The sequence below is a fragment of the Undibacterium sp. Di26W genome (genome assembly GCF_049340265.1).
In the GTDB taxonomy this organism is placed as follows: domain Bacteria; phylum Pseudomonadota; class Gammaproteobacteria; order Burkholderiales; family Burkholderiaceae_D; genus Undibacterium.
On record NZ_JBMPOR010000007.1, the window covers coordinates 54,511 to 112,181 of the forward strand.

Sequence of the window (57,671 nt, forward strand, 5' to 3'; positions counted from 1 at the left end):
CTACGCTGGATGTCTGGAATCACACTAATCTGACACTGCCTTACTCCCAGACGGTGCAAAACGTTGCCAAGCAACCTCGCTATATCATCGAAATGATGGCTGAAAACATCCCGAATATTGCAGGTGGTCCGCTGGATGTTGGGGGGCCACCGCCACCAACGCAAGCAACTTATCGAATTACTGTGAAAGCCTGGGGCGGTTCTGATTCTGCACAGGTGACCTTGCAAACCGTTTATCTGAAGTGATGGAGTGATCATGAGAGTTCTTCGTAAGACCCAATTCGTGAAATTGCCTACCACAGCAATCTTCACCGGCGTATTGACACTGCTGAGTTCTGGTACGGCAAGTGCAGCAGCACTGGTACTGTCACAGACGCCTTTGTTCGTGACTAACTCCGTCTTGCCAAACGTGTTGGTGGTTTTGGATAATTCAGAATCCATGGACGGTACCATGGCAGGCAAGCTGATTGCAGGTGATGATCCAACGACGCGTTCAAACATTGCCCGCACAGTTATGCGCGATACCATTACCAATTACCGTAATGCGTTTAACTGGGGTTTGATGTCTTTTGACATCACCAGCACTAATTTTTATGTGACGTATGCCTACTATCTGGGTAGTACGACAGGCATGACATTTACTGACGGCTGCTCTGGTAGTCCTTTGAAAACACCCGGTGGTCAGCCTTGTGTGGTTAATCCGACGCCGTTCACCGGCGGTGCCTATGTGACCTATGACACATCTGGTGATGACGCTACGATTAATGACGTGCTGTACACCGGCTCCCCGAGTACTTCTCAGTGCGCAACCACGACGATCACTGGTTTGACTTACTGTAAGGCGATGTGGGCATTGACTGGTGGTACTGGCGCCACTTATACATTCTATGGTAACCATACGGCCACCAATTCCTGGGCCGCGAGTAGCTTCTCCGGTTGCCCGCTTGGTACCTGCAGCCCAATAAGCCTGAGTGAAACGGATGCTGGCTACATACCATCCAATCCTCCCATTACCCGCCAATTGTATTTGCCTCGCGCCTGGGGCTATGGTGGTACAAATTCAGGCAAAGGCAAATTGAACGAAGCAGTAATGGCTGATACCACTGCACATTACAATAACCTGATATCTTATCTGGCAACCGAAACTGCTACTACCAGTACCACAGAAATTAAAAACGCATCGACTTTTACGCCCTTGCCGGGTGCGATGGGCTCAGTGAAAACATATTTTGCTGGTGCTTCAACACCAGTTAAATACAATTGCCAGAAAAATTTTACGATGCTGGTAACCGATGGTATGGCAACGGCTGACACGTCCGGCAATCAATATTCTGCCGCTGACAGGGCGTCGGGCAAGCCTTTGAGTGATACGGTTGCGGCGATTACTGCCCTGCGTACAACGGCCGTACCATCATTTGGTACGCAAGATATCCAGACCTATGTTGTTGGCCTGGGTGATACGGTACAAAACCCTACCGCAGTTGCTGCGTTGAATTCTATGGCCTCTGCTGGTGGCACTGGGACAGCTTATCTGGCTTCGGACGCTACCGCTTTTAATAATGCAATACAGTCGATCGCTGGCAATATAACGAACCAGGTTGGTTCAGCTTCTGCTGTGTCCTTGAATTCTACCCAGATCAATAGCGGCTCTGCGCTATTCCAGGGTAAGTTCAGTAGTATTGACTGGACTGGTCAATTATTGTCTTACCCTATTACCTCAACAGGCACCTTGGGGTCATTGTCCTGGGATGCAGCGCAAAAATTGAATGCGCAGAACTGGAATACTGGCCGTGTCATCCTGACCAATAATCTGTTGACTACGAATGCTACCGGACGTGGTGTCGCGTTCCGCTGGCCGAGCAACCCGGTCAGCCCCAGCGCAACGACTGAAATCAATGTCAATCAGATTTTGGCATTGAATAAAAATTCAGCCGGTACTGCTGATGCTCAGGGACAATTGCGTCTGCAATACCTACGCGGTGACAAATCGAACGAGGGTGCTGCACCCATGTTCAGAAAACGTACGGTAAGTGTATTGGGTGATATCGTCGATTCCAACTCTGTGTATGTCGCCAAACCACCTTATACCTATCCAGACAGTCTGGAATCGGCCAAATATGTGACTTTTGCGCTCAACAATGCTGCTCGGACCCCTATGGTGTATGTTGGTGCCAATGACGGTATGTTGCATGGTTTCAGTGCTGTAGATGGAACTGAGAAAATCGCCTACATCCCTACCCAGGTCTATTCCAACTTGTCCAAGTTGACTGACCCGGCTTATGCGCACCGCTTCTTTGTGGATGGCTCACCGACAGTCGGCGACGTATTTTACGCTGGTGCATGGCATTCAGTGCTGGTCGGCAGTTTGCGTGGTGGTGGCCAGGGTATTTTTGCCCTGGACGTAACCAATCCTTCCACTTTTACTGAAGCCAATGCCGCCACCACCGTCTTGTGGGAATTCAATGACGCAGATGACGGTACTGAATATGACCTGGGTTATACCTATACCCAACCGATGATCGTCAAGATGGCGAATGGTAAATGGGCTGCGGTATTTGGCAATGGCTACAACAATACGGCCGCTGACGGTAAAGCCAGTGCGACGGGCGCTGCGGCCATCTACATTGTAGATATCCAGACTGGTGCACTGATCAAAAAGCTGTACACGGTGACAGGTAGTGTAAGTACGCCAAACGGTATAGCCAGCGTTACCCCAGTGGACGTCAACGGTGACAACATTGTTGACTACATTTACGGTGGTGATTTGCTGGGTAATGTATGGAAATTTGATGTGACCAGTACCAGTGCTGCTTCCTGGGGACCATCCCTTGGTACCACTGCAGCACCATTGCCATTGTTCACCGCCAAAGATTCTACCGGTAAGATTCAACCTATCACCGGCAAAGTCACGGTCGGTCGTAACCCTGTTTCTGGTTACATGGTGTATTTTGGGACAGGGCAATACTTGGCTGCCACTGATTTGACAGATACCTCGCCACAAAGTTTTTATGCCATATGGGACAATAACGCAGCAGTCAGTGGGCGCAGCGTATTGTTAGCACAAACCATCAATACCACCACAACATCGGGGGCGGGCAGTACTTTCCGTACCAGTTCCCAAAATGGTGTTGCTTCTACCATGTTTGTTACGCCATTGAATAAAAAAGGCTGGTATGTTGATCTGCCTACTTCGGGTGAACGTCAGGTGACAGATCCTTTGTTGAATGACAGTAATATCGTGTTCTCTACATTGATTCCAAGTACCGACCCCTGTGCTTCGGGCGGTAGTGGCTGGATCATGGAATTGGATGCGGTAACGGGTAACATGATCACCGATCCGATTTTCCCAACCGTTTCAGCGACGACGTTCTCGTCGACAGATGTGTCCACTGCGGGCGTCAAGACTGCGGCCATTCCATCGACACCCCGTGTGATCAATAAACAGGGTGTGTCTTATGGGAATAATACTGGTTCAGGTACAGGTAGCTCTTTCGCCACTGAGAAAAAATTGACCAGCCAATCTGACGGTAGTATCAATAATCTGACTGAAAAATCGTCTATTACGCAAAAACGTATCATGTGGCGTCAAGTCCAGTAATGACAGGAGTAATGAATATGAAACAGCACTATTTGATAGTTGGTTTTGTGGCGTCTGTGCTGGGTAGCCAGGCCTATGCCAGTATTACACCGCAGGACATGGCGGCGCAAAAACAAAGTACAGGCACAGCCCCATCGTATGTGCAGAACGTCGATACATCAAAACGTACTGTGACAGTAGACCAGACTACCTATACGGTGTCACCGTCGGTGGTGGTGCATGAAGGCAAGAAGACCACGACCATGACCAGTATTAAAAAAGGAACGCGTATTAAAGTTGCGTCTGAGAAAAAAGTTGGACAGGCTAACAACGTGATTACTGAAATTTGGGTAATGCAACAGCCTAGCGGAAAATAATGGAGCCACTGATGAAAAGAAATGCCGGTTTTACCCTGGTTGAGGTAATGATTGCCGTTGTCGTCATCGCTATTATTACGGGTGTCGCTGTGACCAACTATCGATCCAGCATGCAGAATAGCCGGCGCTCAACGGCGCAAGCCGATCTGATGTCCTTGGCCCAGTTTATGGAAAGGACGCATACAGAAGCGATGTCTTATATGCCGGGGGCAACACCCGCGGCACCGACCTTGCCTTTCACCGTGTCGCCGCAATCGGGTACCACTTACTATACGATCACCTTGCAAGCGATCACCAGTAAATCGTACACCTTACGCGCTACACCTACGGGTACGCAAACCGGCAACGGGATTTTAGAGGTTGATTCAACCGGTGCCAAACGTTGGGACAAGAATAATGATGGCAGTTTCGCGGCAGATGAGAGTACCTGGAAGTAATACCTGACAACATTTCCGGTTTTATCGGAATATCAGCAAAAACGCCGCCTGCAAGCGGCGTTTTTGCTTTTTCCTTGACTTTAATCTTGGTCAGTATCCGCACAATTTATTTGTGAATAGACAAGAGCGAAGAAAGTGATTACATTTAAGATTCGGATGCAGATGCTGATTCGTTAAAATCCATCTCGTCCAACAGCGAATTACCACCTATCAATGAGGGAGTATTCATGTCTGCCACACCCAAAAAATTCCGATTGATCACCCGCAGCGATTTTGACGGACTGGTTTGCGCGGTCTTGCTCAAGCATCTGGATTTGATCGACGATATCTTGTTTGTTCATCCCAAAGACATGCAGGATGGCAAGATTGCAGTCACGGAAAACGATATCAGTACCAATTTACCGTATGTCGAAGGCGTTCATCTGGCATTTGATCATCATTTATCCGAAACCCTGCGCAATGCCAGTACGACAAGAAACAATCACGTGATTGAACCGGACACCCCTTCTGCGGCACGCGTAGTCTATAACTATTACGGTGGTCTGAAGTCTTTTCCCGCGTCCTGGGACGACATGATGGCTGCAGTAGACAAGGGGGATTCCGCGCGTTTCAACAAGGATGAAGTATTGCATCCCAAGCGTTGGGATTTGTTAAATTTTTTGATGGATGCGCGTACCGGCCTTGGGCGTTTTCGTGATTTCAGAATCTCTAACTACAATCTGATGATGGAATTGATTGTGCTGTGCAAGACCCAGAGCATAGACGAAATCATGCTGAACCCTGATGTGAAAGAACGGGTGGATTTGTATTTTGAGCATGAAGAGAAATGCAAGGAGCAGATACAGCGCTGTGCCACGGTACACAAAAATCTGGTGGTGCTGGACTTGCGCAATGAAACCACCATCTACGCAGGCAACCGTTTTTTGATTTATGCCCTGTTCCCGGAGACCAATATTTCGATTCACATATTGTGGGGGCTGAAAAATCAGAATACCGTGTTTGCAACCGGTAAGTCGATTTTGAACCGCACATCCAAAACCAATATCGGCCCCTTAATGCTGGAATTTGGTGGTGGTGGTCATGAAAATGCTGGTACCTGCCAGGTGGAAAACGACAAGGCTGCACCAACACTGGCAAGCTTGATCAGCAGAATTAATCAGGATGGCTAGCCAGAAAAATGAAGCCGTTTATTTTCTACTGTGGCCACACGCAGGGAAGGCAGCCTAACCAAGCCGCCTTCCACTTTGCGCAAGTTCTCAGGTACCCAAAGGTGTCGCCTGTATGCTGATGCTCTTATAGTAAATATGGCTGGCGGATTCAAAGCCGGAATCAAAACCGAACAATAGCCACAGGCTGCCGCTGGCATCGGCCCTGACATTCAACGCGGTCTGATTGTCGAGCTTTTTCTCCATATACGGAGCGCGTCCACAGTCGGTGCTGGCATTGCCTATGGTTCCCAGAACCTGGGCTGATTTGCCCGAGCCGCTTTGGCCACCACGATCGATGTTCATCACATATTCATCTCCTTTCTGTATGGTCAGCGGTTCAATTGACGCGGCACCGGCAAATAGCCAGACACTGTCGCCCGGTGAGCCACCGACGCCAAAACAGCCGCTGGCGACATTGCTCACGATGGTGGTTTGAAAACGCAGTGCATACTCGGTATTTGGCGCAAAGCCGCTATACTTTTTCTTGATATAGGTAAACAGGTCGTCACTGCGGTTGGTAGCAAATGCATACAGGCCCTTGCCGGACAAGGGGGTGGGCAGGGGGCGATATTCAGTGACCATATCCGTAGGCTTGGTTGCCACCGAAAAATCTGAAGTACCGGATGTCCAGCCCGTTGGTTCACTATTGAAATCGATATTGATCTGCACCGGTGTGGGCGCAGGTACATAATTGCTGCTACCCCCGCAGGCACTGAGCAAGGCAGTGGCAAGCAGAAAAGAGATCAGCCCTGGGCGAAGTTTCATACTTTGTCCTTTTAAATTGAATACATGATTCGGTACATGCTTAGGTAAATACATAAGTACGTGAGTTGCCCGAGAGCATAGCGAGCTGTCCGCCGTAAATCAGTCCCGAAATGTCGGATATTTGTCGTAAATTTGTAAGCAGCCCGGTAGGCTGAATTGTCTGAAAATTGTAAGTTGGCCGCATTTTGCCTGGCATTTCTCGCAATTTTGAGGCGAGCTCTACTACAATGCCGGCAAAGGAGAGATGCCATGTTTCGTGTAATGCTGGTGGAAGACGATGCCAAGCTTGCCAATCTGATCGCCGAATATCTGGGCGAATATGAATTTACCGTTGACCTTGTCAGCCGGGGTGATATTGCGCTATCGCATTTTCAACAGACTTTGCCCGACCTGGTGGTTCTCGACCTGATGCTGCCAGGACTGGATGGCATGGTCGTCTGCCGACAACTGCGTGCTGTCAGTGCTGTGCCCATCCTGATACTGACGGCGCGCGAAGATGCCTTTGATGAAGTATCCGGGCTGGAGCAGGGTGCAGATGACTACGTCAACAAGCCGGTACAGCCACGCATCTTGCTGGCCCGTCTGCGTGCCTTGTTGCGACGGATCAAGGAAATGCCGCTTGATGACAGTGAGGATCTGGTATTTGGCGCATTCAGGATGTGTCGGCGTGATCGTAGCGTGTTCTGGCGCGCGCAGAATGTGATACTCAACAGTGCAGAATACAAGTTGTTGCTGGTCCTGGCCGAAGCCGCAGGCAAAGTCTTGTCGCGCAACGATATATTGATACAGATGCGGGGTATAGAATTCGATGGACTGGATCGCAGCATCGACAATAAAATCTCCCGCCTGCGTCGCAAATTTGATGATACCCATGCCGATAAAATCAAGACCGTCTGGGGAGAGGGTTATCTGTTCAGCCCATCAGCCTGGGAATAGGCCATGAATCGCCTGTTCCTGCGCTTTTCCATCCTGGTAATGCTGTCCATCAGTGTCGCCACCATTGCTGTCTACGTCGTGATCCGTAGCTTCTTTGGTGATCCGCTGGAAGAAGTTGCACAGCAACAGGCCGCAGGGCAAGTCTTTTTACTCACGCAGTATGTCGATCAGGCTGGCCCTGACGAATGGCTGGTGCGTTTGAATAAAATCCGCGAAATTACCCACAGCAAGCTGGAATTGATTTCCCTGCAAAGTGCGCTGCTACAGGTCGCTGCAGAAAAAAAAGCACAATTCATGCGCGGTGACGTGGTGATCGATATCGCGGGTAAATCCTTTTACCGCCGCGTTGACTTGCACGGGCAGCGTTACATAGGCAGCGATGAAGAAGTCTTGCATGCGCAAGAATTGCCCATCGATGTGATACCCGTGATACGGACTGAAGTCCTGCGTTACATTATTGTCGCATTCTGTCTGCTGATACCGATTGCTATCTGGTCCAGTGCCCACTGGCGCGGCTTACAGGCACTGGAAAAAGTCGCTGACGAATTTGGTGAAGGACACCTGAAAATCCGTGCACAGACGCGTGAAAGCGACAGCATCCACCCCCTTGCCCAACGCATGAACCAGATGGCAGCACGTATAGAAGGGCTGCTGGATGCGCAGAAAAATCTGCTACATTCGGTCTCGCATGAATTGCGCACACCCATCGCCCGCCTGGAATTTGGTTTGGAACTGTTGCGCAATGCAGCCAGCGATCCCAAACTGGAAACCCGTGCCGCCGCCATGGAAGCTGACCTGCTTGAATTGAATGCGCTGGTAACCGAGTTATTGAGTCTCAGCAAACTCGACCAGCAACCCGCATTGAAACTGAGCGAATTCGTCGTCGCAGATTGTCTGCGGGCTTGCCTGGACGGCTTGCAACATGAATTGTCAGGTTTTAAGCTTGATACCTTGTTTCTGGATGAGGTGGGCTGCATGACAGGTGACCAGCGTTTATTGGCCAGGGCCGTCAGTAATTTGCTTAGAAATGCCGGCAAATACGCCAGTGGGCATATCGCCCTGACGCTCACAAAAAATGACGATGGGGATATTATTATCATGCTCGATGATGACGGCCCAGGCATACCTGCGCAAGAGCGTGAGCAAATTTTCAATGCTTTCTACCGGCTGGACCGCAGTCGTGACAGGGCAACCGGTGGCTTTGGGCTTGGCCTGGCGATCACCCACAAAGCCATACAGGCACATGGTGGCCGCATTAGCGTAGAGGACAGCCCCATGGGGGGCGCCAGATTCGTGGTGTGCCTTCCTGCCACCCCGGAAGCTGTCGCAGGGACTACCTGAACTTCATTGCTAGAAATGGACAAAAGCTGGACAAGAACAGGATATGCGTCCAGCTTCCTGGGCATGCTATTCCTGCAATCTTCGTCACTGCGCTTTGCTTGAGCCGTCCTGCCCAAGCCCCATTACAAATTCATGACATTTGCGCGACAACTCGCGGACGACTTGTTTTCTCACTGTCACTATCATTCTCGCATGGTGTTTTTTTATCGGTAGCTTCAGGAACAAGCGAGAAGGGCGAATGAGTAGCAGAGCATTAATTACAGGTATTACAGGACAGGATGGTGCCTATCTGGCAGAACTGCTAATTCGCAAGGGATATACGGTGTTTGGCAGTTATCGCCGTACCAGTTCGGTCAATTTCTGGCGTATGGAAGAGCTGGGTATCCGCCACCACCCCAATTTGCACCTGGTGGAATATGACTTGACCGACCTGAGTAGCAGCATACGTTTGCTGCAAAATACCAATGTGACGGAAGTCTATAATCTGGCGGCACAAAGCTTTGTCGGCGTGTCGTTTGAACAGCCAGTCACCACCATGGCGATTACGGGCATGGGGGTCTTGAATTTGCTGGAAGCCATACGCATCGTTAATAAAAAGATCCGTTTTTATCAGGCATCGACTTCGGAAATGTTTGGCAAGGTGCAAGCCATTCCCCAGGTTGAAACCACGGCGTTTTATCCGCGCAGCCCTTACGGTGTAGCCAAGTTATATGCACACTGGATGACCATCAATTATCGTGAATCCTACGATATTTTCGCCAGCAGTGGCATCTTGTTCAACCATGAATCGCCTTTGCGCGGGCGCGAATTTGTTACCCGCAAGATTACTGATGGCGTTGCAAAAATTCGCCTGGGTCTGCTGGATTGCCTGGAACTGGGAAATATGGATGCCAAGCGCGACTGGGGTTATGCCAAAGAATATGTCGAAGGCATGTGGCGCATGCTGCAGGCCGACATACCAGACACCTTCGTGCTGGCAAGTAATCGCACCGAGAGCGTACGTGATTTTGTGGAGCTGGCTTTCTGGGCGGCAGACCGCCAAGTGCACTGGCGCGGAACAGGTGAAGATGAAGTCGGCATTTGTCGCAAAACCGGCAAGACCCTGGTGAAAGTCAATCCCGCATTGTATCGGCCGGCCGAAGTCGAGTTGCTGATAGGCGATCCGCACAAAGCCCGAACGGTCCTGGGTTGGGAAACCACAACCACGCTGGAAGAGTTGTGCCAGATGATGGTAGAGGCTGATTTGCGCAGGAATACGACACGCAGCTCGTACTGAAGAGAAGCCTGCCAAGTGGTCTGGAGTTGGTGGGAATAGAGGACATGCAGTAACAGGCGAGCCGGGATTTGTAGAACGCATCTCAACCCTATTTATGAAATGAGTTCTAATGAAAGTCTTACATTTTTATCGCACTTATCATCCCGATACCTTTGGCGGGATAGAACAAGTCATACGGCAACTGGCTGTCGGTACGACGCGCCTCGGTGTCAGTAATGAAGTACTTACCCTGACGCGCAGCAAGGGCCAGCTTGAACTTGAACTGGAAGGACATCAGGTACACAGGGTCAGGCAGAATTTTGAAATTGCGTCGACTGGATTTTCATGTCAGGCACTCTCGCGTTTCATTGAACTGGCGAATAGTGCAGACATCATTCACTATCATTTTCCCTGGCCTTTTATGGATTTGATGCATCTCATCGGCAGAATCAGGAAACCCAGTATCGTGACCTATCATTCCGACATCGTCAGGCAGAAATTTTTACTGAAGGTCTACGAACCTTTGAAACACTGGTTCTTGAACGATGTGGACAGGATAGTGGCTACTTCGCCCAATTATTTGTCCACAAGCCCGATTCTGCATCGTTACCGCGACAAGACCGAGGTCATAACCTATGGCCTGGACAAGAGCATTTATCCTGAACCATCGCCTGCGGTGGTTGCCCATTGGCGCCAGCGTTTCGGTGAACGGTTTTTCCTGTTTGTAGGCATGCTGCGTTATTACAAGGGCTTGCATATTTTGCTGGAGGCCGTGGCGGATTCGGATATACCCGTTGTCATCGTTGGCAATGGCCCCGAACAACAGGCGCTGAAGCAGCAGGCACAGGGATTGAAACTGACGAATGTCCACTTCCTGGGGGCGTTGCCGGAAGAAGATAAAATCGCCTTGCTGAGTTTGTGTTATGGCCTGGTGTTTCCTTCCCATTTGCGTTCGGAAGCATTCGGCATTTCATTGCTGGAAGGCGCGATGTTTGCCAAGCCCATGATATCCAGCGAAATAGGTACCGGGACAAGCTATATCAACATCGCGGATGAAACAGGTCTGGTAGTACCACCGGATGATCCCCTGGCTTTGCGTGCCGCCATGACACAATTGTGGAACAACCCGCGTCAGGCCATGCAGATGGGGCAACTGGCACAACAAAGATATGAATCCGTGTTTACTGCAGACCTGATGGCAAAGAATTATGTGCGTCTGTATGTCGACGTGATCTCCGGTAATGCCACCATACCTTAGAACCTGATCACGCTCGCGCAGTAAGATCGTAAACAGGTTTTTAGTGGCATGGGATATTTTCCGCCAAGTTTTCCATGGCGTCATCCATCTTGGTCGCGATAAAAAGACAGACTGGGATTTCTACTGTGTTTACAATAGGCTGGCTATCCTAACTAAAAAATCATTCAGCATGAAATCTATTTCTTTCTTACTTTTATCCGGTGTCGCGCAGCTTGTTTTCGCCCAGACTCCAGCGGCCACCATGCTGCCTGACGGCAGTTCTGACAAATATGTGGGGCTGGGGGTGATTTCTGAACCCAGTTGTGAACTAGGCGGTGAGCAAACCACGCGTGTCATGCCTAACGTGCAAATGCAATGGAGTAATGGCCTGTTCTTGCGCAACGCTAATCTGGGCCTGCACATGAGCCCATTTGACCGTGTTGAATTCGGCCCTTTGCTGGCGTATCAGCGCGGTTGCAGCGCATCTGCCGCGCGCAAACTGGCAGGCTATGGTGATGTGGACGGCAGTTTTCAGGTGGGTGGTTTTTTAAATTACTACCCGCTGGCCAGATTACGTTTGAGTTCCAAGTTCCTGCTGGGGAAAGTGGCAGACAAACAAAGCAATTACATCAATCTGGAAGCACGCAGTTACCACCAGTTGGAGTTGCATCATGGGATTGCCCTGTCTGCCGGCCTGGCCTGGAGCAGCCGCTCTTATGATCAGTCCGGTGTCCGCTTTGACCCAGACATGACGACATCTAGCGGTAATAGTTTGGCTACGCCTATGTCCAGGATGCAGAACCAGACAGATGCCAATGTCAGGAACGCCTACCTGGGCCTGAACTGGAACTGGGAATTCAGTCCGGCATGGATGCTGACCTCACATGTGACAACAACCCATCAGTTTGATAGTGGCAAAGACAGTCTGTGGCTGGGTAAGAGAAATTATGTGACCGTGTATTCTGGTCTGGCTTATCGATATTAATCAGTTTTAAAACGTATGATCATTGCTTATTCCTCATTCTTTGCAACGCTGTTCCTGGTATCAGGGATAGCGTCTGCGCAGCTGCCAGGCGCGGAGGCAAGCCATAAGCCAGCGGCACAGGAACAGGTGAAAAAGCCGGAAGCTGAATGGGTCAGCTATCGCAATGTCTACAAGCTGATGATACGTTTTGAAAAATACGGCAAGCCAAAAAATCTCATACAAAATCATTTTCAGATACTGACCAGGCAGGGTAATTATGCGCCGGACGATCTGGAACTGACACTGGTCAGCAAGAGCATGCGTCTTGGCTTGCCACTCGACGCAGCAGGCCGTGCCAATTTTCCCTTATTGAAGTCGGCTTATGACGAAAATGCCGCATTGGTCGTCAATCATGCGCCCGAACAGTTGATGTTCCAGTCCAGGGTTTCCATCATTCCCAGAGCCGATGGCGTCTATGAAATGACAGAATTGCGTGCGGCTTGCGAGCAGGCATGGGCCTACCTGAAAAACGAGGACGATGCCACGGTAGCTGGCAAAAAGTGTACAGGGGTTAAATTTGCCTATGGGCGCAATATCGCCCAGGCGCTGATACGGTTCAGGAATGGGACACAGCAGACGAGTGCGCTGCCGGTACAAGATGGCAATCCATTTTCAAATGAATTACCCAAGATAAATAAAATTGCCCACATCCGTTTTACTGATGTGGCTGACAAGGGGCAAGTACTGACCCAGAATGCCCCCGTCATTATCACGGCTATGTTTGAATAAACTGCCTGACAGAGCCGCAGCCATGCCTGTAGCTAAGCTTTGCAGTACACCAGTTTATCCAGCTTACCAGCGGCGCCAGTGTCGGCCACCACCACCCCAATAAGGGCCATTGTCGATGACGATGGGCGGCGCTCTGACGACCACGGACGGGCCTGCCACATAGCCATGCGCTGGTAATACAACGCAACCGGACAGATTCAATGTGGCGGCCAGCAATGCCAGCATGGCCAGACGATGAATGCGCATGATGTTCTCCTTTTTGATCTCATAGGCATACAATGCGCGACCGCGTCTGGCGTTGACAGCCAGAATGTAAGTCTATGTTTCCTTTGTTTCGAAATCACTTTAGATGGATGTGGTCTGGCGGCAGATCAGGTTTTGTCACAGACGCAACAGATGCATCAGGCAATCGCTCAAGAAGTTGACGCAAGGCCTTGTTGCGACACGGAACTTTGCCTGTTGTGGTATGGTCCAAGGCTCACCATTTACCACTATTGCAACAATAATATTTATATGCAAAGCAAGAATATTTCTTTACGTCCAACTATCCTGTCCCTGGCAATCATGGCGGCATTCAGCCAGCCAACTATGGCGCAGCAAGCCAATCCAGTAAAAACAGGACCGGCAGAATCGACAGAAAAAACAGAAAAAACCGATCCAAAAATACAAAAAGTCGAAGTGCAGGGGGCCCGCAATTATGACGAACGTCGCCAGGATACCGCCACCAAAATAGTCGTGACGCAGGAAGATATCGTGCGCTACGGTGACACCACTGTCAGTGAAGTCATGAAACGTCTGCCTGGCGTGACCATGGGGGGCGTACAGGGACGTGGTGGAGACATCCGCATGCGTGGGCTGGGTGCAGGGTATACCCAGATCATGTTGAATGGTGAGCCCAGCCCACCCGGTTTTTCCCTGGATTCCCTGTCGCCTGACATGATAGAAAGGATAGAAATCATTCGTGCTGCGACAGCCGAATTGAGCACCCAGTCTATTGCTGGCTCCATCAATATCGTCCTGAAGAAAAGTGTGCAGACGGCGCAAAAAGAATTGAAAGCTGGATTGTTTGAAGATGGTGGCAAATTTGGTGAAAATCTGAGTTATCAGGTTTCAGATAAGTCTGGACGTATGTCTTATGCCTTGTCAGGCAACCTGAACCGTGGCCAGTATGAACGCCCCAGCTATTCAGATGAAGTGGGTACTAATGCCAATGGTGAGTCCAATTTGCTGCGTCATACCGACAGCTTGGGTTGGGGAACTTTCACCAATGTGGGATTTTCACCAAGGGTGAACTGGAATTTGGAAAACGGCGATACCGTGACGACGCAGAGTTTTATCAATGCGACTCGTTTTGTTGGCCATAATCGTGATTCATCGACTGGTACCCCGGCGACTTATGCAAGCGATAATCAGCAAATTCAGTCTGACGCTACCATGTTTCGTACCAACCTGAACTGGATACACAAGCTGGCAGACAGTGCCAAACTGGATTTCAAGCTGGGGGTCAACTACAACAAGCGTACGTCTGATGTGGGGCTGTTGGGCTATAACATTGGCAATGTGCAGATACTGGACCGTAAATCGACTTCTGGCGGTACGGACAAGGGCATCACCATGAGTGGCAAGTACAGTGCACCCTTTGTCGAAAATCATTCCTTTGTATTTGGCTGGGACGGTGCTTACAGCAAGCGCGGCGAGACCCGTGAGCAAACTGATATAGTTACTGACCCAAGTACTGACCCTGACAAAAAACTAGTTGCAATTCCTCCCCTTAATGAAAATTTTACTGCCGATGTGACACGCCTGGCTCTGTTCGCCCAGGATGAGTGGAATGTGACCAAGCAATGGTCGGTCTATGGCGGTTTACGCTGGGAAGGACTGGACACCCGCAGTCAGGGTAATACTTATAGCGAAGTACATAATAAATCCAGCGTCTGGAGCCCGATATTGCAGACGCTGTATAAGCTGCCGGACAGTAAAAATGACCAAGTCAGATTGGGTATTACCCGTACCTACAAGGCACCTGATACCGGTCGCCTGATTCCGCGCCGCTCCTACTCTAATAATAACAGTGCCACCAGTCCCGATTACATGGGTAACCCTAACCTGAAGCCGGAACTGGCCTGGGGTCTGGATATGGCGTATGAACATTACCTGCCTGGTGGCGGCATGCTCAGTGCCAGTGTGTTCATGCGCAGGATCGACGATATTACTCGTACAGATGTGTCTAAAGATGTCGATGGAAAATATGTTGCTAAGCCGGTCAATAGTGGACAGGCCACCACCAAAGGCATAGAACTGGAAGCCAAATTTCCATTGAAGTCCGTGATGGCGAATGCGCCAGCAATTGATTTCAGGGCCAACCTGTCGTTTAACTGGTCCAATTTGAGTGCCGTGTCAGGCCCGAATAATCGCCTCGATTCACAGACACCTATCAGTGCCAACCTGGGTATTGATTACAAGCTCGACAAGTTGCCTTTGACCATAGGCGGCAATGCCAGCTTCCAGGATGGCGGCTTGGTACGTATTTCAAAAGAATCGTTGCCCTATCCAAAAGAGCAAAGCAGTTATTCTGTGCCCAAGCGTGTACTGGACTTATATGCCTTGTGGAAGTTTGATGCAAAAACCAATCTGCGTGTATCAATAGGGAATGCCCTGCACCAGGACAATATCAATGCCAGCATTTACAGCGACAGCAAAGGCACCACTCGCCAGACAAACACGACACCTACTACGGTGGCTGCACGAGTGATGTTTGAACACAAGTTCTGAATTTGATAGAAATGCGATTTTCTGCTTGAGCAAAAAAATGGGCACAGTTAGTGCCCATTTTTCTACCACCGATAAATAAAGAATAATTCAGACAGTAGTAGCAATATCTTGAGTTTATTTGCCAAGCTTGGCGCGGCAATTTAATGGCAGGTTGACTGCCGGAATCGTGGTTCTGTCTACTCCCTTGACCGTCATCTTGTCCGGCACTGGTGCCGCCGCACAGACCCAGGCGACCGGCACCACAGGGGCATCTTCAACCACAGCAGGGCGCAGGCTGAGGATTTTCCCCCTGAGTGCAGAATGCGCATTATTGCCGAAGGTGATATGGATAGCGCCATCCTTGATGGCAACCGAGCTCACCAGGTTGCTGACGATCTTGTCATCCATGGGCAAGCCTGCGGCGGTATTGTCTGCCGGGAATTTCTGTTCCACCAGCCAGGCGGCGGCAACGGGTTTTTTAGCAATATCTGCCAGGGGAATCGCAGCTTCTATCTGTTCCCTGACGATCTTGTATAAATACGATGGAATAGCCAGGGCTGCCAGTGTGGCGATCACTACAATCACCAGCATCATTTCCAAAAGAGTAAAGCCGCGTTGTTTTTTCATGAAATTTGCTTCAATAATGTGTTTAGAGGCTGTTGCTAAATGAAGATGACAGACAAATCGCCCGGTTCAAGTTAATTTTGCAACAGTCGCTTAGAAATATAGCGGATAAGCGCGCTATCTCACAATCTAAATATTGCTGTCCAGGGCAATTACCGTCTGAATTTTGCCTGATCTGGTATCTCACGGGCTGGATTTGGCGACATTCTCCTGTGAATTCTGGACACTTTCGCCGATAATGCGGGCTCGTCAGCTTAATGTCAGCACTCAATATCAGCACTTAATATTTGCCCCATGTATGCAAGATGAATGATCCACTTCCCCTGTTCGGGTTCAGCACGACGTTATTGGAGTTGCTGTCCTTTGTCCTGTCCATCATCACCGTTGCCTTGAATATACGGCAGTTGCACTGGGCCTGGCTGTTTTCCATTCTGTCATCCGCTTTATATGCGGTGGTATTTTTTGACGCCAAATTGTATGGCGATATGGGTTTGCAGTTTGTGTTTATTGGTGTATCCATCTGGGGATGGCTGTTATGGCTGCGCGGTGATGGGCAGTCTGCTGCATTGCCGGTGACCAGGCTCAACAACCATGACCGATGGCAGGCGCTTGCGGCCTGCCTGCTGGCATTTGTGGCATTGGCTGGCTTCCTCAAATACTGCACTGATACCGATGTGCCGTATGCCGATGGTTTGCTGACTGCCGGCAGCTTGCTCGGGCAGGTCTTGCTGAGCCGGAAAAAAGTCGAAAACTGGCATGTCTGGATCATCGTCGATGTCCTGTATGTGGCCTTGTATATCTATAAAGGCCTGACGCTGACTGCCGTTCTGTATGGCATTTTCGTGGTGATGGCGATCATGGGCCTGCGCGCCTGGAGTAAAGCATGTCCACAGTAAACCGTGTTGTGATTCTGGGGGCAGAATCGTCCGGCAAATCCATTCTGGCAGAGGCGCTGGCGGCGCATTACCAGACCGTGTGGGTGCCTGAATACTTGCGTGAGTTTGTTGAGCAACAGCAGCGCGTGCCAAGACAAGAGGAGCAGATTCTGATCGCCCGCGCACAGTTGCAGCGTGAAGCCGAACTGGCCGGGAAAGCGCAAGACTGGCTGTTTTGCGATACCGGCCCCTGCATGACCGCCATTTATAGCCGCCATTATTTTGGCGATGCCGGTGCCGAACTGGATGCACTGGATCTGGGCCATCAGTATGACTTTACCATCGTGACCGCCCCGGATTTTCCGTGGATGCCGGATGGTCTGCAACGCGAATCGGCTGCCGTGCGCCAGTTGATTCATGAAGAAGTGTTGAATGTGCTGGATGACCGGGAAATTCCTTTCCTGCTGGTGGAGGGCAGCACCGCACAAAGACTGGAGCAGGTGCAGTTTGCCCTGTCGTTTTTAATGATGTAACTCGTCAGACGGCTTTAACGTTCACCAATAAAAAAGCACTGTCTTTTAAAGAGCAGTGCTTTTTTAACGCGCTGAAAAGCCGGTGAGGCTTAACTACTTTCCATCAGGCTCTTCAAATGATCGGCACGTGCAGGGTGGCGTAGTTTTTTCATTGCCTTGGATTCAATTTGGCGTATGCGCTCGCGCGTGACTTCAAATTGCTTGCCCACTTCTTCCAGCGTAAATTCAGTACTGGTTTCCAGGCCAAAGCGCATGCGCAAGACCTTGGCTTCGCGCGGGCTGAGTGAATCCAGGGCTTCCTTCAGTTTTTCCTGTACCGATGCCTGCATGGCTGCGGCCATCGGCGACAGAGTCATGCTGTCTTCAATGAAATCACCCAGTTGCGAATCCCCATCGTCGCCGATAGGGACATCGAGCGACACCGGTTCTTTGGCAATCTTCAGGATTTCACGTACCTTGTTTTCTGGCAGGCCCATTTTTTCGGCGATCGCTGCCGGTTCAGGTTCCAGCCCGCTGGTTTGCAGCAACTGGCGTTTGACGCGGTTCATTTTGTTGATAGTCTCTATCATGTGCACCGGCACACGTATGGTACGTGCCTGATCGGCAATAGCGCGTGCAATTGCCTGCCTGATCCACCAGGTCGCATAGGTAGAGAACTTATAGCCACGACGGTATTCAAATTTATCAACGGCTTTTAACAGGCCGATATTGCCTTCCTGAATCAAGTCAAGGAATTGCAGGCCTCTATTGACGTATTTTTTTGCGATGGAAATGACCAGGCGCAAGTTGGCCTCGGTCATGGCAGCCTTGGCTTCGCTGGAACGTTTTTCACCCGCCACCATCTGCTTGTTGATCTCGCGCAGGTCACTCAAAGGCAGGCGAACATTCTGTTCCAGATCGATCAGTCGTTGTTGCAACTCGCGCACAGCGTGGATATTCCTGCCGAGGATGGCGGCATAACTGGATGTGCCATTGATTTCATGGTTCAACCATTCTGGATTGCAGGCGTTCTGACGGAAATGCTCAACAAAATAGGCGCGGGGCATACCGCATTTGTTGACCATCAATTCCAGCATCTGCTTTTCTGTCTGGCGCAGGGTCTTCATTTGCTTGCGCAAGGTATCGCACAGTTTTTCTGCGGTTTTGACGCTGAAGCGCATGCCTTGCAATTCACGCGTGATGGCTTGCTGTGCCTGTTGATAGGCAGGTGACTGATAACCGTCTGCAGCGCGGGCTGCCAGCATTTGCTCAAAGCGCATGCCGACCACCGCAAATTTTTGCAGCACGGTGGTTTTTAACTGTTGCAATTGTTCGTCGCTGATGCCGTTGGCATTGTCGGCTACTGCATCGTCGTCGTCATCCAGCTCGTCCAGCTCATCGGCATCGCTGAGTACTATCGCCAGTGCATCTGTGGCATCGGGGTCCAGCAAACCGTCTATGATGTCATCGACACGGATTTCGTCTTTGGATATCTTGTCAGCGATATCCAGGATTTCCTGTATCGTACCGGGGCAGGCAGAGATCGCCTGTACCATGTCTTTCAGACCATCTTCTATGCGCTTGGCAATCTCGATTTCGCCTGAACGTGTCAACAGTTCTACGCCACCCATTTCGCGCATATACATGCGTACCGGGTCGGTGGTGCGACCAAAGTCGGAATCCACAGTGGCCAGTGCCGCTGCTGCGGCTGCTTCAGCTTCGTCTTCGCTGACATTGGTGGCGACATTATCGCTCAGCAGCAGCATCGCCGCATCGGGAGCACTGTCGTATACAGCGATACCCATGTCATTCAGGGTGCTGATGACGCCCTGTATCATTTCGGCGTCAGCAACATCGTCTGGCAAGTGATCATTGATTTCAGCATGGGTCAGGTAGCTGCGGTCTTTACCCAGGTTGATCAATTTGGTCAGTTGCTTGCGATATTGGTCAAGCTGTTCTTCGCTGTTGGCGGTACTGGCAATACTGGTAGAACCGCCTGCGCTAGATTTCTTGGCCTTGGCACGTGCCGCACGTTTCATTTCTGCGGATTCTGCTGCATTCAACGCCAGGATTTCATCGTTTTCAAAATTGAATTCGGATGACTTGCGGCCACGTTTTGCCGGCTCCCGCATCGCCGGCAAGATATAAGCCGAGGTATCAATATCCGCCATACTGCTGACGGCGGGCGCGGCGACGCTTACAGAAGCAGCTATGGGCACAATGACAGGTGCGGCAGCAGATATGGCTGCTGCCTGGAATGATGGCGCTGGTGACACTGGTGACACTGGTTTCAGTGTCACTACCGGTGCTGGTGGTGCCAGCTTGCCCGAACCTATGCGTGCCTCACGTTTAATGACTGCCGGTGTAGCTGTCTGCTGGTCTGCCAGTAGCAATTTCTTGGCCAGTTTAGGCGCGGTCTTGCGAATAACCACCACACGCGGTTTTGCGGCATCTGTATCGCCAGTTTCTGGCTTGCTGTCTGCGACGATGCTTTCTTCACGCGCCTGCGTTGCCTGGGCATTGTTTGGCATGCCTTCATCTGCCTGGTCGTTGCTGTCGCCAGCAAGCAAAGCAGGGCTGTCATTGTCAGCAGGTGTGACTGTTTCTGCCGTATCGGCCGCGCCCGTATCGGCGCCTGTCATTTGCAGGCGCGAGCGGCGCTTGGTGATGACCGTTACCGGTGCAGAAACCAGTGTCGGTATCTCTTCAGTGATATCGGCGACTGGCACGACCATCTGTACTGTCGTTGTGCGCGAAATAGTCGGTGCACTGCGGTTCAGTTGCAGTGATGGTTTTTTACCTAATGTGAGCGTGGATCCTGTTTTTGTTGCTGGAGAAATGGTTGAGTCAGTTGAGCTGTTTTTCATGTAACAAATTCGAATACGACAACAAATGCTTGTCAAAAGTGTTTGGCAATAGCAAGGCGAAAAAGCTGCAGGCGATCGTCAATAACAGTCAGTAACAGATCAACGGCAGGCGCGGCGCGGATGAAAAAGCCCGCTGATTAAATGAAGCTTAAGTGAAGATTAAGTGAATTAAAGCGGGCCAATCTCATCATGCTGAATCTGAGTCTCAAATCGAGACGAAAGGGCAGAATTATCCTCGGCTTGGGCCTTCTTGACAAGCAAGACTTTGCTTTTCTATGCAGAAAGTTTTCAGGTGGCAGGCTAAGTGATCGCTTATCCATCTATGTCCCATGCCAGAAGCAGATATTGCGCCGCTGTCTTTATTATTTATCCTGATCTTTTCCATGAAATGGCAAATTCTGCTTGACTTGGTCAGTAAAACTGAAGGCAGTTTGATCTGCATCACGGTCCGGGCGGGTCTTGAGAAATAATCCGGGCAAGCTGATAAGCTATGCTCTTTGCCTCTTTTTGTCTGCCTTGATGATGGTAGTGACTATCCGCTTTTTTTCTTCCTGCTGCAGAAACATCCTTTTTTCAACCATATTGCTTGTGCCGGTTTTTGCTGTGGCACAAAATATTCCGGATACCCTGGCCCAGCGCTTGAAGGCATGTACTGCCTGTCACGGTGCTGAAGGGAGGGCTGGCACGGATGGTTTTTACCCCAGGATAGCGGGTAAGCCAGCAGGTTATCTTTATAATCAATTGCTTAATTTCCGTGATGCCAAGCGCGCTTATCCTGCCATGCGTTACATGGTCGCCCATATGTCGGACGCCTACCTGAAAGAAATTGCGGAATATTTTTCAAATCAGCATCCTCCCTATTCTGCGCCGCAGGCAACTGATGCACCGGCATCCGCGCTGGAGCAGGGCCGGCAATTGGTGTTGAATGGCGATAAATCACGTGATTTGCCTGCCTGTATTGCCTGCCATAGCGACAAACTAACCGGTCTGGCACCATATGTTCCGGGTTTGCTGGGTTTACCCCGGGATTACCTGATTGCGCAACTGGGTGCCTGGCAAACCGGCAGCCGCAAGGCGCATGCGCCAGATTGCATGCAGCAAGTGGCAGCCAAACTGCAGCCCCAGGATATTTCAGCGATTGCTGCCTGGCTGGCGGCGCAGCATGTGCCAACAGACGCAATAGCATTGACATCTACTGATACCGGTGGGCGTCAGTTCCCGCTGTCTTGCGGCAGTATTCCTCGCTAAATCCAGATACGACAGAACCACATGAAAAGATTTTTATTGATTTTGCTGGCGCTGGTGTCGGTGAGTTTGCTGGGTGCTGCCAGTGTGGCGGCATATGGTTATTATGTGGTGGACGATCATCAGGCAGCGCTTGCGCAGGCGCATGTTCCCAATGCCGCGAACGCTGCTGAGTTGGTTGTTCGCGGAGCATACCTGGTGCGTGCCGGTAACTGCATGTCCTGCCACACTGCTCGTGGTGGTGCCGCCTTTGCCGGTGGCAGGGTACTGCAGACCGAATTTGGTGATTTTGTCGCGCCGAATATCACCCCCGATGTGAAAACCGGTATTGGTAACTGGAGCGCAGAAGATTTCTGGCAGGCTTTGCACAACGGCAAAGGGCGTGACGGGCGCATGCTGTATCCGGCTTTTCCCTATACCAACTACAGTAAGGTGACGCGCGCGGATTCTGATGCCATGTATGCCTATTTCCAGTTCATCCCCAAGGTAGAGCGCCCCAACCAGCCGCATGAGTTGCGCTTTCCGTATGATCAACGGGCTTTGCTGGCGTTCTGGCGTGCCGCCTATTTCCGTCCCACAGTCTACCGGCAAGATGCACAGCAAAGCCCTGAATGGAACCGAGGCGCCTATCTGGTGAATGGACTTGGCCATTGCAGTGCCTGCCATAGCAGCCGCAATATGTTGGGGGCGAATGCCGGTACGGCTGATTTGTCTGGTGGCGAACTGGCACTCACCAGTTGGTACGCGCCTTCTCTGGCAAACGGCAAGGAAATCAATCTGGCGCAATGGCAGGCGCCGCAATTGCTGGCCTTGCTGAAAAACGGCATCAACGCAGATACTGCTGTATCCGGCCCCATGGCGGAAGTGGTGTCGGCTAGCCTGCAACATTTGTCGGACCAGGATATGAGCGCAATGGTGACATACCTGCGTGCCACACCAGCGGTGAAGGCCGAAGAAAAAGATATATTTGATCGTGCACTGTCTGCGCAAAACATCAGCCAGGAAACCATGGATGGCGTCATGAAATCTGGCGCTGCACTGTACAAGACGCATTGCATTGATTGCCATGGTCCCACCGGGGCAGGGGTGCCATCCATTTACCCGGCCCTGAAAGGCAACCCCGCGATACAGACACAACTGGTGGCTAATCCGGTGCGCTTGATTTTGGCGGGCGGCTTTCCACCCGTGACCAAAGGTAACCCCCGCCCATATGGCATGCCGCCATTTGGTCAGGTCTTGTCTGACAATGAGGTAGCACTGGTATTGAGTTATGTGCGCAATGTCTGGGGTAATCAGGCGTCGGTGGTGACGGCGGCCGAAGTCAATCGTTATCGTACGGCGACGCTGGATTGAGACTTGCTGGATGACCTTGTTGACCGTAGCGGCTCGTGCCCTTGTTTTATGTGACGAACACCAATTGCTAACAATGCATGCCTCTCAACTGGAGAAAAGCACTGTCTGAAGCACCGGCAGTGCCCTGGAAAGGCGACGTGGATGCCAGGCACAAATAGACCCAGGTTTTCAAAATGAGAGTGATTTTTCTGTGACAGCCGCATTTGGTAATGCGGCTGTCATTTCTGCTGGCTATGCTTCCTCCTTGCATATCAACAATAAATTGTTTATATTGTTTACATGTTTTTAAATATGGAGGTTGAAATGGTAACTGCAACGAGCAAAAAAACGAATCCCGTAGTGGCAGCAAGTACGCCCAAAAAGGCGGCTGTGAAGAAGAGTCCAGTCGCTGCAGTTAAAAAAGCGGTGGTAGCCAAGCCTGTAGGCGTGGCAAAACCCGTGCCCAAGGCCAAGTCTGCAGCGGTAGCCAAACCAGTACCAGCTCCCAAGGTCGTGAAAGCGGCAGAAGCCAAAGTGCTTGCTCCGGTTACCAAGCTGCTTACCGTTCCTGTAGAGAAAGTGAAAAAACCTAAACTGGTACGTGACAGCTTCACGATGCCGGAAAGTGAATACGCAGCACTGGGTGCCGTCAAAAAAGCCTGCCTGAAGGCCGGTGTGGAAGTAAAGAAAAGTCAGTTGTTGCGCATAGGCGTGGCACTGCTGAGCAAAACCGATGTGCCAGCGCTGAAGAAACTGATTGCCGGACTGGCCCCCCTGAAGGCCGGACGCCCAAAGAAAGAAAAGTAAGCACAGATCCTTGCCTTTAAGAAATCCCCGGAAAACCTTGGTTTGCCCGGGGATTGTTGTTTTTTTACCTGTCATCAAACCGACATCTGGCTGTCATCTTGCTGAAGTAATCCTTGATTATCCTTCGTTCGTCGAATCAACGAACAACATGACAAGGACGATGAATGCGATTACTTACGATACCCGCGGATGCTAATCCAAGTTTTTCCAAACTCAATCTGAGCCTCGCTACAACGCCAGAAGAAGTCACGGAAGTGCAACGCCTGCGTTACAAGGTATTTATCGAAAGCATGGGCTTGTCGGCCCTGTCCAACCCGGACGGGCTGGATAAAGATGAATTTGATGACTACTGTGATCATTTGATAGTACGTGACTCCAAGAGCCTGAAAGTAGTTGGCACCTATCGCGTCATGGGGCCAAATGCGGCCCGTCAGATGGGGCGCTATTATTCGGAAACAGAATTTGATCTGTCACGCCTGCACAACATCCGCGGCAGCGTGGCAGAAGCTGGTCGTGCCTGCATCCACCCGGATTACCGCAGTGGCGCTGTCATCATGCTGTTATGGGCTGGCCTGGCTGCTTATATGCGCCGTGAGCGTTGCTCGCACCTCATAGGTTGCGCCAGCATCAGCCTGACCGATGGTGGCCAGAATGCCGCAGCGATTTATCGTGGTTTGACTGCCGGTGATTTTGCTCCGCTTGATTACCGTGTCACGCCGCACGTGCCTTTCCCGCTGGATGAAATCGACAGCAGCGCAACTGACGCCCGCATCCCGCCTTTGCTGAAAGGATATTTGCGTGCCGGTGCCTGGGTTTGCGGTGATCCGGCCTGGGACCCTGATTTTCACAGTGCCGACCTGTTCGTCATGCTGCCATTGGCGAATCTGGACAACCGGTATGCACGTCACTACGGAACAGGGGAGTAGCCATCATGAAACCAGCCGATCAGTTCCTGAACAGTAAATTGTACAAGTCCGGTAAAAAAGAAACCCAGCGTTTCCGCACCATCTGGATTTCTGATTTGCATTTGGGAACCAGCGGCTGTCAGGCGGCCAAGCTGCTCGAATTCCTGCGCGCTACCGATTCCGAAACCCTGTATCTGGTGGGTGACATCATTGATGGCTGGCAGTTGAAGCGCCGCTGGTACTGGGATCAAACCCACAATAATGTGGTGCAGACCGTATTGAAAAAAGCCAAGAAAGGCACGAATGTCATCTTCGTGCCTGGCAACCATGATGAATCCATACGCCAGTTCATCGACCTCGATTTTGGCGGCATTAAAATCCGTGACGAACTTGTGCATACCACCGCTGCCGGCAAGCGCATGCTGGTACTGCACGGTGATCGCTTTGATGGTGTGATTGCCTGCGCCAAATGGCTGGCCTATGTGGGTGACAGCATGTACACCGTCATCCTGAAATTCAATCAGGTTTTCAATAACTGGCGCGCACGTGCAGGCATGCCTTACTGGTCGTTGTCACAATACCTGAAACAAAAGGTCAAGAACGCCGTCAGCTATATCACACAATTTGAAGATGCACTGGCGGATGAAGCGCGTCGCAAAGGCCTGGATGGCATTATCTGTGGCCACATCCACAAGCCAGAAATCCGCGATATCGACGGCATCCTGTATTGCAATGATGGTGACTGGGTAGAAAGCCTGTCGGCCCTGGTGGAAGATGCGCAGGGCGTGTTAAAACTGGTGACCTGGCATGACATCATCCATCCGGAACCCGCGCTTGAAACCATGGCTGAAGCAGAACATGAAGCGGAACTGGAAGCCGTTGGCACTTAAATCAACAGCCTCTTAATTCGGTGTTGCCGGTTTAAGCCACACCCACAGACGTTGGCCAAACTGGTTGCACACCAGGCCGCCAAGTACCAGCAAGCCAGCGCAGATTTTCCACCACAGCAGCGGTTCATCCAGTATCACTGATGCACTCAGCATGCCAACCACCGGTACCAGCAGGGTGAAAGGCGCTACGGTGGCGGCCGGATATTTGCGCATCAGCCAGGACCAGATGCCAAATCCCAGCAAAGTATTGGGGTAGGATTGATAAATAATCGCTGCGACCGATGTCCAGTTCAAGTGTGCATAGGCGGTTTGCCAGGCGTCGCTGCCTTCCAGCAGCAGTGATGCTATCATCAACGGCGGACTGGCAATTGCCGAACCCCACACCACCATCGCCAGCGGATTGACGACGCCAATTTTCTTGGTGACGATATTGGCGATGCTCCAGCAAATGCTGCCAGCCACTACCAACAGGAAACCCAGCATGGTCGCCTGGGCTTCGATATGCATGGCAACCAGGGCCATGCCCGACAGGGCAACCAGTGCACCCAGTACCTGCATCAGTTGCGGTTTTTTTTCACCCAGCATCAATACGGCCAGACCCATGGTGAAAAAAGCCTGCAACTGCATCACCAGTGATGCCAGGCCAGCCGGGAACCCAAGCTTCATGCCACAAAACAGCAAGGTGAACTGGAAGGCGAACTGGAACATGCCGTAAGCAATAATCCATTTCCAGGAAGTCTGTGGGCGCGGAATGAAAAAAATCAGCGGGAAGGCGGCAAAGACAAAGCGGGATGCTGTAAACAACACGGGCGGCAAACCTTGCAGGCCGATCTTGATGACCACAAAATTCACGCCCCAGGTAATGACAGCAATCATGGCGGCGAGAATGTGTACGGGTTTCATCGAGGGGGAATAGTGATGGCAGACCAGTATACTAACAGCTGGCCTGTATTGTTGCTGGCGGCCCAGGCATCACCACGATCTGGTATCTGGTGGACTGTAACATTTGAAAACAGAGTGCCTTCCACTTGCGCGACGACCATGGCTGCGTTGCAAATGCTCGCGATAGTGCACTATCGCTTTGCATAAGTGTTAAGCTTGCCTTGCCCTGATCGCCGGGCAAGCGTCTTTCACTTCTGTTTCAAAGTTACAGTCCACTAGCAAATAATTATTTGACGACCAGGTCGGGTGACATGATCGCTTTCAGGTAAGTTTGCGTGACGCTGTTTTCACGTTGTCTTTGTGTTAGCCACCAGACGTTGCCTTTGCGTACGCTGTATTCTTGCAAAGGATGGCCGAGCAGTTCTGCCGCTACCTGACCCAGGTAGGGCTGGTGGCCGACGATCAGTACAGGCTCGCGGCCATTCGGCCAGTTTGCCGCACTTAATACGTCGGCAACGCTGGCGCTTGGTCCCAGCTCTGGCATGATTTTGGATTTTCTGCCGCAGGCAATCAATGCTTCTGCTGTGTCTCTGGTACGGATGGTAGGGCTGACCAGGATCTTGCAGGTCTCTGGCAAGGTGCTGTCAAGCCAGTAGGCAATCTTGCCTGCCTGTTTTAAACCCTTGCCAGTCAGCTTCCTGAATTCATCAGTGATGTCTGCTGTTTCAGGTTCGGCTTCCGCATGCCGCCAGAGAATTAAATCCATCGTTAGCTATCCGTATCCGATACCGAACCCAGGCTGTGCATCAAATGTTGCTGGGCGCAGAAACGCAATTGTTTGGCGCGTACTTTCTTGCGTTCGTAACGACCTTCAGAATCCAGCGTCCAGGCGTTCACATTGTCTTTCAGGTAGGGTTCCAGGCCTTCTGATATCACGCGTTTTTTCAGGGATTTTTCGAGCACCGGGAAAGCCACTTCAATGCGACGGAACAGATTGCGGTTCATCCAGTCGGCACTGGCCAGGTGCACATCATGTGCGAGGTCATTGCGGAAATAATAAATCCGGCTATGTTCAAGGAAGCGGCCAATAATCGAACGCACGCGTATATTTTCTGACAGACCCGGCACGCCAGGACGCAGGGCGCAGGCACCACGTATGATCAAATCAATTTTCACACCATCAGACGAAGCCGCATACAGGGCGCGAATCACGGATTCATCCAGCAGGGCATTCATTTTTGCAATGATGCGTGCCGGGCGGCCTTCGCGCGCTATCCGCGCTTCATTGCGGATGGCCTTGATGATCTGCGGCTGTAATGCAAAAGGGGCCAGCCACAGGTAATCGAGTTTCTTGGGCTTGGTCAGGCCGGTCAGGTGAATGAAGACTTCATTCACTTCTGCTGCCATTTCAGGATGAGCCGTCAACAAACCAAAGTCAGTATAAAAACGGGTAGTGGAAGGGTGGTAGTTGCCCGTACCCAGATGGGCATAGTGACGCAACAGCCCACCTTCTTCACGCCGTATCACCAGCGCCAGTTTGGCATGGGTCTTCAGACCGACCACACCATACACGACCTGGGCACCGGCGCGTTGCAACTTGTCTGCCCAGTTGATATTGGCTTCTTCATCAAAGCGTGCCATCAGCTCGACAATGACTGTGACTTCCTTGCCCAGCCTGGCTGCCGTGATCAGGGATTCCATCAAATCAGAATTCATGCCAGTACGATAAATCGTCTGCTTGATGGCAACCACACTGGGGTCCAGCGACGCAGAGCGGATGAAATCAATCACGGTCTGGAAAGGCTGGAAGGGGTGATGCAATAAAATATCTTGCTTGCGCAACAGGGTGAATATGTCTGCATGCGCATATTTCACGATGGCTTTGGCAGAGAACGGCGGGAAGCGCAGATTTGCCTGCTTCACATGGTCAACCAGTTCGCCCAGCCTGACCATGTTCACCGGGCCATCGACCGGATACAAACGGTCGCTGTCGAGAGAGAATTGCTCCAGCAGGAAGCGCGACAGGTTTTCCGGACAGTTTTTGGCGACTTCCAGGCGCACGGCGGCACCAAACTGGCGGGTTTGCAATTCGCCCTGCAGTGCCTGACGCAGGTTCTTGACTTCTTCTTCATCCACCCACAGATCGCTGTCACGGGTCACGCGAAATTGTGAGTAATATAAGACCTCACGCCCATTGAACAAATCTTCAATGTGCGAGTGAATAACGGATGACAGCAGGCAAAATGCCATGCCATTGTTCGACAGTTCATCAGGCAGACGTATGATGCGCGGCAAGACGCGGGGTGCCTTGACGATGGCAATGGCAGTACCACGACCAAAAGCATCCTTGCCGGCCAGTGAGACGATGAAATTCAAACTCTTGTTGACCACCTGCGGGAAAGGGTGGGCCGGATCCAGGCCTATCGGCGTCAACAGCGGGCGCACTTCACGTTCAAAATAGCTTTTGACCCAGGCACGCTGCGCCTCATTGCGTTCTGAGTGACGCAGCAGGTGTATGCCTTTCTTGGATAACTGCGGCAGGATTTCCTGGTTCAGTAGCTCGTATTGTCTTTGTGCTAATTCATGACATTCCTTGCTGATTCTTTCCAGCATGGCTTGAAAGCTCGGATGTTGTACCAGTTCACCATCGATAGTGTTCTGGGCCAGCAGGCTGGCTACCCTGACTTCAAAGAATTCATCCAGGTTGCTGCCGACGATGCACAAGTATTTCAGGCGTTCAAGCAATGGAATGCTGCGGTCTTCAGCCTGTGCCAGCACGCGCCAGTTAAAGGCGATTTGTGACATTTCGCGGTCAAGGAAGATGACGGAACGTGACAGTTCAGCAGGCACTTCCTTGGCAGGCTTGGCTGCCTTGACAAGTTTTGGTGCTTTGGCCAGCTTCTCGGCAGGCTTGTTTTCTGCAATGGCTTCCTGTTTCATTTCTTCCGACGCTGTCGTTGAAGAGGGGACTACCTGGTTGGGCATAGTGTTTCGCATGTCATAAAAGCCATCATATATATACACGCTGATATTTTAGTTGGCTTACATGACAAGTTTATGACATATAAATGGTGAAAAGCATAATTATTTCATGCGCTTTGTAATACGTCATAATCTTGTCACATTTGGCTTGTACAGTGCGCCTCGTAGTACTAAATACCTGTTATTTAACTCTGAGGTGAACATGCAAATCAAACGTGTTGTCAAAACTCTCATCGCTGCAATCGGCATTGCTGTCACATTCGGCGCTGCCCAAGCTGCCGATATTACCGGCGCTGGCGCGACTTTCCCTTATCCAATCTATGCCAAATGGGCTGAAGCCTATAAAAAGGCCAGCGGCAACGGTTTGAATTACCAGTCTATCGGTTCTGGTGGTGGTATCAAGCAGATCAAAGCGAAAACTGTGGATTTTGGCGCATCTGACATGCCATTGAAAGCAGAAGAGCTGGATGCTGAAGGCCTGACACAGTTCCCTGCCATTATTGGTGGTGTGGTTCCTGTTGTGAATCTGGACGGTATCGCTCCAGGCAAAATGAAAATGACAGGTGATGTATTGGCCGCCATTTACATGGGTAAAATCACCAAATGGAATGCACCTGAAATCGCAGCCATCAACCCAGGTTTGAAATTGCCAGCAGAAGATATCACTGTCGTGCACCGTTCTGACGGTTCCGGCACGACCTTCCTGTGGACTGACTACCTGAGCAAAGTCAATGCTGAATTCAAAACAGCTGTTGGTTCTTCCACTGCCGTTAAATGGCCAGTTGGTGTCGGCGGCAAAGGCAATGAAGGTGTCGCTTCCAGCGTCAAGCAAATCAGAAATTCCATCGGCTATGTGGAATATGCCTACGTCAAGAAAAACAAGATGGCTTATACCTTGTTGAAAAATGCAGATGGTCAGTTTGCAGAACCTGATGATGAAAACTTCAAGGCTGCTGCTGCCGGTGCTGACTGGAGCAAAGCGCCAGGCATGTACCTGGTACTGACTAACCAGCCTGGCAAAATCACCTGGCCTATCACTGGTGCTTCTTTCATCCTGATGCACAAAGCACAGGCTGATTCGGAAAAAGGCAAAGAAGTATTGAAATTCTTTGACTGGGCATTCAAAAACGGTGCTGCCATGGCTGCTGAACTGGAATATGTGTCCCTGCCAGCACCGGTTGTGAAACTGATTGAAGACAGCTGGAAAGCAAAAGTCAAAGATGCTTCCGGCAAGGCGCTGTGGTAATAAAAAGCTTTACCCTGTTCAGAATTTGAACTAAACAGAATAAGGTAATCCGGGACTGCCCGGATTACCTTCCGGTGGAAAAGACACCCATGACTACCCAAATGTCCTCCGTCAACATGACTGCACCAACTGCAATCCCACCCACAGCCAATTTGGCACAGCAGCAGTCGAATCAGGTTGATTCGGTAAAAATGGCTGCAGTGATGCGCCGTCAGCGCTGGCAAGATTTCTTTTTTCATAAACTGACCTTCAGTTTTGCCGCTCTCGTGCTGGTCGTGCTGGTCGGTATCATTGTTTCCCTGTTCTTGCGTTCCATTCCGGCGATGAAGGAATTCGGTCTGCCCTTCATCTGGACGATAGAGTGGGACCCTGTCAATGACAAGTTTGGCGGCATGATCGCCATCGTCGGCACACTGGTGACATCAATCATTGCCTTGGTGATTGCTTTCCCTGTCAGTTTTGGTATCGCCTTGTTTCTCACAGAAATTTGCCCGAACTGGCTCAAGCGCCCTTTAGGTACAGCGATTGAATTGCTGGCCGGCGTGCCCAGTATTATTTATGGCATGTGGGGCTTGTTTGTATTTGCTCCATTGTTTTCACAATATGTGCAGCCGGTGTTGGCTGCAACGCTGGGCAAATTGCCGCTCATCGGTATGTTGTTCTCTGGCCCCATGATAGGTATGGGCATGCTCTCCGCCGGGATAGTTCTGGCGATCATGATCATTCCGTTCATCTCTTCAGTCATGCGTGATGTGTTTGAGGTTGTGCCGCCGGTATTGAAAGAATCTGCTTACGGCCTTGGCTGCACCAAGTGGGAAGTGGTACGCAAGATCGTGCTGCCATACACAAAGATAGGTGTAGTCGGCGGCGGCATGCTGGGCTTGGGTCGTGCACTGGGTGAAACCATGGCGATTACTTTCATGATCGGTAATTCACATCACTTGTCCTGGTCACTGTTTGCCGCCGGGAATAGTATCGCTTCGACTCTGGCGAATGAATTTGCAGAAGCAGAAACAGTCTTGCACACATCTTCATTATTCTTGCTTGGCCTGATTTTGTTTGTCATCACGTTCATTGTATTGTCTGCTGCCAAACTGATGTTGCTGGGCTTGTCCAGAAAAGAAGGAGCCAAATAATGGAAAACTCAACAATGCAATCTGCCAGCAACCCAGTGTATCGCCGTCGGTTGCTCATGCACAAACTGGGGATAGGCTTGTCGTCATTTGCCATGGCGCTGGGCATATTCTTCCTGATGTGGATATTGTATACCTTGATGACAAAAGGATTGAGTGCCGTCAGCCTCGCCATGTTTACAGAGTCGACACCTGCGCCCGGTAGTGATGGTGGCGGTTTGATGAATGCGATCTTTGGTAGTTTTGTGATGGTTGTCAGTGCTGCCCTGATCTCTACACCTATCGGTATCCTGGCTGGCATTTACCTGGCAGAGTACGGGGATAAAAGCTGGTTTGGTTTCGTTACGCGCTTTGTGACCGACATCATGTTGTCTGCCCCATCTATCGTGATTGGTTTGTTTGTGTATGCGATCTATGTTGCTAACGTCAAGCATTTCTCTGGCTGGGCTGGCAGTATCGCCATCTCATTGATTGCCATTCCAGTGGTTGTCCGTACTACCGATAATATGCTGGGCCTGGTACCGGCCAGTTTGCGCGAAGCTGCATTTGCACTGGGCGCACCACGCTGGAAAGTGGCTTTGCTGATACGTTTGCGCGCTGTAAAGGCAGGCGTAGTGACTGGTATCTTGCTGGCGGTTGCGCGTATTTCCGGGGAAACCGCGCCTTTGCTGTACACCGCCCTGAGCAATCAGTTCTTCAATGCCGACATGAACAAGCCTATGGCTAACCTGCCTATGGTGATTTATCAGTTTGCCATGAGCCCCTACGACAACTGGCGCGAGCTGGCCTGGGGTGGTGCCTTGCTGATTACTTTCAGCGTTCTCGGTTTGAATATTTTGTCGCGCACTTTGTTTAACCAAAAAACACAGCATTAATACTGGCCTCGATATGACTACTACTCAAGACTCTACTCAGAAAAAAGCGATCGAAATCGGCGGGCTGAATTTCTACTACGGCGCAACCCGTAGCCTGCGCGATATCAATCTGAATATCTATGACAAGAAAGTAACTGCCTTTATCGGTCCGTCCGGCTGTGGTAAATCCACTTTGTTACGTACGCTGAACCGTATGTACGATCTGTATCCTGGCCAGCGTGCGGAAGGCAATATCATTTATAACGGCAAGAATATCCTGGATGCTGATCAGGATATCAATTTGCTGCGCGCCCGCGTTGGCATGGTGTTCCAGAAGCCTACACCTTTCCCTATGTCGGTCTACGACAATATCGCCTTTGGCGTGCGCCTGTATGAAAACCTGTCCAAAGGTGAGATGGATGAGCGCGTTGAATGGGCGCTGAAAAAGGCCGCTATCTGGACTGAAGTCAAAGACAAACTCAACAAGAGCGGTCTGAGCCTGTCCGGTGGTCAGCAGCAGCGTCTGTGTATCGCCCGTGGCGTATCCGTCAGGCCGGAAGTGTTGTTGCTGGATGAACCAACATCTGCACTGGATCCGATTTCTACGGTGAAAATCGAAGAACTGATCAATGAGCTGAAAGAAGAGTACACCATCGCCATCGTTACCCATAATATGCAACAGGCGGCGCGTTGTTCTGACTATACCGCCTACATGTATCTGGGTGAACTGGTCGAATTCGGTGAGACAGATCATATCTTCATGAACCCGGTGAAGAAAGAAACACAAGACTATATAACTGGCCGTTTCGGCTAAGAAAACGACAGCCTGCCTTGGTTGTCGGCCTGTATTGCATGCAGGTCAGACACAAGGTGGCAGAGTGGTGTTTTAATTATTGCAATTGCGAATTCAGGAGAAACCTGTGACAGGCGAACATTCTTCAAAACAATATGATATGGATCTGGAGACTATACGCTCCAAGGTCTTGTTGATGGGCGGCCTGGTGGAAAGTCATTTCCATGATGCGATGTCCTGCTTCCGTACAGGGAATGCTGAACAGGCAGAAGCAGTGATACAGTCTGACCTTGAAGTCAACCGACTGGAAGTCAGCCTGGACGATATGTGCAGCCACCTTATCGTCAAACGCCAACCCGCCGCAAATGATCTGCGTACCGTCATGGCGACTGGTAAAGTGATTACCGATCTCGAACGCATCGGCGATGAATCCACAAAAATCGCACGTATTTCCAGGGATGCGGCAACCAGCAAACGTGGCGCACCAATGTTCAGCGGCTATGAAACTGTGCGCGTACTGGCCAGCAGCGTGGCAGACATGCTGCATCAGGCGCTGGATGCCTTTGCCCGTCAGGATGGTGCCAAGGCGGTGCAACTGATTGCACAGGATGCGATTATTGACAATGATTTCCGCTCCATCATGCGTAATCTGATTACTTTCATGATGGAAGACCCATCTACGATATCATCTTCCCTGAACGCCCTGTGGGTAGCGAAGGCGATAGAGCGTATCGGTGATCATGCCAAAAATATTGCCGAGCACACGATTTATATCGTTGAAGGCAAGGACATTCGTCATTCCGACTATGTGACTAGCAAGCAGGAACAACAGAATTAATTATCGATAATGGCTACAGACACAACAATACTCATTGTGGAAGATGAGCCGGCAATCGTGGAACTGGTGAGTTTTTCACTGAGGGCCGCCGGCTGGAACACTTTTGCGGTCAACTCTACAGCAGAAGCCTGGGATTATTTGCAGCGCCGTACTCCGCAACTGATTTTGCTGGACTGGATGCTGCCAGATCAGAGCGGCTTGCGGCTATTGTCCAAGATACGTTCTGATCGTCAGTTCAATGAAATCCCGGTCATCATGCTGACGGCGAAAAGCATGGAAGAAGACAAGATTGCCGGCCTCGATCATGGTGCTGACGATTACGTGACCAAGCCTTTTTCACCACGTGAACTGACTGCCAGGATCAAGGCACTGTTGCGTCGCAAGAGCCCTGAACATGCACAAACTGCCCTGACTGCCGGGCCGGTCGTGCTTGACCCGGTCAGTTGCACAGTCAAGATTGAAGACAGCAAGGTGGATATTGGCCATGCAGAATACAAACTGCTGAAATTCTTCATGGCTCATCCTGAACGGGTTTTCTCGCGCAGCCAGTTGCTCGACAAGGTCTGGGGTGATCATGTCGTCATTGAAGAAAGGACCGTTGACGTGCATGTTCTGCGTCTGCGCAAGGTCTTGAAAAATGCCGAATCCCTGATCAAGACAGTGCGTAGCGTAGGCTATATGCTGTCTGAAAAATAAGTGCGGACTATCTGACATTGGCTGTCAGTCTTAGCACCATTTATGCGGATCACATCAGTTCATCGTGAAGGCTTGGCAGCAAGCCATTTTGCTGCCACCCTGCATTTGACTGCATCATCGCTTGCCTCAGCGACTTTGCTTGCTGCCGTTCATGGCAAGGATGTTGAGAAAACACACCATTCTTTTTCAGATAGAGTAAGCTTGATAATGTATTAAGTTCAACAAGCTTGGGCATGCCGGACAGGTGCCGGAAACAAGTTGAAAACAAGCCGACTATCGGTATAACTTGGTGCAAGTAGCCATCTATCATTCCAAGCAATATTCAGGATCATTCATGTCACCACGCCTCATTTTCTGGATTTCTGCGTTTGTGCGTATTTTAGTCGTATTGATAGGAACGGCCTTCGCTGCCTATCTGTGGGGAGCGATTACTGGCCTGTTGATAGGCATGGCAGGGCTAATTGGCCTGTTTTGTATCCAGCTGTTTTATCTGCAGCGACTGGCAGACTGGCTGGATCATCCCAGCAGTTCGCGTTTGCCGGATGGCTGGGGTGCCTGGACTGATATTTTTTCACGCTTGTACAAACTGCGCCGTGGCGATGAAAAAAACCAGGCCGAGCTGGCAGAATGGCTGGCGCGTTTTCGCCAGGCCATGACCTTGTTGCCAGACGGTGTCGTGATCATGGATGACGTGCTGTTCCTTGAATGGTGTAACCCTGCTGCAGAAAGTCATCTGGGCCTGAGCCTGGCGCAAGACAAGGGCATGCGCGTCACCAATCTGGTACGCAGCCCGGAATTTATGGATTACATCATCCTGGGACGCTACGAGACGCCCTTGACGCTGTCTTTCCGTGACCGCAAGCTGATTGCACATATCATCCCGTTTGAAAACCGCCGCCAGATCCTGGTGACCCACGATGTCACCGAGTCTGAACGCATAGACATGATGCGGCGTGACTTTATTGCCAATGCCTCGCATGAATTGCGTACACCTTTGACCGTCATCAACGGCTTTCTGGAAATTGCATCGATGCAGGGTGATCTGGATAACCAGACCCGCAATATGCATTTGAAACTGATGACAGAGCAGGGTGAGCGCATGCAGCGCCTGGTCGAAGACATGCTGACCCTGACCAGGCTGGAATCGGTCGATTACCCGCCACGCCCCGAACGCATCAATATGCTGGGTTTGCTGGAGCAGATATTGCAGGAAGCGCATGCGCTGTCCGCCGGCAAGCATACGATTACCCTGGAATGCACCGGGCCTGACATACGTGGCAGCAATGATGAAATCCGCAGTGCGCTGACCAATCTGGTGACGAATGCAATCCGGTATACGTCAGAGAATGGCCATATCAAAATCAGCTGGATAGATACCGCGCAGGGACCGAAATTTGCAGTACAGGATGACGGCATAGGTATCAGCGCCGAACATATCTCACGCTTGACTGAGCGCTTTTACCGCGTCGATAAAAGCCGTTCACGCGAAACCCAGGGCACCGGCCTGGGCCTGGCGATCGTCAAGCACGTGCTGCTGCGGCACAAAGCAAACCTGCTGATCGAATCCACCCCGGATGTAGGCAGCAAGTTCTGTGTGCAATTTCCTGGTACAGCGGTCAGCGCATAAATCTCTTTATTGCTTTTGGATGAGCCGGACAATGACGTAGGGCGGAAGATTTTGTTAATGCCCGGCCCTTATCTGTTGTTGTCCGCAGCTTGTAGCACGGGCATATATACAGTGCCAGAATACAATCTGGCATTGATAGAATTACCGGATTGCAGGACTATTTTTTCTTGCTTTCTTCGTAGGCCTGGAGCATGTCGGACACCAGCACGCCATCTATTCGCATACCAGTGAAATCGCAGGCTTCCATCGTTACATTGACGAAAGAGATATCCCTGAAGCGGCAGGCTTCCATATCCACGCTATGGAATGAACTGGCACGCAATTGAACCTGACCAAAATTTGAATTGGCCAAATCCACATTATGGAAATTCCGGCCCTGCAATAATTTATTGTCTTCCATGGCGCGCCTTGTCGTGTGGATTGAGATCATTCTGGGGATCAGATTATCCATCGCAAGCTGCAACGGGTAATCCTGGTCGTTTAGTGCAGCAATGCCCTGGTTCTTTCCTTCAGCCATTCCAGTGCTGCACCGTTGACGCGGGCTGAAAGGCGTTGCAGGACTGTAGCATGGTAATCATTGAGCCACTTGATTTCATCTGCACGCAGCAAGCTGATGATGATGCAGCGTGTGTCTATGGGGCAAAGTGTCAGGGTTTCAAATTCCAGGTATTCACCAAATTCGGTTTGCATGGCTGGCACGTTCAAGAGCAGGTTTTCTATCCTGACACCCCATTTGCCGGGGCGGTAAATACCTGGCTCATTGGATGTGATCATGCCGGGTTCCATCGCCATATGGGCTTCTGCTATGGTGCCGGAAATGTTTTGTGGGCCTTCGTGCACATTCAGAAAATAGCCGACGCCATGGCCGGTGCCATGGCCATAGTTGATGCCGTCGGCCCAGATGGGGGCGCGGGCGACAGTATCGAGCATGGGTGACAGGGTGCCGCGCGGATAGCGCATTTGCGAGAGATTGATCATGCCCTTCAACACCAGGGTGAAGTCACGCTTTTGTGCGTCGGATACCTGGCCTATGGGCATGACACGGGTAATGTCGGTCGTGCCGTTCAGATATTGGCCACCAGAATCGATGAGCAGCAAACCATCGCCTTCAATCACCGAATGCGATTCCTGGGTGGCGCGATAATGTGGCATGGCACCGTTGGCATTGAAGCCGGCAATGGTACTGAAGCTGGGCGAGACAAAGTGTGGCTGGCGTGCGCGGGCAGCGCAGATTTCTTCATCAATGGTCAGCTCGGTGATGCCTTGCTTGCCAAGTGCACCTTCCAGCCAGCTAAAGAATTCACACAGGGCAGCACCATCCTGTTCCATGGCTTCACGCACATATTGTGCTTCTTGTGCAGTCTTGCGCGATTTGGCAAAGACCGAGGGATTGATGGCCTCTACCACGCGCACAGTGGCTGGTATGATCTGGCGGAAACCAAACGTGATACGGCGCGGGTCTATCAGGATGCTGCTGCCCGCAGGCAGGGCAGACAGGGCGGTTGCCGCATTGCCGTAGTCAGACAGGCTGACACCATCTTGCGCCAGTGTCGTTGCCAGTTCGGCCGGTACTTTACCGTTGGATACAAACAGTGTTGCTTCATGTTGGCTGATCATGGCGTGGCCAACAAACACCGGGTTATAGCTGACGTCAGAGCCGCGCAGATTGAAAATCCAGGCCAGGTCATCGACGGTGGACACAAAATGCCAGTCGGCGTTCATGCTGCGCATCTGTTCACGCAGCATGGCCAGTTTGTCGGCACGCGATACCACGGCATACGGCGCTGCATGTTCATAAATCGGCGCTTGCGGCAAGCTTGGGCGTTGATCCCAGACCTGTTGTAAAAGATCTGTGCCGGTATCGAGTTGTATGCCTTTGGCCTTCAGCGCTTGTTCCAGTGCCCTGGCGGTTGCCAGCCCCAAGACCATGCCATCCACCCCGGCGGTCTGACCTGCTTGCAGATTTTCTGCCAGCCAGTCTATGTAGAGCGTGGCAGCTGCAGAGGCGATTTTCATCATCTTGATACCGGTCGGTGCCAGTTCTGTTTCTGCCGAATTCCAGTAGCGGCTATCGACCCATAAGCCGGCAAAATCGGCAGTCACTATCAGCGTACCTACCGAGCCGGTAAAGCCGGAAAAATAAGTGCGCCCCTGCCAGCGGTCAGGCAGGTATTCCGACAGATGGGGGTCTGATGAGGGAACGATATACGCATCCAGCCCCTGGGCCTTCATGGCAGCGCGTAATTGCACCAGACGTGCGGGAATCGGGGAAGTGACGGCAGAAGGACTAATGGGGCTGTTCATGGATGGATTTCCAAATCAGGATAGACAGGGGTGGGGCAGTGTAAGCAAGTAAATTCAAAGCAATGGCAGGCACCTACGTATTGCCGGACAAAAGAGCAAGCAAAAAAAGCAAGTAACTATGTGCACTATGAATACAAGGGAAGAGTATACCTAAAATAGTTCAGATGCGAGAGCCTATGCCGATTTCGCTAGTTCCTCAGAAAACGCCGCATGACGTAAGGGGCAGGCTCATTCGGGTTGGCGTGGGAATATTCAAGCTCGGGCGCCAGTTCAAATTCATACGCTGCGTACACGTCCAGCAGGCGCGGCTGGTCACTGCGTACTCCCAGTCGTAATTCTTCTATGCCGGCAATCTGGGCAGCGTGGATGACGGCTTCCAGCAAGTGTTGCGACAGGGCTTCGCCACGAAAAGCGGGCAGCACACCCATGCGCAACATTTCCCAGCAATTGCTTTCCGTGTCTACCGGCAACCAGCGTACCGAACCCACAGGTTCTTCATCGACAAGCAGTACAAAACCGCCACCCTGCATCAAGTCGTGATTGACCCGTTCGCTGCTTTCATGATGACCGGTAGAACTGGTCGCGACCTTTTCTGACCAGCAAGTGCGGGTCAGATGCGCGATCAGTTGCGCATCTTCAAAAGTGGCTTCACGGACGACGATATGCATAGTCAAAACAAAGCACAGGCAGGTATTAACGAACGCGCATACCTGGCTGGGCACCAGGCCAGGCTTCCAGTATGTACAAGCCAGGGTTGGCTTTTTCATCGGCTGCCGAAGCGGCCAGTACCATGCCTTCAGACAGGCCGAACTTCATCTTGCGCGGTGCCAGGTTGGCCACCATGACGGTGAATTTACCTATCAATTGTTCTGGCTGGTAAGCTGACTTGATACCCGAAAACACATTGCGGGTGCGGCCTTCGCCGACATCCAGGGTCAGGCGCAAGAGCTTGTCCGAACCTTCTACATGTTCACAATTGACGATCTTGGCAATGCGCAAATCCACTTTGGCAAAATCATCAATCTTGATTTCTTCGGCCAATGCTTCGATGTCGCTTGCTGCCGTATCATCAGCAGCACTTGCCTGGGCGGGAACCGCAGCAGGGGCATCAAACAAATCGTCAAAAATCTTGATGTCCACCCTTTGCATCAGGTGAGTATAAGGATTGATTTTGTGATGGTGCGGCAATGGTGTCGCTACATCTGCCCATTGCAGTGGGGTGATATTCAATTGCGCTTCTACCTGTGCTGCCAGTTGCGGCAAGACTGGTTTCAGGAAGATGGTCAGGATGCGGAAGGCTTCCAGCAAGCGGCTGCAGACTTCCTGCAATTTGGCATCGTTCTCTGGCTTTTTCGCCAGTTCCCAAGGTTTGTTGGAATCGACATAAGCATTTACCAGATCAGCCTGTTCCATGGCAGCACGCAGGGCCTTACCATATTCGCGTGCTTCAAACAGAGCCTGGATTTCTGGCGCGACCTTGCGCAGATTATTCAGGAAGGCGTCATCTGCCGTGGCCCAGTCAGTCGCGATCACACCATCGAAACGCTTGGTGATGAAACCCGCAGCACGGCTGGCGATGTTGATGTATTTGCCGATCAAATCAGAATTGACACGTGCGACGAAGTCATCCGGATTCATGTCCAGATCTTCCACCTTGGCATTCAGCTTGGCGGCGAAGTAATAACGCAGCCATTCCGGGTTCATGCCAATTTCCAAGTAACGCAGCGGTGAAATACCAGTCCCACGTGACTTCGACATTTTTTCGCCGGAGACAGTCACAAAACCGTGTGCATACACATTGTCTGGTGTCTTATAACCAGAGAACTTCAGCATCGCAGGCCAGAACAGGGTATGGAAGTAGGTGATGTCCTTGCCGATGAAATGGATTTGCTCTGTCGTCGGGTCAGCCATGAAAGCATCGTAGTCACGACCGGTCTTGCCGAAGTAATTCTTCAGCGACGCCAGGTAACCGACAGGTGCATCCAGCCAGACATAGAAATATTTGCCCGGCTGGTCAGGGATCTCGATCCCGAAGTAAGGCGCATCGCGGCTGATGTCCCAGTCGCCCAGGCCGCCTTCGCCTTCCAGCCATTCCTTGCATTTATTCGCCACCTCGGATTGCAGGCGGTTGTCTTTCAAGGCCCAGCCGCGCAGGAATTCCACGCATTTTTCATCTGACAATTTGAAGAAGAAATGTTCGGACGATTTCATGATCGGTGTGGCACCGGTCAGGACAGAGTAAGGGTTCTTCAAATCAGTCGGCGCATACACGGCGCTACAGACTTCACAGGAATCGCCATACTGGTCCTTGGCACCACATTTCGGACATTCACCCTTGATGTAACGGTCAGGCAGGAACATGTTTTTGACCGGGTCAAAGAACTGTTCTATGGTCTTGCTGGTGATGAAGCCGGCAGATTTCAGCTTGCGATAAATATCCTGCGACAACTGATGGTTTTCTTCGCCATCGGTTGAATGCCAGTTATCAAATTGAATATGGAAACCATCGAGGTATTGTTTGCGTCCAGCCGCGATCTGCGCCACAAAAGCCTGTGGTGTGATACCGGCTTTTTCAGCCGCAATCATGATAGGTGCACCGTGTGCATCGTCCGCGCCGACGAAATGTACCTCGTTACCCGACATTCGCTGATGCCTTACCCAGATGTCAGCCTGGATATACTCCATGATGTGACCAAGGTGGAAAGGCGCATTCGCGTACGGCAGGGCAGTGGTAACAAACAGCTTACGGGTCATGGTTGATGCACTTTTTATGAACGGACAAGGGCATTATTCTAACAGCGAAAGCCTGAATTGAAGCCGCTTTGCCCTTGCCGCAGGCATGGGGGCAGTATTTCTATGTGTTTTTGCCAACTTTGTGGCTTGTTGCGACCGGTTCAGACCACCCAGGCACCATTGCTGTACACCACTTCTTCGTCTAGCCGCACGGCTTCAGTAACCGCAAACACGTCCACATGGTGCCTGCCTTCGCCGCGTTTGATATGCGGTTTCGCATAACTGCCATGCTTGGTCCCCAATGACAAATGCACGCCGCACATGCGTTCATAGGTGCCGATATCGCGTACGCTACGGTCTTTGGAAAAGGCACGGTTCATGCCGAAACCCAGTTCTCGCACCCAGACGACATCGTCATCTTTACGGATATTCGCCAGCACCAGATCAAATTCAGGCGTGGAATTGAGGGTATCAACGACCTGGCCTTTTTCCACGACGAGGGTAATCGGCTGTGACGGGCGGTTGACGGTAAAGCTGGTATCGCCAAAGGCAAATATCCGCACCTGACCATACACATCTTCCAGCGCGATGGATTCGGTAAACACTTCACCGATAGGGAATTGCCCACCTATATTTTTCATCTCGCGATAATCACCGACATTCAGTTTGGCTGGTTCAAAGCGGCCGCTGAAGATCAACTCAGCCCCGCCACTATCAACGACGCCAGCACTGGCATGGTCGATTTTTTGTTTGAGCGCGTTACCGATATCCCGGTAGTAGCTGGCATCGTAAGCCAGCGATTCGATGTAATACAGAGCTTCATCGCCTTCCATACGTGCCAGATGGGGATGTTCGATGACTTTCAAGCCGCGCTTGAATAATTCCACACGCAACCTGTAGGCTTCAAGGCGAAAATTAGTGGACTGCACCAGCACTGCGAGATCAGACGCCTGTAAGGCATTCAAGGTCACCAAAATGAGTTCAGGTGTTTCGACATCAAAATCTATAAAGCGCGCATCGGGCAGGCAAGCGCGATAGGCGCTGGTCAGTGCCACTGCCAACGGGCAGCATTTGTCATAAACAACAATGGCCTGATGTTTATCCGTATGTTCAAACGCAAGTTGCAGGATGTCGCGCAAATGTTGTTCTGCCAATGCTACGGCGGTCGCAGGCAATATCTCCATGGCGTTTTCTGTGCTTGTGGCTGGATTGCTGGTGGAGAGTGTCATGATTTTGCTTGTGCCCGCTATCAAGAGAGCAGGCAGCTTATTTGTGTGTGTGAGCGCTTTAGCTGAGGGTGCTATTTTAACTTCTAACACCCGAGTATGGATTTGATTTAGCCCAGTTTTCAAGGCATTATGAGTAATTTTATGAAAATTAAGTGTGTATAAATCCACACAAAAATCATGGATTAGTAGTGTTCAACAATAAATGATCAGCAAATGCCTCGACGGTATATTGCTCATCAAATGATACATTTAGAGGGAGAGGAATATGATTGCCAGGCAGTTTTTAAAGTGGGTACTGAGCTTTGTTGCGGGCTTTGTTGTCACAATTTTTAGCCATTTTGCTTACTCGCAAAATGCAGCGGCTGATGCGGAAGTCAAAGCCGCATTTGACGAGGCAAAAAAAGTGATGCAGCAAGGCCCTGCAGAAATCAAAATGATAGACCAGGCTGTATTGAAACTGCCTGCAGGTCAGGTATTCATTCCCATGCCTGAGGCCGGACGCATCATGCGTGCCATGGGCAATTCTTCCGACCCCAGCTTGCTTGGTGCCATCTTCCCGGAAGAAGGGCATTGGATGATCGTCACACGTTATCAAAAATCAGGCTATATCAAAGATGATGATGCCAGGGACTGGAATGCCGACGATTTGCTGAAAAGTTTAAAGGATGGCACTGAAGAGGGGAATAAGGATCGCCGTCAACGCGGTATCCGGGAATTGGAGCTGGTTGGTTGGGCCGAAAAACCAAATTATGAAGCCCCAACGCACAGGCTGGTATGGTCAGCGATCACCAAGGGTAAGCAGGACGGCAACGATAAGCAGGGTGTCAATTACAATACCTATGCACTGGGTCGCGAAGGTTATATCAGCATGAATCTGGTGACAGCCTTGAACGAATTACCGCAACAAAAATCCATAGCAAAAAATTTGCTGGGACAACTTCAGTTTTTAGATGGCAAGCGCTATAGCGATTTTAATGCCAGCACCGATAAAGTGGCTGAATATGGACTGGCAGCGCTGGTTGCCGGTGTCGCAGTGAAGAAATTGGGTTTGCTTGCCATTATTGCTGCTTTTTTCGCCAAGTCCATCAAATTGGTACTGGTTGCAGTGGTAGGCTTGGGGGCCTTGGTAGGTAAGTTGTTTGGACGTAATAAAGCCTGAGCCTGGGCACAGTCTTATCATGTGATAAAAAAGAGAGGATGAAGTAAGAAATGATCAAATTGCTTTTTTTGCTGTTTTCCGGTGCCAAGTTTGCCAAGTTGCTGACTTCGGGTGGCACCATGATTATTTCCATCTTTTTTTACGCCTGGATATTCGGCTGGTGGTATGCAGTGGGATTTGTCTTGCTCATGTTTGTGCATGAAATGGGACATTTCATTGCGGCACGCCAGCGTGGGCTGGATGTGGGTTTGCCTACCTTTATCCCATTTCTGGGGGCCTGGGTCGAATTGAAAGACCTGCCGCACGATGCCGAAACCGAGGCCTATATTGGCCTTGGCGGCCCCTTGGCCGGCACTGTCGCATCCCTGCTGTGTTATTTTCTGGCGCGTAATTTCGATAGTGATTTATTGATGGCAGTATCGTATTCAGGCTTCTTTTTGAATTTGTTTAATATGATACCGCTGTCGCCATTTGATGGCGGGCGTATTACCGCAGTGTTGACACCACGCATCTGGTTCGTTGGCGTCCCTGTCTTGCTGGCGCTGTTTTTCTACCGCCCCAGTCCCATGCTGATCATTATCGGTTTCATGGCGTGGCCCCAATTATGGCGGGCCTGGAAATATGATCCAGAGGCGGAAGAAAACAAGATTTACTACAACATGTCTGCCCAGGTGCGTTTCACCTATGCAGCTTACTACCTGATCTTGCTGGCCTTTCTCGCCGTCATGACGAATGATGTCCATGAGATGGTGCAGGTAGCGCGCCAGGCGAAGGGTATTTGATTTTTTGTGTAGAGCCGCCGCCGGCATCGGACTGACATTGCTGGCCTGATGTCTGCTCGCCTCCGCATCTTTCATCGGTTTTAGCGACGCTGCCTGCTTGCCTTCCGCAATGACCGGGGTGAATTCACCTTCATCCTGGTTTTTCCCTCCGTACCTCAGTGGTGACAGTTTGTAGCATTGGCATTACTTCAACACCTTCGAACAAGAAAATAATCATTGCAATGATTAATCAGGAAATCATTCCATTTTTGACTCTATTTCATAGCAGGAGCCAGCAGAAATGCGCTTAGCTGATAAGTTGTATTGCCAGCAGTTTTGCTTGACGCGCCTTACTGATAGCGCTACCATTTTAGCGTCAGTACAGAGGGCGTCGGTTGTAAATTTTTCTTGTTGAAAAAACTTGGTCGCTGCATTGCGTGCGTCAGTTATGGCGTGACTTGTGCCCGCTTTATGTCTCATGTCTTATGTTTTATGTCGTTACGCAGCGTCAGTGCAAGAGTTTGCTTTTCCGGTTTGACCGTACGGATTTCTGGAAGCTTGAGCAAATAACTTGCATGAAAGGCCGATCCCGGCTTCATGCTTAGTACGGGCGATTTCCCGGATTTTAATCATTTATGTGGGTGTATTCCATGCAAACTGAACGATCATTACGACCACTTTTCAGTGGCTTATTATTTCTGCTCGCAGGCCTGTCTGTGGGCTTGTGCTCAGATGTTGCAATGGCTGCACAGGCAGTCGCTGCGCCTGCCCGCAGTATCTATGACTTCAATCCCGGCTGGAAATTATTTGTTGGTGATGCTTCCGGTGCGGCGAATCCTGCATTTGATGACGCCAGTTGGAAAATGGTCACTCTGCCACGTGCCTGGAATGAAGACGATGCTTTTAAAAAGGATATCGTGGACCTGTCCACCGGTATTGCCTGGTATCGCAAGCGCTTCAGTTTGCCGGCGGGTGTCGTGTCCGGCAAGGTGTTTCTCGAATTTGAAGGGGTACGCCAGGCAGCAGAAGTTTTTGTGAATGGCAAATCGGTTGCCTTGCATGAAAATGGTGTCATGGCCTTTGGTGTGGATATCAGTGAAGTCGTGACTGCGGGTGAAAACACGATTGCTGTGCGCACCGACAATGCCTGGGAATACCGCGAAAAAGCCACCAACCAGCGCTATCAATGGTCCAGCAATAGTTTCAATGCGAATTATGGTGGCATCCCCAAGAATATCCGTCTGCATCTGAGCGGTCGTCTGTACCAGACCCTGCCACTGTATTCCAATCTGGGTACTACGGGTACTTATGTGTATGCGCAAGATTTTGATGTGGCTGGCAAGGCAGCCACGATTACTGCCGAATCCCAGGTCAGGAATGAAACGGCGGCCGCCAGCAGCGTGGTCTATGAAGTCGATATCACTGATCTGGATGGCAAGAAGGTCGCCACATTTGCCAGCCCGGCACAAACCATCGCCGCTGGCCAGACAGCGATAGTGAAAGCCAATGCACGGGTAGCCAAGCTGAATTTCTGGAGCTGGGGTTATGGTTATCTGTACGATGTCAGCACGACCCTGAAAGTGAATGGCCGTGCGGTGGATACCGTACATACCCGCACCGGGTTTCGCAAGACTGAATTTGCGAATGGCATGATCAAATTGAATGACCGTGTGCTGCAAATGCATGGCTACGCGCAACGCACCTCGAATGAATGGCCGGCTGTCGGCATGTCGGTACCACCCTGGTTAAGCGACTACAGCAACCGGCTGATGGTGGAAAGCAATGGCAACCTGGTGCGCTGGATGCATGTGACACCATGGAAGCAGGATGTGGAATCTGCTGACCGGGTAGGCTTGATACAAGCCATGCCAGCAGGTGATTCTGAAGCCGATGTCGATGGCCGTCGCTGGGAACAAAGGGTATTGCTGATGCGGGATGCCGTCATTTATAACCGTAACAACCCCAGTATCCTGTTCTATGAATCCGGCAACAAGGGCATCAGTGAAGCCCATATGCGCGAGATGAAAGCCATACGTGACCGATATGATCCACATGGCGGACGCGCCGCCGGCAGCCGGGAAATGCTGAATAGCCAGGTATCTGAATACGGTGGTGAAATGCTCTACATTAACAAGAGCGCCAGACTGCCATTCTGGGCGATGGAATATTCGCGTGATGAAGGCTTGCGCAAATACTGGGATAACTATACTGCGCCGTATCACAAGGATGGTGATGGCCCCCTGCATAAGGGGCAGGATGCCAGTATCTATAACCGCAACCAGGATTCCCACGCCATAGAAGATGTACAGCGCTGGTATGACTATTGGCGTGAACGTCCGGGTACCGGCAAACGGGTCAGTAGCGGCGGCGTCAACATCGTTTTCTCTGATACCAATACCCATCACCGCGGTGCAGAAAATTATCGCCGCAGTGGCGAGGTGGATGCCATGCGTATACCCAAAGACGGCTTTTATGCGCATCAGGTCATCTGGGATGGCTGGGTGGATATAGAACAACCGCGCATACATATCATCGGCCACTGGAATTACACGCCGGCGACGAGCAAACCGGTAACGGTGGTGTCCAGTGCAGATGCAGTGGAGCTGTTCTTGAATGGCAAATCCCTGGGCAAGGGTGAACAGAGTGCGCGCTTCCTGTTCAGCTTCAAGGATGTGAACTGGCAGGCCGGTGAATTGCGTGCTGTCGGTTATGCTGCAGACGGTAAGAAGCTTTGTGAAACAGTGCTGAAAACAGCGGGTGAGCCAGCTGCCTTGCGCCTGAATGTCAAGTCTGCACCAGGCGGCTGGCGTGCAGACGGGGCCGATCTGGCACTGGTAGAAGTCGAAGTCGTTGATGCAAACGGCCAGCGCAATCCTACCGCATTGAACCTGGTTGATTTCAAACTGGATGGCCCGGCAGAATGGCGTGGCGGTATTGCCCAGGGTGAGAATAATTACATCTTGTCCCCCAGCCTGCCGGTGGAGGGTGGTGTCAATCGCGTCCTGTTGCGCAGCACGACCAAGGCAGGGAAAATACACCTGACAGCCACCGCTGCCGGCTTGAAATCAGCAAGCCTGGACATCAGCTCAAAACCGGTGAAAGTGGATGCTGGTCTGGGCACGCAACTGGCCAGCGCGCAATTGCCTTCGTATCTGGGACGTGGCCCGACACCCGCTACGGCTTCATTCAAACCCTCTCGCCTGGCGATGGATATTGCAGCGGTAACAGCGGGCAGCAATGTCGATGCTGCAGCCAAGTCTTATGATGACGATGAAATCACCGCCTGGCATAGCAGCAGCGTGCCAGGTGAAGCATGGATAGCGTATGAACTGGCGCGTCCTGCCACCTTGAATGAAGCTGTTTTCAAATTCACAGGCTGGCGTGAGCGCAGTTACCCGATACGCATCAGCGTCGATGGCAAGCTGGTGTATGAAGGATTGACGCCCAAGAGCCTGGGTTATGTCACTCTGCCTTTGAAACCTGTGCAGGGACGTGTCGTCAAAGTGGAATTGACTGGCATGGCCTCAGACAGTGACAAGGCATTCGCCATGCAGGAAGTTGCGAACCAGAATAATACGGATACAGGTGCCAAGGTGGTTGCCAAGGCTGCGCTGTCGATTATCGAGGTTGAATTTTATGAGGCGCTACATTGAAGTAACCGTATTTGATCGCAATAGCGGATAGCAGTAGTGGATAGTTGCAGCTGATCTGATTGCTCAAGCAGAATCAGATCAGGTGCTGTCCCGTTCTATGATGGAAAACCCGATATCGCGTATCGGGTCGCTGATCACTTTTCCTTCGGCGCGCTGAATAATGAAATCTGCAGCGATGGCACCGATGGCGCTGCCATCAATTCTTACCGTTGTCAGTGCCGGGTTCAGGTCGCATGAAAAACTCAGGTCACCCAGCCCGATCACGGCCAGTTTTTCAGGCACGGCAATACCCATCGCCTGTGCTTCGGTCAAGACACCCAGCGCCAGCATGTCTGAGCTGCAAAATATGGCATCAATGTTGGGATGATCCAGCAGCAGGCTGCGCAAGCCACTGCGCCCGCTGCCCAGCGTAGTGGGTGCCGGTACGATACAGGTAGGAACCTCCGGGCTGTCAGCATCCAGCATCCCCAGGCTTAGTGCCGTATCAGAAAATGCTTTGTTGCGGCGTACCGCCCGGTCATCATTGGCGCTGATGGTGGCAACCTTGCGGCGTCCGCGTGCATGGAGAAATTCGGCGACTGCAACGCCGATTTTTTCATGAGAAAAACCAACCAGCATATCGACGGGCGTCGATGTCAGATCCCAGGTTTCGACCACAGGTATGCCGCTGACCTGCAGGCGCCGTTTGGCCAGTGCAGATCGCATGATGCCGGTCAAGACGACGCCATCCGGCCTGCGCCCGATAATTGCTTCCAGCAAGGCATCTTCGCGCGAATTTTCATAGCCGGATTGCCCCAGCATGAGCTGGTATCCAGAGGCGGCCAGGCTGGCTGTCAAAGACTGCACCATCTCCAGAAAAACCGCGCCGGTGATGGTGGGGACCACGGCTGCGACCAGCTTGCTCTTGGTGGAAGCCAGTCCACCGGCCAGCAAATTGGGTACATAACCGGTTTTTTCCACGGCATCTCTCACCCTTTGCAAAACCGCAGGTGAGACCAGGTCGGGCGATTTCAATGCGCGTGATGCGGTGATGGGGGCGACGTCGGCAATCCTGGCGACATCGCTCAGCGTCAGGCCCCCGCTTTTGCGGCGGCTGCGGACAGGGCTGGTGGAGGGTGCTTCAGCGGCAGGCAGGGGAGTAACAGGTTTTTTTTCCATAGCCTGATTTTATCACTGACCTGCTGGCGTGCTTCAAAAAACGGGTTTGTTCACCATCAGGAAATACACGCCTACCATGGCAATGAAGGCAGGGTAGCCCAGCCATTCCCAATATCTGGAATAACGCCAGAACACATCTGGCAGGCTGGTGTTATTTGCATCGGCGATTTCCAGCATGGCTTTCATGCGTATTTGCAGCCAGACCACGGGCAACCAGCAGGCACCAGCAAACAGGTACAGGGCGAAGGACCACATGACCCAGGGCGTGCTAAATGGCCAGCCTGCCATATACACCATGGCAAAGCCAGTCAGTGGCTGGATAATCACGGCTGGCGTGGTAAAGCACCAGTCAGCCAATACCACCAGGCGGGCAACCACCACTTGCGCCTTGAATTGTCTGCTGCGATTGGTAAAGAACATATAAAAGGCTGAACCAAAACCAGTACCAACCAATAAAACAGAAGACAGGATATGCAGGGTTTTGAGTAAGAGATAGGTGTTCATTGTGAGTCTCTTTGATGAGCAAATAAAAAAGCGAGCAAGGCCAGGATGGGCAGGTTTTTCAATACCGGTCCAAATGGATGTAAATAATATTCAGGTGAATAGAGCGCGATGACGCAACTGTAGCCGACGATCAGGGCAATTTGCATTAACCACAAAATGCGTCTTGGCCAGAACAGCGTCGCCAGACCCAGGCATAAATCCAGGCTGGACGCTGCCATCAGCATGAACATGGCAGGCGCACCACTGAGACCCAAAGGCTGCAACAAGGCCAGACTGCCTGCAACTGGATATATGCCGAACGACAGCGCAGCGGTGACAAACCAGACCAGCGCCAGGATATAGCGAAACAGTGGCAAACTCCAGCTGGCAATCGCTGTACTGGCCAGCATATGTGCTGGTATACCGGCAAACCAGTCTTCATGTGATTGGGCCGGCCTGTGCAGATGCGCTGCAAATGGCTGCGCGTCTGCGACATTGTCTTGCTCCAGCATATTCAAACTGTCTGGTGCCAGCGTCTTTTGCGGCAAGAGTGTCGCCAGACGTGCAGTCACGCGCATCACAGACATGGGGATGGAGAACATGGTTTGCGCTGGCATACCCATGGTCTGCCGATAAATTTCCAGCATGCGCCGGTAAGACATGGCTTGCGGGCCAACTGCATTCAATACCTGATTTGAACGGTTTTCATTCGCCAGCCAGATATTGATGGCGCTGCACAAGTCGTCCATATGGACAGGTTGCACTTGCTGTTCACCACGGCCAGGCAAACCCAGTACAGGCAAGCTGGCCAGCATGCGGAAGAATTGACTACTGCCGCCATCCACACCAACCACCAGGGAAGGGCGCAAGACCAGATAAGTCAGGCCGCTATCCATCAACATGCTGTCGGCAGCGCGTTTGCTTCGCATATATCCAGTCATGATTTCAGGATGCTCTGCTTCTTGTCTGCCACCCAGTGCCGAGATTTGCACAACCGATTTCACGCCACATTTGGCTGCTGCCCTGAACAGGGCTATTGGTGCATCACGATGTACGGCATCAAAGCGCAATCCATCAGTTTCATTCAGTATGCCCACGGCATTGATGACAACATCGATTTGCCCAAGTTGGCGCAGTCGTGTTTCCCATATAGCCGGGTCGGTATCGTGCGCATAATCGATGACGATTTCAACGGGGCCAGTACCAGTTTCAGGCTTTGGACGACGCACGCCGTGGCAGACTTCATGTCCTGCCTTTTGCAAGGCCAGGCTGATATGGCGACCGATAAAACCTTGCGCACCGCAAATAAGAATTTTCATGATTTCGATTTATTTAAATGTGCATTGACCGCTTTTACAAGCCCTGGTGCGTTTTTCTGCCCGTTTGGCAGCAATGCGTATGATGGCATCCGCCAGTATCGCAGATACATGATGGCGATTGCTCGCAAAATGTCTATAAACCCAATTGCAGACGGGTTTTAGCAAAGGCAAGTTCATCGCTGCCGTCAGCCAACCCAGGCCTGCCGCCTTGTATGCCAGATGGATGGTTTCCACCCCGGTCACGATACTGCCATCGGGCCTGATACCGTGGATTGCACGCATGATTTCTCTGAGTGTCAGGCCATATTTACTGGCATCAAAACCGGGGGCTGATGCATCGATAAAAATCAATCTGTTCAGATGATCGCGTTCACGCAGGTTCGCCATTTCCAGGTTGCAGAGGGGGCAGGATGCGTCATACAGCAGGGTTAATGGATAATCGTTCATATGGATGTTTTTTTGGGTTTTCAGTAGTTTGATTTTTATTTCTGACATTTCTGTCAAAACAGAAATTAACCTTCAAAAAAAATGCCCAGGCATTTTTTCTTTGTGCTTCGTTTTTACAACTTTTCTACAACTTGCCTACAATTTTTCAACTATCTTGGCAATGCTTACTTCTCATCCCCACGTACAAATTTTTGTACTGCTGCCCCCATCTTCAACAGCTTCATCAGGGTATTCGGTTCCAGTCGCAACATTTCATCTGTCCAGGTGGTGACCGTCTTCATCAGGGCCAGGGTTTCGGCGATGCGTAGTTGCGTTGCCTTGTCTTCCTTATCCAGATCCGGGCTGTCCAGGCATTGTTGCAGGGTCGTGATGGTGGGGTTGAATTCCCTTTCCTTACGTTCACGTACGACGGTGCGAAACAATTCCCAGACATCCAGTGAAGTTTCATAATGCGCCCGGCGGTCACCCATGACATGGGCCAGTTTCACTAACTTCCAGTTTTGCAGCTCTTTCAGCGAATTCGATACATTCGACCTTGCCACCCCCAGCGTGTCAGCAATTTCTTCCGCCTGCATGGGGCAACCCACGATATACAGCAGGGCATGAATCTGGCTGACCGTGCGATTGACACCCCATAAGGTGCCCATTTCGCCCCAGTGCAGGATAAATTTTTGTTTGACGGGTGTAAGTTCCATGAACACAGTGTAGTTAATTCTTTTATTTCAGTCAAGACAGAAATAAAAGAATATTGAAAATGCCTGATCACAGCGCTTTGGTCGTGGAATACCTTTACGGGGGTGGGGGCACTTCAACGGCGGAGGACGTGCTTTCCTGTCTGCGCCGGGGTCTCCATTCAATAACTGATTTGCCACACGCCCGCACAGGCGGGGTGTGGTACAGAGTGTTCAAGTACCAGTTTTCGATTTGCGCGTCAGGAAAACCAGTGCTGCTGCCAGCATGGAAGCAGCTGCCAGTCCATACAGGCCTCCCTGGATGGAGCCGGTTCTTTGTTCCAGGAAGCCGAAGGTGGCAGGTGCCACGAATCCACCCAGATTACCCAGCGAATTGATCAGTGCGATCACGGCAGCGGCAATGCGGCTGTCCAGATACGCTTGTGGTATCGGCCAGAAAAGTGATGATGCCGCCTTGAAGCCTATGCCGGCAAAGCAGATCGCGACAAACGCAAACACCGGGCCACCCACGGTGGATGCCAGCATGCCACAGGCAGCGATAGTCAAGGCAATGGCCACCCACATCTGCTGATGCCTGAAGCGCAGGGCCAGTGCGGCAAACATATACATGGCAGCAATCGAAATCAGCCAGGGTATGGAGTTGAACAGGCCAACCTGGAAATCACTGAAGTGCCCCATCTTTTTGATGATGCTGGGTAGCCAGAAAGTGGCACCGTAGATCGTCAACTGGATCGCAAAATAGATGAAGCAGAACAAGGCAATACGGCTGTCGCGCAACAGGCTGAACGAACTGACATGCCCGGGCTTGTTGGCGTCGCGCTCTTTTTGTTCGGCAGCGATGACGGCGGTAAGTTCGTTCCGCTCTTCATCAGTCAGCCATTTGGCGTCACGCGGATGGGAATCCAGGCAAAACCAGACAACGAAGCAGAGCGCGATGGATGCCAGCCCCTCAATCATAAACATCCATTGCCAGCCATGGAAACCACCGCCTTCAATCTGCAACAGCGCGCCTGACAGCGGGCCAGACAGTACCGATGCCAGCGCCGAACCACTGAGGAAAATTGCCATTGCCTTGCCGCGTTCACGGTTTGGCAGCCATTGCGTGAAATAGTAGACTGCACCCGGAAAGAAGCCCGCTTCGGCCACCCCAAGCAGGAAGCGCATCACATAGAACGAGGCTTCACCCTGCACAAAAGCCATGCCAGTGGCAACTACGCCCCAACTCGCCATGATGCGCGTCAGCCAGGCTTTGGCACCGAAGCGCTGTTGCAGAATATTGGAAGGCACTTCAAACAGGGCATAAGCCAGGAAAAAGATACCGGCACCAAAGCCAAAAGCGGCGGCACCAATGCCCAGGTCTTTTTCCAGATGGCTGCGCACAAAACCAATGTTGACGCGGTCGATGTAATTGGCGATGAACATCACCACGAACAGTGGCAGGATGCGCCATTTGACTTTGCTGACTGCGCTATCCAGTAAACTGGGAGCGGGCGCGGCCATAGGGGCCGTTGTTGTTACGGTATTCATACTTGCTGTCTCCTAGATGATTATTTTTTTTATCTGACCAGGCAAGGCATTTTGTTATTGAATTTCCAGCCCGGTATCAGATATTGCATGGCAACCGCATCGTCACGTGCCCCCAGTCCCATGCCCAGGTAGAGTTGATGTGCCGCCTCTACGGCATCCAGATCAAGCTCTATGCCCAGGCCGGGCTTGTCTGGCACCTGCACCATGCCCCCCTTGATTTGCAAGGGGTTTTTGGTCAGGAACTGGCCGTCCTGCCAGATCCAGTGGGTATCAATCGCCGTGATTTTGCCAGGTGCTGCGGCAGCCACATGGGTGAACATGGCAAGCGAGATATCGAAGTGATTATTCGAATGCGAGCCCCAGGTCAGGTCCCATTCATGACACATCTGCGCCACCCGTACCGAGCCTTGCATAGTCCAGAAATGTGGGTCCGCCAGTGGGATATCAACCGACTGCAGGGCAATCGCGTGGCGCATTTCACGCCAGTCGGTGGCGATCATGTTGGTGGCTGTCAGCAAGCCGGTGGCACGGCGAAATTCTGCCATCACCTCACGCCCTGAATAGCCATTCTCTGCACCGCAAGGGTCTTCTGCATAGGCCAGCACATCATGCTTGTCGCGACACAGACGGATGGCGTCTTTCAGCAGCCAGCCACCGTTCGGGTCGAGTGTGATACGTGCATCAGGAAAGCGCTCGGCCAGTGCCGTCACTGCTTCCATTTCTGCTTCACCGCGGAACACGCCGCCTTTCAATTTGAAATCGTTGAAGCCGTAACGCTGATAGGTGGCCTCGGCCAGACGCACGATGGCTTCTGGCGTCAGGGCTGCCTGGTGGCGCAGGCGTGCCCAGTCGTCTTCGGCATCAACAGGTGTGCTTGCATAGGGCAGGTCGGTCACTTTACTGTCGCCGATATAGAACAGATAGCCCAGCATCTCGACCGCGTTGCGCTGCTGCCCTTCACCCAGCAAGGCCGCTACCGGCACACCGAGAAACTGGCCCATCAGATCAAGCAAGGCTGCCTCCAGCGCCGTGACGGCATGCACCGCAATGCGCAGGTCAAAAGTCTGCAAGCCACGACCGCCAGCATCGCGGTCGGCAAAGGCGGTGCGTGCCTGGTTCAGGATGGCATTGTACTGGCCTACGGGTTTGCCGATCAGCAGGCCGCGCGCATCTTCCAGCGTTTGTCGTATCTTTTCACCGCCCGGCACCTCGCCGACGCCGGTGCGGCCAGCGCTATCGGTCAGGATCACAATATTGCGGGTGAAATAAGGACCGTGTGCACCACTCAGATTGAGCAACATGCTGTCACGACCAGCAACCGGCACGACGCGCATATCAACGATGCGGGGAGTATCACCATAAGCGAGGGGAGAATGTTCAATTGACATCATGGGTTCCTGTTACCTGAAAAAGATCGCCAAATAATTCGGCTGTCACTTTCAATGGTAGCGCTGTCATTTTGAAATATCAATCATTATTTTGTTAAAAATTGAGCACATGAAGATGTGGGAGAGAAGTCGCAGTGTCACGCCAGCCTCTTTGGGTATGCAGTCTTGGCTTGCAGCCCATCAATCACGCATTCAAGGCTGATTTATTCCATTAATACTTGTCAATCAGTTCAGAAAGATGCCGCGTTTTGTGATTAAATCAGATTGTTTTTTACCTATGCAAATACGACATTGCTTACCGGAGTAGCGATTCATGTCAATACAAGAAACCACACCAGGTGTGTTTATCACTGAATCGGGCAGTTTTGCCGGCAACGTGGTGCGGGCTGCCACCGGTATTCCTTTATTTATTGGCTACACACAGACTGCCAGTGCGGATGGAAAGAATGTCGTGGGTCAGGCGATTCCGATTACCTCGCTGGAAGATTATCAGCGCATCTTTGGTGGGGCGGCACAGGTGGACTATGACTATGTCAGTCAGTCCCAGGCTTTTCCGCCTTATGTAGCGAATGCGGCAACGCCAGCCTTCTTGTTGTATCCGGGCTTGCAGATGTTTTTCAGCAATGGCGGCGGTGACTGCTACATCCTTTCCCTGGGCACCTATGCAGAGGTGGTCAGTAATGGCGGTGTCTTTTCAAAAGATGCGTATACCACTGCGCTGGCCGGGCTGCCTGTGCTGCGTGACTTTTTCGGACCGGATACCTTGATCCTGCCGGATGCCGTGAGCCTGACGCTGGATGACTGGGTGAGTGTTTCACAGACCGCCTTGAGAGTATGCAATGAAGCCCAGAATCTGGTGTATATCCTGGATGTACTGAACGGTTATTTACCCTCTGACGGCAGTAGCAAAGACCCGATCACGGGTGGCACCGGCAATGGCGGGTTTTATAAAATTGCAGGCCTGGGTGAAGACTTTAACCAGTATGGTGTCAGTTACTACCCGTGGCTCAACACCAATGTGGTGAGTGTCAGTGCAATTGACTATAGCTGGATATCGGCTGCCAGCGTGCCGCAATTCAGCGCTGACCTGACTGCCGAAGCGCAGGTGCTGTTTGCAGGCCAGCCTGCAGATAAATTGCAGACATACCTGACTACCCTGGTCAATGTCTTGCCACAGGCTGCTGATACGGCTACGGTCAGGCAGCGCCATCAGGGCATGCAGGCGGCGTCACCTTTGTACCGGCAAACCATGCAAAACCTGGCGAGCAGTGTCAACCTGTTGCCACCTTCATCTGCCATGGCGGGTGTGTATACCCGGAATGATAATACCAGTGGTGTATTTTACGCACCGGCGAATACATCCATCATCAATGCGGTGTCGCCTGCTGTCATGCTGGATGATAAACAACAAGAGGCAATCAACCAGCCGCAGAATGGTCTGGCAGTGAATGCGATTCGTGTTTTCCCGAATTACGGCATGCTGGTTTGGGGTGCACGTACCATGGCTGGCAATAGTGATGACTGGCGTTATATCAATACCAGGCGTACTGCCAACATGCTGAACAAATCCATCAAAAGTGCATTGCAATCCTATGCGTTTCAGGCAAATGACGGTCAGACCTGGTCTACAGTGACCGCCAGCCTCAACAGTTTCCTGACTGCGCAATGGAAGGCGGGTTGTCTGGTGGGATCCATACCTGGCGAAGCGTTCAGCGTCAATGTCGGTATGGGCAGCAGCATGACAGCTGACGACATATTGCAAGGCATTATGCGTGTGTCAGTGATGGTGGCCCTGATCATGCCGGCTGAATTTACCGTGTTGAATTATGAGCAGAATATGCAGGCGCCCTGATCATCAGCCCACGGGCTGATGATGGACTATCAGTGATAGCTGATTATGATGCAGGGGGGGCTAATCGTAACCGAAAGGCGCTGCACCCTTGCTCAGGTTACGTGGTGCCGGTGGTGCCTTGGGGACGAAATTAAACTGGAACTTGATATTGCTGGGCCCGTCGCTGGCCACTTGCACGGTTTGCGTCATGGGCTCGCCCAGCATATTCGGTGCCCAGGCCTT

The 57,671-nt window shown here is 51.5% G+C and carries 51 protein-coding genes (2 of these 51 only partly in view); 30 read left to right on the forward strand and 21 right to left on the reverse strand.

The features are described 5' to 3' along the window. The 5 genes from ACO0LM_RS10700 to ACO0LM_RS10720 form a co-directional block, all read left to right on the forward strand. On the forward strand, positions 1-245 hold the final stretch of the coding sequence (locus ACO0LM_RS10700; protein ID WP_422986015.1) for a pilus assembly PilX family protein. The gene continues 337 nt to the left of window position 1, outside the view; 245 of the gene's 582 nt are visible here — the last part of the coding sequence; its start codon lies beyond the left edge, outside the window; it ends in the stop codon at positions 243-245. 10 nt (positions 246-255) lie between these two features. Then, complete coding sequence (locus ACO0LM_RS10705) at positions 256-3,597, forward strand: pilus assembly protein (RefSeq protein WP_423036910.1); 3,342 nt, start codon at positions 256-258, stop codon at positions 3,595-3,597. A 17-nt stretch (positions 3,598-3,614) separates the two neighbouring features. Beyond that, positions 3,615-3,953: a hypothetical protein gene (locus ACO0LM_RS10710; protein ID WP_423036912.1), complete on the forward strand. Its 339-nt coding sequence runs from the start codon at positions 3,615-3,617 to the stop codon at positions 3,951-3,953. An 11-nt stretch (positions 3,954-3,964) separates the two neighbouring features. Next, positions 3,965-4,390, forward strand: coding sequence for a type IV pilin protein (locus ACO0LM_RS10715; protein ID WP_423036914.1), 426 nt, complete (start codon positions 3,965-3,967; stop codon positions 4,388-4,390). 227 nt (positions 4,391-4,617) lie between these two features. Beyond that, entirely contained in the window at positions 4,618-5,559 is a 942-nt protein-coding gene (locus tag ACO0LM_RS10720; protein WP_423036916.1) for an exopolyphosphatase, read from the forward strand. Positions 5,560-5,646: 87 nt separating this feature from the next. Here the strand turns inward: ACO0LM_RS10720 and ACO0LM_RS10725 are convergent, their stop codons facing one another. After that, the gene (locus ACO0LM_RS10725) at positions 5,647-6,363 is read right to left on the reverse strand and encodes a hypothetical protein (protein ID WP_423036918.1); all 717 of its coding nucleotides are present in this window, start codon (positions 6,361-6,363) and stop codon (positions 5,647-5,649) included. 249 nt (positions 6,364-6,612) lie between these two features. Between ACO0LM_RS10725 and ACO0LM_RS10730 the strand changes: the two genes are divergently transcribed. The 6 genes from ACO0LM_RS10730 to ACO0LM_RS10755 all read left to right on the forward strand — a co-directional run bounded on the left by ACO0LM_RS10730 (position 6,613) and on the right by ACO0LM_RS10755 (position 12,885). Then, the gene (locus tag ACO0LM_RS10730) at positions 6,613-7,299 is read left to right on the forward strand and encodes a response regulator (RefSeq protein ID WP_423036920.1); all 687 of its coding nucleotides are present in this window, start codon (positions 6,613-6,615) and stop codon (positions 7,297-7,299) included. Between the two features lie 3 nt (positions 7,300-7,302). Next, positions 7,303-8,640: an ATP-binding protein gene (locus ACO0LM_RS10735; protein ID WP_423036922.1), complete on the forward strand. Its 1,338-nt coding sequence runs from the start codon at positions 7,303-7,305 to the stop codon at positions 8,638-8,640. 238 nt (positions 8,641-8,878) lie between these two features. Beyond that, positions 8,879-9,916, forward strand: a complete 1,038-nt coding sequence (gene gmd, locus ACO0LM_RS10740) for a GDP-mannose 4,6-dehydratase (RefSeq protein WP_423036924.1) — start codon at positions 8,879-8,881, stop codon at positions 9,914-9,916. 109 nt (positions 9,917-10,025) lie between these two features. Continuing rightward, positions 10,026-11,153 carry a glycosyltransferase family 4 protein gene (locus ACO0LM_RS10745; RefSeq protein ID WP_423036926.1) on the forward strand — a complete coding sequence of 376 codons (1,128 nt, stop codon included), beginning with the start codon at positions 10,026-10,028 and terminating at the stop codon, positions 11,151-11,153. 169 nt (positions 11,154-11,322) lie between these two features. Continuing rightward, on the forward strand, positions 11,323-12,117 hold the full coding sequence (locus tag ACO0LM_RS10750; protein ID WP_423036928.1) for a MipA/OmpV family protein: 795 nt from the start codon (positions 11,323-11,325) through the stop codon (positions 12,115-12,117). 126 nt (positions 12,118-12,243) lie between these two features. Next, positions 12,244-12,885 (forward strand): hypothetical protein, encoded by a 642-nt coding sequence (locus ACO0LM_RS10755; RefSeq protein ID WP_423036930.1) that lies wholly within the window; start codon positions 12,244-12,246, stop codon positions 12,883-12,885. A gap of 63 nt (positions 12,886-12,948) precedes the next feature. Here the strand turns inward: ACO0LM_RS10755 and ACO0LM_RS10760 are convergent, their stop codons facing one another. Continuing rightward, the gene (locus ACO0LM_RS10760) at positions 12,949-13,131 is read right to left on the reverse strand and encodes a hypothetical protein (RefSeq protein ID WP_423036932.1); all 183 of its coding nucleotides are present in this window, start codon (positions 13,129-13,131) and stop codon (positions 12,949-12,951) included. A gap of 267 nt (positions 13,132-13,398) precedes the next feature. Here ACO0LM_RS10760 and ACO0LM_RS10765 point away from each other — a divergent pair, with 267 nt between their 5' ends. Next, complete coding sequence (locus ACO0LM_RS10765; RefSeq protein ID WP_423036934.1) at positions 13,399-15,657, forward strand: TonB-dependent receptor plug domain-containing protein; 2,259 nt, start codon at positions 13,399-13,401, stop codon at positions 15,655-15,657. Positions 15,658-15,771: 114 nt separating this feature from the next. Here ACO0LM_RS10765 and ACO0LM_RS10770 read toward each other — a convergent pair whose 3' ends face one another. Continuing rightward, complete coding sequence (locus ACO0LM_RS10770) at positions 15,772-16,263, reverse strand: pilin (RefSeq protein ID WP_423036936.1); 492 nt, start codon at positions 16,261-16,263, stop codon at positions 15,772-15,774. Between the two features lie 302 nt (positions 16,264-16,565). Between ACO0LM_RS10770 and pnuC the strand changes: the two genes are divergently transcribed. Next, complete coding sequence (pnuC, locus tag ACO0LM_RS10775) at positions 16,566-17,156, forward strand: nicotinamide riboside transporter PnuC (RefSeq protein ID WP_423036938.1); 591 nt, start codon at positions 16,566-16,568, stop codon at positions 17,154-17,156. Beyond that, positions 17,144-17,668, forward strand: coding sequence for an AAA family ATPase (locus ACO0LM_RS10780; RefSeq protein WP_423036940.1), 525 nt, complete (start codon positions 17,144-17,146; stop codon positions 17,666-17,668). The genes pnuC and ACO0LM_RS10780 overlap by 13 nt, the downstream gene beginning before the upstream one ends. Before the next feature lie 89 nt (positions 17,669-17,757). Here the strand turns inward: ACO0LM_RS10780 and rpoD are convergent, their stop codons facing one another. Beyond that, a complete protein-coding gene (gene rpoD / locus ACO0LM_RS10785) occupies positions 17,758-20,514 on the reverse strand; it encodes an RNA polymerase sigma factor RpoD (RefSeq protein WP_423036942.1) in 2,757 nt (918 codons plus the stop codon). Between the two features lie 603 nt (positions 20,515-21,117). On the opposite strand from rpoD, the gene ACO0LM_RS10790 reads away from it, so the two are divergent. The 5 genes from ACO0LM_RS10790 to ACO0LM_RS10810 all read left to right on the forward strand — a co-directional run bounded on the left by ACO0LM_RS10790 (position 21,118) and on the right by ACO0LM_RS10810 (position 25,693). Then, positions 21,118-21,762 (forward strand): c-type cytochrome, encoded by a 645-nt coding sequence (locus ACO0LM_RS10790; protein WP_423036944.1) that lies wholly within the window; start codon positions 21,118-21,120, stop codon positions 21,760-21,762. A gap of 21 nt (positions 21,763-21,783) precedes the next feature. After that, complete coding sequence (locus ACO0LM_RS10795) at positions 21,784-23,112, forward strand: c-type cytochrome (RefSeq protein ID WP_423036946.1); 1,329 nt, start codon at positions 21,784-21,786, stop codon at positions 23,110-23,112. Positions 23,113-23,415: 303 nt separating this feature from the next. Further along, positions 23,416-23,898, forward strand: coding sequence for a hypothetical protein (locus tag ACO0LM_RS10800; RefSeq protein ID WP_423036948.1), 483 nt, complete (start codon positions 23,416-23,418; stop codon positions 23,896-23,898). A 164-nt stretch (positions 23,899-24,062) separates the two neighbouring features. After that, positions 24,063-24,824, forward strand: a complete 762-nt coding sequence (locus ACO0LM_RS10805; RefSeq protein WP_423036950.1) for a GNAT family N-acetyltransferase — start codon at positions 24,063-24,065, stop codon at positions 24,822-24,824. Between the two features lie 5 nt (positions 24,825-24,829). After that, positions 24,830-25,693: a UDP-2,3-diacylglucosamine diphosphatase gene (locus ACO0LM_RS10810; RefSeq protein ID WP_423036952.1), complete on the forward strand. Its 864-nt coding sequence runs from the start codon at positions 24,830-24,832 to the stop codon at positions 25,691-25,693. 12 nt (positions 25,694-25,705) lie between these two features. Here the strand turns inward: ACO0LM_RS10810 and ACO0LM_RS10815 are convergent, their stop codons facing one another. The 3 genes from ACO0LM_RS10815 to ppk1 all read right to left on the reverse strand — a co-directional run bounded on the left by ACO0LM_RS10815 (position 25,706) and on the right by ppk1 (position 29,515). Continuing rightward, a complete protein-coding gene (locus tag ACO0LM_RS10815; protein ID WP_423036954.1) occupies positions 25,706-26,596 on the reverse strand; it encodes an EamA family transporter in 891 nt (296 codons plus the stop codon). A gap of 265 nt (positions 26,597-26,861) precedes the next feature. Then, a complete protein-coding gene (gene sixA, locus ACO0LM_RS10820) occupies positions 26,862-27,341 on the reverse strand; it encodes a phosphohistidine phosphatase SixA (protein WP_422986060.1) in 480 nt (159 codons plus the stop codon). 2 nt (positions 27,342-27,343) lie between these two features. After that, entirely contained in the window at positions 27,344-29,515 is a 2,172-nt protein-coding gene (ppk1, locus tag ACO0LM_RS10825; protein ID WP_423037187.1) for a polyphosphate kinase 1, read from the reverse strand. A 244-nt stretch (positions 29,516-29,759) separates the two neighbouring features. On the opposite strand from ppk1, the gene pstS reads away from it, so the two are divergent. The 6 genes from pstS (at position 29,760) to phoB (ending at position 35,117) form a co-directional block, all read left to right on the forward strand. Then, positions 29,760-30,803 carry a phosphate ABC transporter substrate-binding protein PstS gene (gene pstS / locus ACO0LM_RS10830; protein WP_423036956.1) on the forward strand — a complete coding sequence of 348 codons (1,044 nt, stop codon included), beginning with the start codon at positions 29,760-29,762 and terminating at the stop codon, positions 30,801-30,803. 101 nt (positions 30,804-30,904) lie between these two features. Further along, on the forward strand, positions 30,905-31,939 hold the full coding sequence (gene pstC / locus ACO0LM_RS10835) for a phosphate ABC transporter permease subunit PstC (protein WP_423037189.1): 1,035 nt from the start codon (positions 30,905-30,907) through the stop codon (positions 31,937-31,939). Further along, positions 31,939-32,811, forward strand: a complete 873-nt coding sequence (gene pstA / locus ACO0LM_RS10840; protein ID WP_423036958.1) for a phosphate ABC transporter permease PstA — start codon at positions 31,939-31,941, stop codon at positions 32,809-32,811. The genes pstC and pstA overlap by 1 nt, the downstream gene beginning before the upstream one ends. Positions 32,812-32,824: 13 nt before the next feature. Next, on the forward strand, positions 32,825-33,604 hold the full coding sequence (gene pstB, locus ACO0LM_RS10845) for a phosphate ABC transporter ATP-binding protein PstB (protein WP_422986066.1): 780 nt from the start codon (positions 32,825-32,827) through the stop codon (positions 33,602-33,604). Positions 33,605-33,710: 106 nt separating this feature from the next. After that, positions 33,711-34,421: a phosphate signaling complex protein PhoU gene (gene phoU / locus ACO0LM_RS10850; RefSeq protein ID WP_186948967.1), complete on the forward strand. Its 711-nt coding sequence runs from the start codon at positions 33,711-33,713 to the stop codon at positions 34,419-34,421. 9 nt (positions 34,422-34,430) lie between these two features. Then, on the forward strand, positions 34,431-35,117 hold the full coding sequence (gene phoB / locus ACO0LM_RS10855; RefSeq protein ID WP_241457019.1) for a phosphate regulon transcriptional regulator PhoB: 687 nt from the start codon (positions 34,431-34,433) through the stop codon (positions 35,115-35,117). A 49-nt stretch (positions 35,118-35,166) separates the two neighbouring features. Here the strand turns inward: phoB and ACO0LM_RS10860 are convergent, their stop codons facing one another. Then, complete coding sequence (locus ACO0LM_RS10860) at positions 35,167-35,352, reverse strand: hypothetical protein (protein WP_423036960.1); 186 nt, start codon at positions 35,350-35,352, stop codon at positions 35,167-35,169. A 99-nt stretch (positions 35,353-35,451) separates the two neighbouring features. Between ACO0LM_RS10860 and phoR the strand changes: the two genes are divergently transcribed. Beyond that, on the forward strand, positions 35,452-36,744 hold the full coding sequence (gene phoR / locus ACO0LM_RS10865; RefSeq protein WP_423036962.1) for a phosphate regulon sensor histidine kinase PhoR: 1,293 nt from the start codon (positions 35,452-35,454) through the stop codon (positions 36,742-36,744). Positions 36,745-36,901: 157 nt separating this feature from the next. On the opposite strand, the gene ACO0LM_RS10870 is transcribed toward phoR, so the two are convergent. From ACO0LM_RS10870 to ACO0LM_RS10890, 5 genes are all read right to left on the reverse strand, one after another. Further along, positions 36,902-37,261 (reverse strand): pentapeptide repeat-containing protein, encoded by a 360-nt coding sequence (locus ACO0LM_RS10870; RefSeq protein ID WP_423036964.1) that lies wholly within the window; start codon positions 37,259-37,261, stop codon positions 36,902-36,904. Beyond that, positions 37,225-39,048, reverse strand: a complete 1,824-nt coding sequence (locus ACO0LM_RS10875) for an aminopeptidase P family protein (RefSeq protein ID WP_423036966.1) — start codon at positions 39,046-39,048, stop codon at positions 37,225-37,227. The genes ACO0LM_RS10870 and ACO0LM_RS10875 overlap by 37 nt, the downstream gene beginning before the upstream one ends. Positions 39,049-39,236: 188 nt before the next feature. Next, entirely contained in the window at positions 39,237-39,716 is a 480-nt protein-coding gene (locus tag ACO0LM_RS10880) for a GNAT family N-acetyltransferase (protein WP_423036968.1), read from the reverse strand. A gap of 25 nt (positions 39,717-39,741) precedes the next feature. Continuing rightward, the gene (gene metG, locus ACO0LM_RS10885) at positions 39,742-41,802 is read right to left on the reverse strand and encodes a methionine--tRNA ligase (protein ID WP_423036970.1); all 2,061 of its coding nucleotides are present in this window, start codon (positions 41,800-41,802) and stop codon (positions 39,742-39,744) included. A gap of 140 nt (positions 41,803-41,942) precedes the next feature. Further along, positions 41,943-43,010, reverse strand: a complete 1,068-nt coding sequence (locus tag ACO0LM_RS10890; RefSeq protein WP_423036972.1) for a hypothetical protein — start codon at positions 43,008-43,010, stop codon at positions 41,943-41,945. Between the two features lie 265 nt (positions 43,011-43,275). On the opposite strand from ACO0LM_RS10890, the gene ACO0LM_RS10895 reads away from it, so the two are divergent. The 3 genes from ACO0LM_RS10895 (at position 43,276) to ACO0LM_RS10905 (ending at position 48,583) form a co-directional block, all read left to right on the forward strand. Beyond that, the gene (locus ACO0LM_RS10895) at positions 43,276-44,169 is read left to right on the forward strand and encodes a DUF2167 domain-containing protein (protein WP_423036974.1); all 894 of its coding nucleotides are present in this window, start codon (positions 43,276-43,278) and stop codon (positions 44,167-44,169) included. A gap of 50 nt (positions 44,170-44,219) precedes the next feature. Continuing rightward, entirely contained in the window at positions 44,220-44,951 is a 732-nt protein-coding gene (locus ACO0LM_RS10900; protein ID WP_423036976.1) for a site-2 protease family protein, read from the forward strand. A gap of 719 nt (positions 44,952-45,670) precedes the next feature. Next, on the forward strand, positions 45,671-48,583 hold the full coding sequence (locus tag ACO0LM_RS10905; protein ID WP_423036978.1) for a DUF4982 domain-containing protein: 2,913 nt from the start codon (positions 45,671-45,673) through the stop codon (positions 48,581-48,583). A 78-nt stretch (positions 48,584-48,661) separates the two neighbouring features. Here ACO0LM_RS10905 and ACO0LM_RS10910 read toward each other — a convergent pair whose 3' ends face one another. The 7 genes from ACO0LM_RS10910 to gudD form a co-directional block, all read right to left on the reverse strand. Then, complete coding sequence (locus ACO0LM_RS10910) at positions 48,662-49,741, reverse strand: LacI family DNA-binding transcriptional regulator (RefSeq protein ID WP_423036980.1); 1,080 nt, start codon at positions 49,739-49,741, stop codon at positions 48,662-48,664. A gap of 33 nt (positions 49,742-49,774) precedes the next feature. Beyond that, on the reverse strand, positions 49,775-50,245 hold the full coding sequence (locus ACO0LM_RS10915; protein WP_423036982.1) for a DUF2269 family protein: 471 nt from the start codon (positions 50,243-50,245) through the stop codon (positions 49,775-49,777). Then, positions 50,242-51,543 carry an SDR family oxidoreductase gene (locus ACO0LM_RS10920; RefSeq protein ID WP_423036984.1) on the reverse strand — a complete coding sequence of 434 codons (1,302 nt, stop codon included), beginning with the start codon at positions 51,541-51,543 and terminating at the stop codon, positions 50,242-50,244. The genes ACO0LM_RS10915 and ACO0LM_RS10920 overlap by 4 nt, the downstream gene beginning before the upstream one ends. A gap of 9 nt (positions 51,544-51,552) precedes the next feature. Next, complete coding sequence (locus ACO0LM_RS10925) at positions 51,553-52,038, reverse strand: thiol-disulfide oxidoreductase DCC family protein (protein ID WP_423036986.1); 486 nt, start codon at positions 52,036-52,038, stop codon at positions 51,553-51,555. Between the two features lie 116 nt (positions 52,039-52,154). Continuing rightward, on the reverse strand, positions 52,155-52,685 hold the full coding sequence (locus ACO0LM_RS10930) for a GbsR/MarR family transcriptional regulator (RefSeq protein WP_422986098.1): 531 nt from the start codon (positions 52,683-52,685) through the stop codon (positions 52,155-52,157). A gap of 210 nt (positions 52,686-52,895) precedes the next feature. After that, positions 52,896-54,209, reverse strand: coding sequence for an MFS transporter (locus tag ACO0LM_RS10935; protein WP_423036988.1), 1,314 nt, complete (start codon positions 54,207-54,209; stop codon positions 52,896-52,898). Between the two features lie 29 nt (positions 54,210-54,238). Next, on the reverse strand, positions 54,239-55,597 hold the full coding sequence (gudD, locus tag ACO0LM_RS10940; protein ID WP_423037191.1) for a glucarate dehydratase: 1,359 nt from the start codon (positions 55,595-55,597) through the stop codon (positions 54,239-54,241). 313 nt (positions 55,598-55,910) lie between these two features. Between gudD and ACO0LM_RS10945 the strand changes: the two genes are divergently transcribed. Further along, entirely contained in the window at positions 55,911-57,449 is a 1,539-nt protein-coding gene (locus ACO0LM_RS10945; RefSeq protein ID WP_423036990.1) for a phage tail sheath C-terminal domain-containing protein, read from the forward strand. 60 nt (positions 57,450-57,509) lie between these two features. Here ACO0LM_RS10945 and ACO0LM_RS10950 read toward each other — a convergent pair whose 3' ends face one another. After that, positions 57,510-57,671, reverse strand: partial view of a methylamine utilization protein gene (locus tag ACO0LM_RS10950; RefSeq protein WP_423036992.1) — the final stretch only. Its footprint extends 531 nt past the window's final position; only the last 162 of its 693 coding nucleotides appear in the window; the start codon falls outside the window, past its right edge — the gene reads right to left on this strand; the stop codon is at positions 57,510-57,512.

Excerpts from the sequence above, each read along its gene's own strand:
- ACO0LM_RS10760 (WP_423036932.1), bottom strand. The coding sequence starts at position 13,131 with ATGCGCATTCATCGTCTGGCCATGCTGGCATTGCTGGCCGCCACATTG.
- ACO0LM_RS10805 (WP_423036950.1), top strand. The coding sequence starts at position 24,063 with ATGCGATTACTTACGATACCCGCGGATGCTAATCCAAGTTTTTCCAAA.
- ACO0LM_RS10905 (WP_423036978.1), top strand. The coding sequence starts at position 45,671 with ATGGCTGCACAGGCAGTCGCTGCGCCTGCCCGCAGTATCTATGACTTC.
- ACO0LM_RS10710 (WP_423036912.1), top strand. The coding sequence starts at position 3,615 with ATGAAACAGCACTATTTGATAGTTGGTTTTGTGGCGTCTGTGCTGGGT.
- ACO0LM_RS10945 (WP_423036990.1), top strand. The coding sequence starts at position 55,911 with ATGTCAATACAAGAAACCACACCAGGTGTGTTTATCACTGAATCGGGC.
- pstC (WP_423037189.1), top strand. The coding sequence starts at position 30,905 with ATGTCCTCCGTCAACATGACTGCACCAACTGCAATCCCACCCACAGCC.
- ACO0LM_RS10730 (WP_423036920.1), top strand. The coding sequence starts at position 6,613 with ATGTTTCGTGTAATGCTGGTGGAAGACGATGCCAAGCTTGCCAATCTG.
- ACO0LM_RS10795 (WP_423036946.1), top strand. The coding sequence starts at position 21,784 with ATGAAAAGATTTTTATTGATTTTGCTGGCGCTGGTGTCGGTGAGTTTG.
- pstA (WP_423036958.1), top strand. The coding sequence starts at position 31,939 with ATGGAAAACTCAACAATGCAATCTGCCAGCAACCCAGTGTATCGCCGT.
- metG (WP_423036970.1), bottom strand. The coding sequence starts at position 41,802 with ATGACCCGTAAGCTGTTTGTTACCACTGCCCTGCCGTACGCGAATGCG.
- ACO0LM_RS10770 (WP_423036936.1), bottom strand. The coding sequence starts at position 16,263 with ATGAAAAAACAACGCGGCTTTACTCTTTTGGAAATGATGCTGGTGATT.
- gmd (WP_423036924.1), top strand. The coding sequence starts at position 8,879 with ATGAGTAGCAGAGCATTAATTACAGGTATTACAGGACAGGATGGTGCC.
- ACO0LM_RS10875 (WP_423036966.1), bottom strand. The coding sequence starts at position 39,048 with ATGAACAGCCCCATTAGTCCTTCTGCCGTCACTTCCCCGATTCCCGCA.
- ACO0LM_RS10915 (WP_423036982.1), bottom strand. The coding sequence starts at position 50,245 with ATGAACACCTATCTCTTACTCAAAACCCTGCATATCCTGTCTTCTGTT.
- ACO0LM_RS10935 (WP_423036988.1), bottom strand. The coding sequence starts at position 54,209 with ATGAATACCGTAACAACAACGGCCCCTATGGCCGCGCCCGCTCCCAGT.
- ppk1 (WP_423037187.1), bottom strand. The coding sequence starts at position 29,515 with ATGAAACAGGAAGCCATTGCAGAAAACAAGCCTGCCGAGAAGCTGGCC.
- ACO0LM_RS10800 (WP_423036948.1), top strand. The coding sequence starts at position 23,416 with ATGGTAACTGCAACGAGCAAAAAAACGAATCCCGTAGTGGCAGCAAGT.
- ACO0LM_RS10895 (WP_423036974.1), top strand. The coding sequence starts at position 43,276 with ATGATTGCCAGGCAGTTTTTAAAGTGGGTACTGAGCTTTGTTGCGGGC.
- sixA (WP_422986060.1), bottom strand. The coding sequence starts at position 27,341 with ATGGATTTAATTCTCTGGCGGCATGCGGAAGCCGAACCTGAAACAGCA.
- ACO0LM_RS10725 (WP_423036918.1), bottom strand. The coding sequence starts at position 6,363 with ATGAAACTTCGCCCAGGGCTGATCTCTTTTCTGCTTGCCACTGCCTTG.
- ACO0LM_RS10920 (WP_423036984.1), bottom strand. The coding sequence starts at position 51,543 with ATGAAAATTCTTATTTGCGGTGCGCAAGGTTTTATCGGTCGCCATATC.
- ACO0LM_RS10765 (WP_423036934.1), top strand. The coding sequence starts at position 13,399 with ATGCAAAGCAAGAATATTTCTTTACGTCCAACTATCCTGTCCCTGGCA.
- pnuC (WP_423036938.1), top strand. The coding sequence starts at position 16,566 with ATGAATGATCCACTTCCCCTGTTCGGGTTCAGCACGACGTTATTGGAG.
- pstS (WP_423036956.1), top strand. The coding sequence starts at position 29,760 with ATGCAAATCAAACGTGTTGTCAAAACTCTCATCGCTGCAATCGGCATT.
- ACO0LM_RS10900 (WP_423036976.1), top strand. The coding sequence starts at position 44,220 with ATGATCAAATTGCTTTTTTTGCTGTTTTCCGGTGCCAAGTTTGCCAAG.
- ACO0LM_RS10815 (WP_423036954.1), bottom strand. The coding sequence starts at position 26,596 with ATGAAACCCGTACACATTCTCGCCGCCATGATTGCTGTCATTACCTGG.
- ACO0LM_RS10745 (WP_423036926.1), top strand. The coding sequence starts at position 10,026 with ATGAAAGTCTTACATTTTTATCGCACTTATCATCCCGATACCTTTGGC.
- ACO0LM_RS10780 (WP_423036940.1), top strand. The coding sequence starts at position 17,144 with ATGTCCACAGTAAACCGTGTTGTGATTCTGGGGGCAGAATCGTCCGGC.
- ACO0LM_RS10890 (WP_423036972.1), bottom strand. The coding sequence starts at position 43,010 with ATGACACTCTCCACCAGCAATCCAGCCACAAGCACAGAAAACGCCATG.
- ACO0LM_RS10720 (WP_423036916.1), top strand. The coding sequence starts at position 4,618 with ATGTCTGCCACACCCAAAAAATTCCGATTGATCACCCGCAGCGATTTT.
- phoR (WP_423036962.1), top strand. The coding sequence starts at position 35,452 with ATGTCACCACGCCTCATTTTCTGGATTTCTGCGTTTGTGCGTATTTTA.
- ACO0LM_RS10810 (WP_423036952.1), top strand. The coding sequence starts at position 24,830 with ATGAAACCAGCCGATCAGTTCCTGAACAGTAAATTGTACAAGTCCGGT.
- phoB (WP_241457019.1), top strand. The coding sequence starts at position 34,431 with ATGGCTACAGACACAACAATACTCATTGTGGAAGATGAGCCGGCAATC.
- ACO0LM_RS10750 (WP_423036928.1), top strand. The coding sequence starts at position 11,323 with ATGAAATCTATTTCTTTCTTACTTTTATCCGGTGTCGCGCAGCTTGTT.
- ACO0LM_RS10715 (WP_423036914.1), top strand. The coding sequence starts at position 3,965 with ATGAAAAGAAATGCCGGTTTTACCCTGGTTGAGGTAATGATTGCCGTT.
- pstB (WP_422986066.1), top strand. The coding sequence starts at position 32,825 with ATGACTACTACTCAAGACTCTACTCAGAAAAAAGCGATCGAAATCGGC.
- ACO0LM_RS10910 (WP_423036980.1), bottom strand. The coding sequence starts at position 49,741 with ATGGAAAAAAAACCTGTTACTCCCCTGCCTGCCGCTGAAGCACCCTCC.
- gudD (WP_423037191.1), bottom strand. The coding sequence starts at position 55,597 with ATGTCAATTGAACATTCTCCCCTCGCTTATGGTGATACTCCCCGCATC.
- rpoD (WP_423036942.1), bottom strand. The coding sequence starts at position 20,514 with ATGAAAAACAGCTCAACTGACTCAACCATTTCTCCAGCAACAAAAACA.
- ACO0LM_RS10880 (WP_423036968.1), bottom strand. The coding sequence starts at position 39,716 with ATGCATATCGTCGTCCGTGAAGCCACTTTTGAAGATGCGCAACTGATC.
- ACO0LM_RS10870 (WP_423036964.1), bottom strand. The coding sequence starts at position 37,261 with ATGGCTGAAGGAAAGAACCAGGGCATTGCTGCACTAAACGACCAGGAT.
- ACO0LM_RS10735 (WP_423036922.1), top strand. The coding sequence starts at position 7,303 with ATGAATCGCCTGTTCCTGCGCTTTTCCATCCTGGTAATGCTGTCCATC.
- ACO0LM_RS10705 (WP_423036910.1), top strand. The coding sequence starts at position 256 with ATGAGAGTTCTTCGTAAGACCCAATTCGTGAAATTGCCTACCACAGCA.
- ACO0LM_RS10925 (WP_423036986.1), bottom strand. The coding sequence starts at position 52,038 with ATGTCAGAAATAAAAATCAAACTACTGAAAACCCAAAAAAACATCCAT.
- ACO0LM_RS10930 (WP_422986098.1), bottom strand. The coding sequence starts at position 52,685 with ATGGAACTTACACCCGTCAAACAAAAATTTATCCTGCACTGGGGCGAA.
- ACO0LM_RS10860 (WP_423036960.1), bottom strand. The coding sequence starts at position 35,352 with ATGCCCAAGCTTGTTGAACTTAATACATTATCAAGCTTACTCTATCTG.